The organism is Phocaeicola faecalis (assembly GCF_021730445.1).
Classification (GTDB): domain Bacteria; phylum Bacteroidota; class Bacteroidia; order Bacteroidales; family Bacteroidaceae; genus Phocaeicola; species Phocaeicola faecalis.
Genome location: NZ_JADNRM010000009.1, coordinates 115343 through 158344, shown reverse-complemented (window position 1 = coordinate 158344; position 43002 = coordinate 115343). Strand labels below are relative to the sequence as shown.

The 43002-nt window shown below is 44.1% G+C and carries 30 protein-coding genes (1 of these 30 running past the window's edge); 9 read left to right on the top strand and 21 right to left on the bottom strand.

Annotated features, from left to right (window positions below):
- Positions 1 to 101 precede the first annotated feature (101 nt).
- The 5 genes from IR173_RS10870 to IR173_RS10850 all read left to right on the top strand — a co-directional run bounded on the left by IR173_RS10870 (position 102) and on the right by IR173_RS10850 (position 5567).
- Positions 102 to 311: a hypothetical protein gene (locus IR173_RS10870; RefSeq protein ID WP_237039623.1), complete on the top strand. Its 210-nt coding sequence runs from the start codon at positions 102 to 104 to the stop codon at positions 309 to 311.
- Between the two features lie 513 nt (positions 312 to 824).
- The gene (gene dacB, locus IR173_RS10865; RefSeq protein WP_237039622.1) at positions 825 to 2231 is read left to right on the top strand and encodes a D-alanyl-D-alanine carboxypeptidase/D-alanyl-D-alanine endopeptidase; all 1407 of its coding nucleotides are present in this window, start codon (positions 825 to 827) and stop codon (positions 2229 to 2231) included.
- 177 nt (positions 2232 to 2408) lie between these two features.
- Entirely contained in the window at positions 2409 to 3251 is an 843-nt protein-coding gene (gene kduI, locus IR173_RS10860) for a 5-dehydro-4-deoxy-D-glucuronate isomerase (protein WP_237039621.1), read from the top strand.
- 134 nt (positions 3252 to 3385) lie between these two features.
- Positions 3386 to 4180, top strand: a complete 795-nt coding sequence (locus tag IR173_RS10855; protein ID WP_237039620.1) for a gluconate 5-dehydrogenase — start codon at positions 3386 to 3388, stop codon at positions 4178 to 4180.
- 214 nt (positions 4181 to 4394) lie between these two features.
- On the top strand, positions 4395 to 5567 hold the full coding sequence (locus IR173_RS10850) for a DUF4861 domain-containing protein (protein ID WP_237039619.1): 1173 nt from the start codon (positions 4395 to 4397) through the stop codon (positions 5565 to 5567).
- Between the two features lie 218 nt (positions 5568 to 5785).
- Here IR173_RS10850 and IR173_RS10845 read toward each other — a convergent pair whose 3' ends face one another.
- The 3 genes from IR173_RS10845 to IR173_RS10835 are packed head-to-tail and all read right to left on the bottom strand — an operon-like array spanning position 5786 to position 11419.
- Complete coding sequence (locus tag IR173_RS10845; protein WP_237039618.1) at positions 5786 to 7354, bottom strand: sulfatase family protein; 1569 nt, start codon at positions 7352 to 7354, stop codon at positions 5786 to 5788.
- Between the two features lie 39 nt (positions 7355 to 7393).
- Positions 7394 to 8005 (bottom strand): polysaccharide deacetylase family protein, encoded by a 612-nt coding sequence (locus IR173_RS10840; protein WP_237039617.1) that lies wholly within the window; start codon positions 8003 to 8005, stop codon positions 7394 to 7396.
- A 15-nt stretch (positions 8006 to 8020) separates the two neighbouring features.
- Positions 8021 to 11419: a protein O-mannosyl-transferase family gene (locus IR173_RS10835; RefSeq protein WP_237039616.1), complete on the bottom strand. Its 3399-nt coding sequence runs from the start codon at positions 11417 to 11419 to the stop codon at positions 8021 to 8023.
- A 247-nt stretch (positions 11420 to 11666) separates the two neighbouring features.
- Between IR173_RS10835 and IR173_RS10830 the strand changes: the two genes are divergently transcribed.
- On the top strand, positions 11667 to 14321 hold the full coding sequence (locus IR173_RS10830) for a beta-glucosidase (RefSeq protein ID WP_317207939.1): 2655 nt from the start codon (positions 11667 to 11669) through the stop codon (positions 14319 to 14321).
- A gap of 60 nt (positions 14322 to 14381) precedes the next feature.
- On the opposite strand, the gene IR173_RS10825 is transcribed toward IR173_RS10830, so the two are convergent.
- From IR173_RS10825 to IR173_RS10750, 16 genes are all read right to left on the bottom strand, one after another.
- Positions 14382 to 15167: a metal ABC transporter ATP-binding protein gene (locus IR173_RS10825; RefSeq protein WP_237039614.1), complete on the bottom strand. Its 786-nt coding sequence runs from the start codon at positions 15165 to 15167 to the stop codon at positions 14382 to 14384.
- Between the two features lie 8 nt (positions 15168 to 15175).
- Positions 15176 to 16033: a metal ABC transporter solute-binding protein, Zn/Mn family gene (locus IR173_RS10820; protein WP_237039613.1), complete on the bottom strand. Its 858-nt coding sequence runs from the start codon at positions 16031 to 16033 to the stop codon at positions 15176 to 15178.
- A 19-nt stretch (positions 16034 to 16052) separates the two neighbouring features.
- The gene (gene mnmD / locus IR173_RS10815) at positions 16053 to 16730 is read right to left on the bottom strand and encodes a tRNA (5-methylaminomethyl-2-thiouridine)(34)-methyltransferase MnmD (protein ID WP_237039612.1); all 678 of its coding nucleotides are present in this window, start codon (positions 16728 to 16730) and stop codon (positions 16053 to 16055) included.
- A 4-nt stretch (positions 16731 to 16734) separates the two neighbouring features.
- The gene (locus IR173_RS10810) at positions 16735 to 17202 is read right to left on the bottom strand and encodes a YqaA family protein (protein WP_237039611.1); all 468 of its coding nucleotides are present in this window, start codon (positions 17200 to 17202) and stop codon (positions 16735 to 16737) included.
- Positions 17178 to 18113 (bottom strand): hypothetical protein, encoded by a 936-nt coding sequence (locus IR173_RS10805; protein WP_237039610.1) that lies wholly within the window; start codon positions 18111 to 18113, stop codon positions 17178 to 17180. The genes IR173_RS10810 and IR173_RS10805 overlap by 25 nt, the downstream gene beginning before the upstream one ends.
- Before the next feature lie 26 nt (positions 18114 to 18139).
- Positions 18140 to 19408 (bottom strand): phosphoribosylamine--glycine ligase, encoded by a 1269-nt coding sequence (purD, locus tag IR173_RS10800; RefSeq protein ID WP_237039609.1) that lies wholly within the window; start codon positions 19406 to 19408, stop codon positions 18140 to 18142.
- Positions 19409 to 19426: 18 nt separating this feature from the next.
- A complete protein-coding gene (locus IR173_RS10795) occupies positions 19427 to 21646 on the bottom strand; it encodes a S9 family peptidase (RefSeq protein ID WP_394800664.1) in 2220 nt (739 codons plus the stop codon).
- Between the two features lie 97 nt (positions 21647 to 21743).
- Positions 21744 to 23105 carry a THUMP domain-containing class I SAM-dependent RNA methyltransferase gene (locus tag IR173_RS10790; RefSeq protein ID WP_237039607.1) on the bottom strand — a complete coding sequence of 454 codons (1362 nt, stop codon included), beginning with the start codon at positions 23103 to 23105 and terminating at the stop codon, positions 21744 to 21746.
- A gap of 240 nt (positions 23106 to 23345) precedes the next feature.
- Entirely contained in the window at positions 23346 to 25967 is a 2622-nt protein-coding gene (locus IR173_RS10785; protein ID WP_237039606.1) for a hypothetical protein, read from the bottom strand.
- A gap of 44 nt (positions 25968 to 26011) precedes the next feature.
- The gene (locus tag IR173_RS10780) at positions 26012 to 26512 is read right to left on the bottom strand and encodes a helix-turn-helix domain-containing protein (RefSeq protein WP_237039605.1); all 501 of its coding nucleotides are present in this window, start codon (positions 26510 to 26512) and stop codon (positions 26012 to 26014) included.
- Positions 26513 to 27494: 982 nt separating this feature from the next.
- On the bottom strand, positions 27495 to 28967 hold the full coding sequence (locus IR173_RS10775) for a glycoside hydrolase (protein ID WP_237039604.1): 1473 nt from the start codon (positions 28965 to 28967) through the stop codon (positions 27495 to 27497).
- A gap of 24 nt (positions 28968 to 28991) precedes the next feature.
- Complete coding sequence (locus IR173_RS10770) at positions 28992 to 30509, bottom strand: SusD/RagB family nutrient-binding outer membrane lipoprotein (protein ID WP_237039603.1); 1518 nt, start codon at positions 30507 to 30509, stop codon at positions 28992 to 28994.
- A 12-nt stretch (positions 30510 to 30521) separates the two neighbouring features.
- A complete protein-coding gene (locus IR173_RS10765) occupies positions 30522 to 34007 on the bottom strand; it encodes a SusC/RagA family TonB-linked outer membrane protein (protein WP_237039602.1) in 3486 nt (1161 codons plus the stop codon).
- A gap of 192 nt (positions 34008 to 34199) precedes the next feature.
- Entirely contained in the window at positions 34200 to 35180 is a 981-nt protein-coding gene (locus tag IR173_RS10760; protein WP_237039601.1) for a FecR family protein, read from the bottom strand.
- 86 nt (positions 35181 to 35266) lie between these two features.
- On the bottom strand, positions 35267 to 35869 hold the full coding sequence (locus IR173_RS10755) for an RNA polymerase sigma-70 factor (RefSeq protein ID WP_237039600.1): 603 nt from the start codon (positions 35867 to 35869) through the stop codon (positions 35267 to 35269).
- A 50-nt stretch (positions 35870 to 35919) separates the two neighbouring features.
- Positions 35920 to 36846 (bottom strand): hydrogen peroxide-inducible genes activator, encoded by a 927-nt coding sequence (locus IR173_RS10750; RefSeq protein WP_237039599.1) that lies wholly within the window; start codon positions 36844 to 36846, stop codon positions 35920 to 35922.
- A 127-nt stretch (positions 36847 to 36973) separates the two neighbouring features.
- Here IR173_RS10750 and IR173_RS10745 point away from each other — a divergent pair, with 127 nt between their 5' ends.
- Both IR173_RS10745 and IR173_RS10740 read left to right on the top strand, forming a co-directional pair.
- Positions 36974 to 37450: a Dps family protein gene (locus tag IR173_RS10745; RefSeq protein ID WP_237039598.1), complete on the top strand. Its 477-nt coding sequence runs from the start codon at positions 36974 to 36976 to the stop codon at positions 37448 to 37450.
- Positions 37451 to 37665: 215 nt separating this feature from the next.
- On the top strand, positions 37666 to 39588 hold the full coding sequence (locus IR173_RS10740) for an ATP-binding protein (RefSeq protein WP_237039597.1): 1923 nt from the start codon (positions 37666 to 37668) through the stop codon (positions 39586 to 39588).
- Here IR173_RS10740 and IR173_RS10735 read toward each other — a convergent pair.
- The gene (locus IR173_RS10735; protein WP_237039627.1) at positions 39585 to 40505 is read right to left on the bottom strand and encodes a serine O-acetyltransferase; all 921 of its coding nucleotides are present in this window, start codon (positions 40503 to 40505) and stop codon (positions 39585 to 39587) included. The two genes, IR173_RS10740 and IR173_RS10735, sit on opposite strands and share 4 nt — an antisense overlap.
- 110 nt (positions 40506 to 40615) lie before the next feature.
- On the opposite strand from IR173_RS10735, the gene IR173_RS18080 reads away from it, so the two are divergent.
- On the top strand, positions 40616 to 40744 hold the full coding sequence (locus IR173_RS18080; RefSeq protein ID WP_262914294.1) for a hypothetical protein: 129 nt from the start codon (positions 40616 to 40618) through the stop codon (positions 40742 to 40744).
- Positions 40745 to 40948: 204 nt separating this feature from the next.
- On the opposite strand, the gene rnr is transcribed toward IR173_RS18080, so the two are convergent.
- Positions 40949 to 43002, bottom strand: partial view of a ribonuclease R gene (gene rnr / locus IR173_RS10730; protein ID WP_237039596.1) — the 3' portion only. The gene runs 94 nt beyond the window's last position; the window shows 2054 of its 2148 coding nt (coding positions 95-2148); the start codon falls outside the window, past its right edge; the stop codon is at positions 40949 to 40951.

Sequence of the window (43002 nt, the reverse complement as noted above, 5' to 3'; positions counted from 1 at the left end):
TAGCGGAGTGGGATTTAATAAAGAGGAAGTAGCGCAAACAGTCATAACTAATTTAAATGGTTATTACGCTTCTGCAAAAATCAATTTCTATTTATTAGGAAGTGACTATATTGATTCTGACCGATACTCCCACCGGTCCTTGTGAATGGAATATTTTTGGAGAATACATAGCCACAGGAACAGATGCCAATGGTGACTATTATAACCCGGACCCTACTAACCTGATGTCGTACTCATGGGCTTCGGGAGTTTATCACTTAAGCATTTCGAACGGAACGGAAGTGCGGCATCAGAAAATAATGATTCCATAAAAACATACCAACACAATAAAGAAGGTGTCTCGAAACTCTCATAAGCCAAAAGGGGTTGTGTCAAAACGTGGATAATGCTGTCGTTTCGTTCGTAGGGGCGAGGTTCGCTCGCCCGAAAACAGTTTACTTTGTGTCTTCGGGCAGGCAAACCCTGCCCCTACAACTGACGATTGGATAGGCTGGTTTAGTTTTGACACACTCCCGAGAACAGTTCACTTTAAGTTATTGGGGTCATTGGGCGGACACATGGGGCCGCCCCTACCGTAAAGTATTATCGAAAAAGTTCAAAAGCCGGAAGAAGTTTTACAGATGAAAGGAGGCTGAAACGACAATACGGAATGTCCATTCACTACCGGAAGCCCCATTAACAGGGCGTTTCAACGACTAATGAAAGGAGGAAGGGAGAAACAGATTTTCGCTTTCTTTCTTGCAGGTTCCATGCTTTTGTTATATATTGCCACCCTGTTTTAAACAGGCTTAGAATGAATTTTATTCTTGGAAATACATCTATCAATGAAACGAGCCGTATTATTTTTATTACTGAACTTGACTATTTGTGCTATTTATGCCCAGAGTCAACCTGTTTCCCAAAGGCTGGATGCTTTGCTGAACGACGAAATCCTGAAAACTTCCGAAGTTGGTATCACGGTCTTCGACCTGACCACGGGTGAATCTCTTTATCGGTATCAGGATGAGAAACTGTATCGCCCTGCTTCCATTGAGAAGGTGATTACTTCTGTCACAGCGCTTGCCCGTCTTGGGGCAGATTATACAATGGATACCCATCTTCGCTATACCGGGAAAATAGAGAATGATACACTGAAAGGGAATCTTTATCTGATAGGGGGCTTTGACCCGGAGCTGATGGATGAAGACCTGGATAGCCTCGTGGCGGCGGTGGAAGCGCAGGGTATCCGGTATGTGACGGATACCATTGCTGCCGATGTCTCGATGATGGATTCCGTATATTGGGGACCGGGGTGGTCGTGGGATGATACTCCTTATTCATTCCAGCCTTATCTTTCTCCTCTGATGCTGAATCGCGGTTGTGTGGATGTGTCTGTTTCGCCTGCTCAGAAAGATTCTTTGCCGACAGTGCGTTGTACTCCGGTTTCAGATTATTACCGGGTTTGTAATCGGGCGGTGAGCCGTAACCCGCAGGCAGGGAAATTGGAAATCACCCGCAACTGGCTTTCCAATGGTAATGTGATAACGGTTTCGGGCAACGTATCCGGGCCATACACAGGGCAAGTGAATATTTATACTTCCAAGGATTTTCTTTTCCATACGTTTATCCAACGTTTGGAAGAGAAGGGAATTACCTCCGGTGTGCATACTTATGCTGATTGTCCCACCGCCAGTGACAGTATTGCAACTCTTTATACCATCAGGAGGCCTATCAAACAAGTGTTGGAACGTGCTTTGAAGAAGAGTGATAACTTGTGTGCCGAATCCATGTTTTATCATCTTGCCGCCAAACATGCCTCACACAACCGGGTGACTGCCGGTGACGGAACGGAGGCCATTGCCGGTTTTATGAAGGATGTACTTGGCTTTAATCCTGATTATTATAAAATAGCCGATGGTAGCGGGGTATCCTTATATAATTATATCTCTCCGCGGCTATTGTTGGAGTATTTGAAGTATGCCTATTATCATCGGGATATCTTTTTGCCGTTGTATGATGCTCTTCCCATTGCCGGAGTGGACGGCACATTGCAATATCGTATGAAGCAAACCAAGGCCCGGGGGAATGTTCGTGCCAAGACCGGCTCGGTGACCGGAGTGAGTTCTTTGGCTGGATATGTGAAAGGGGCTGACGGACATCAACTGGCTTTCGTTATCATTAATCAGAATGTGCTGAAATTAAGCCGTGCGCGTGCTTTCCAAGATAAAGTTTGCGATATTCTTTCTCGCTAATATGGGGGTTCCTGTCTGCAGGGCAGCGCATTTAAGGGTAAGTGAAAGTGTTTTTGCGACAGGATGGACAAAATTTACACCTTTTCTGAACGATTACTGTATCTTGAAGCTGTAAATGTTTTGTAACTTTGCCCAAGTAGAAATCAAAAGAATACCATAAAACACATAAAATAGCGTATGAAAACAAATTATGAAATCCGCTATGCCGCTCATCCCGAAGATGCCAAGCGCTATGATACCGCAAGGATACGTCGCGACTTTCTGATAGAAAAGGTTTTTTCGGATAATGAGGTAAATATAGTATATTCTATGTACGACCGTATGGTGGTAGGGGGAGCCCAACCCGTAGGTGAAGTACTGAAACTCGAAGCTATCGAGCCTTTGAAAGCTCCTTATTTTCTAACCCGCCGCGAAATGGGTATATTCAATGTGGGAGGCCCCGGTATAGTAAAAGCCGGTGATGCCGTGTTTGAATTGGATTATAAAGAGGCGCTCTATCTGGGAGCGGGAGACCGTGAAGTGTCTTTTGAAAGTAAAGACGTCTGCCGGCCCGCCAAGTTTTATTTCAACTCTACTACCGCACATCGTAATTATCCCGATAAAAAGGTTACTAAGGCAGATGCCATCGTTGCAGAAATGGGTTCGTTGGAAGAATCTAACCATCGTTGCATCAACAAGATGTTGGTCAGTCAGGTGTTGCCCACTTGCCAGTTGCAGATGGGAATGACAGAGTTGAAACCGGGAAGCGTATGGAATACTATGCCGGCACATGTACACAGCCGTCGCATGGAAGCCTATTTCTATTTTGAGGTTCCCGAGGAACATGCTGTCTGTCATTTTATGGGGGAAGTGGACGAGACACGGCATGTGTGGATGAAAGGAGAGCAGGCTGTACTGTCTCCCGAATGGTCTATTCACAGTGCTGCTGCTACGCATAATTATACCTTTATTTGGGGAATGGGTGGCGAAAATCTTGATTATGGAGACCAGGACTTTTCTCTGATAACAGATTTAAAATAAGAAAGTAAGACGGAAAAGAGTTTTATTAAACGTTTTGTGTGCGATAACGGAAGTTTTTTATTACCTTTGGGCGTCGTAATGGATAAGAGAATACAAGAAATAAATTATTATACTAAAACATTAAATTAATTACTATGGTGAATTTTTCATTGGAAGGTAAGGTAGCTCTCGTAACAGGTGCTTCTTACGGAATTGGTTTTGCTATTGCATCGGCGTTTGCTGCTGCTGGTGCTACTATCGTTTTCAACGATATCAAGCAGGAATTGGTAGACAAAGGTTTGGCTGCTTATAAGGAAAAAGGCATTAAGGCTTTCGGTTATATATGTGACGTTACCAACGAAGAGCAAGTGAACGCTTTGGTGGCACAGGTAGAAAAAGAAGTAGGCGTTATCGATATTCTTGTAAACAATGCAGGTATTATCAAACGTATCCCGATGTGTGATATGAGCGCAGCAGAATTCCGCCAGGTTATCGACGTTGACTTGAATGCTCCGTTTATCGTATCTAAAGCCGTTATCCCCGGTATGATTAAAAAAGGTCATGGAAAGATTATCAATATCTGCTCTATGATGAGTGAACTGGGACGTGAAACTGTATCTGCTTATGCAGCCGCTAAAGGTGGCTTGAAGATGTTGACCCGTAACATTGCTTCTGAATACGGTGAGTACAATATTCAGTGTAACGGTATCGGCCCGGGTTACATCGCTACTCCTCAAACAGCTCCGTTGCGTGAACTTCAGGCTGATGGCTCACGTCATCCGTTCGACCAGTTCATCATCGCCAAGACTCCGGCTGCACGTTGGGGAACTCCCGAAGATTTGCAGGGTCCTGCTGTGTTCCTGGCATCAGATGCTTCTGACTTTGTCAACGGTCATGTGCTTTACGTTGACGGTGGTATTTTGGCTTATATCGGTAAACAACCCAAATAATATAAATGCCCGGAAAGGGCTGTTTTCAGGTACGGATGGGAGTGTGTCAAAACTAAACCGGCCTATCCAATCGTCAGCTGTAGGGGCAGGGTTTGCCTGCCCGAAGACACAAAGCAAACTGTTTTCGGGCGAGCGAACCTCGCCCCTACGAACGAAACGACAGCATTATCCACGTTTTGACACAACCCCATTCTCCTTTCATTAAATAGATAATATGAAGAAAATCTTTTTAGTAGTGGCAGCGGCATGTTCGTTGTGTTCCTGTTCACAACAGCAGCCGGTTACTGTAACTGTCACTAATCCTTTGGCTATGGACCGTAGCGGTGAGATGGTGGAAGTATCTATGGCGGAGATTTCATCTAAGTTGCAATTGCCGGATACGGCGCAAGTAATTGTATTGGATGAAAACGACCTGGAAGTTCCTTATCAGGTCACTTATAATGATATGCTTATTTTCCCTACCTCGGTAAAGGCATCTTCTACAGCTACTTATACTATTAAACCGGGTAATCCGCAACCGGTGGATGTCATTTCCTGCGGTCGTGTTTATCCTGAGCGTGTAGATGATATTGCTTGGGAAAACGACCGTGCCGCTTACCGTGCTTATGGCCCTGCACTTCAGGCAACCGGAGAGAGGGCTTATGGTTATGACGTATTTACCAAACGTGTGCCCGAACCGGTGGTGGAAGACCGTTATGACGGTGAGCTGAATAGGAATATCTCTTATCATGTAGACCACGGAAACGGTATGGATGTGTATGCAGTAGGGCCTACATTGGGCGGCGGTACAGCTGCTTTGTTCCCCGATAGCACCATTGCTTATCCGTATTGCTGGAAAGAATGTGAGGTGCTGGACAATGGTCCGCTCCGTTTCACGGCAAAATTGGTTTATAATCCATTGATTATAAAAGGAGATAGCAATGTGGTGGAAACTCGTGTCATTTCTTTGGATAAAGGTTCACAGTTGAACAAAACAGTGATTTCGTATACTGATTTGAAGGAAGTGACTCCTATTGTGGCCGGTATCGTTATTCATAAAGAAAACCCGACGGGATATTCTTTCGATTCCAATGCCGGGTATATTGCTTATGCCGATTCTACCCAGAATCCGAGAAACAATAACGGTATTATTTATGTGGGTGCTGTATTTCCTGCCAGCCTGAATGCTGCAAAAGCGCAGTTCTTCCCTGAAACAGAAAGGAAAGAACATGGCGGTGCTCTCGGACATGTGTTGGGTATCAGTGATTATGAGCCGGGAACTGAATATGTTTACTATTGGGGTTCGGGCTGGAGCAAATATGGTTTTGCAGCCGATACCGAATGGACGAAGTATTTGGAGAACTTTGCTCAGCAGGTGCGTAACCCATTGACAGTGACTGTGAAGTAAAAGAATATAGTGGATGATTAAAAAGTTACCTGAAAAGCCGTGTGCTTTAAGGTAACTTTTTCTTTTTATTGAATAACCGGAATACGATGATGAAACGAAGAATGATGATTGGTTTCCTATAGCGGATTATTACGTCCGAAAAGCCTTAGTCTTCGGTAAGGAACTGCTTACTCTTCCTTATGGAATTCTCACAGCCCCTTTCTTTCTTTTGTTGTATCTTAAAAGTTCTTTTTGATTATTTCCTGCATCACTTCCGATTTCTTGTCTTCGTCATTCGCCTCTTTCCTCAGTTCCAGCAAGCGTGCCTTCATTTTTTTGATAACCGGAGCATACTCGGCATCCTTATATGCGTTGTGATTCTCGTGCGGGTCTTTCTGTAAGTCATAGAATTCCCACGACGGAGCAGTCGGAGTATCGTCCGAACCAGTGGCATCCAACCTGTTTCCGTAAAGGAACATAAGTTTATAGCGTTCATTGCGGATACCGATGTGTGCCGGGCGAATGGTGTGGTGTGTCCAATAACGATAGTACATATCTTTGCGCCAATGGCCGGATGTTTTTCCGGCAAGGTTGTTGCGGAAACTTTGCCCTTGCGATTTGTCTGGAGCCTTTACGTGGGCATAGTCGGCAAGCATGGCTGCAAAGTCTGTGTTCAGGATAATGTCCTTGTTGCGTGTGCCGGCGGGTATTTCCTTTGGATAACGGATGACAAACGGCATACGGAGCGGTTCCTCATACATCATTCGTTTATCAAAGAATCCATGTTCTCCCAAGAAATATCCTTGGTCTGATACATAAATGACAATGGTATTCTTTGCCAGTCCTTTTTCGTCCAGATAGCGGAGCAGACGGCCTATATTGTCGTCGATGGTGGCGCCGCAGCGCAGATAGTCTTTTATCATTTTCTGGTATATCTTCTTTCGGGCGGAAATGCTGTCCATGCCTTCGGTGCTGAAGGGGAGTTCCGGATATTGGCACCACCACGGGCCTTTGGATGCCTGTTCCCATCGCCAACCCATATTTTCAAGTTGACGTCCGGTGAAAGTACGTCCCGAAGCAATGGTATCGAATTCCATCATGGTGTCTGGTTCGGGAAAGGTTACATCATCATATAGATGTTTCATGCGTTCGGGGAAATCCCATGGCTCATGGGTTGCTTTAAAATGGCAGCAAAGCATGAACGGTTTATCGGTGTTGCGTTCTTCCATCCATTGGATACATTTGTCTGTCACCAAGTCGGTTGAGAAGCCTTTCTCTTCTATGCCGCTACGTTCTTCCGTATCATCTTTCCAGTTGTCGGCTGTTTTGAAAAGCGGGTTGATGTATTCTCCTTGGTCATGGAACACGCTGAAGGTGTCGAAGCCGGAGGGTTGTGTCTTGAGGTGCCATTTGCCGAAAAGAGCTGTTTGATAGCCGCCTGCCTGCATTTGTTTGGCGATATTGTCCTGATTACGGTCGAAGCTGTCTTCCAGTGTCCTTACTCCGTTAATGTGACTGTAAGCGCCTGTCAGGATAGTGGCCCGGCTGGGGGCGGAGATAGAATTGGTGCAAAAGCAGTTATCCAACACGCATCCTTCATCGGCGAGGCGTTTGATATTGTCGTTCTTTACATACGGAGCCAATATACCTCCGTACACTCCCCATGCCTGTGAGGTGTGGTCGTCGGAGAGAATAAACAGGATATTGGGACGTTCTTTGTCTTGTTCTTGCGCTTGGAGCTCTCCTGCCGATAATGGTTGGCAAAGCAATGCGCCGGTCAGTAATTGAAGTGTTTTTCTTTTCATCATGTTCTTGTGTTTTTTGTTTGGATAGTTTTCGACCGGCGGTCAGTCGAAAACCTTGAATTCATATCCTTGTTCCAACAACCATTCAATGGCTCTTGGCAATGCATATTTCATGTTCTTTTCCGCTTTAATCGAATCGTGAAAGGTGATGATGGAACCATTGCGCACATAGTGCTTGACTTTGCGCAACACTTGCCGTCCGTTCAGCCGTTTGCTGTAATCGCGGGTAACGAGGTCCCACATTACTATTTGGTATTTATGCCGGAGCACCATATATTGCATCCAGCGCATGTGTCCGTGTGGCGGTCGGAACAGGTTGGTGTGAATCAGTTCGTTTGCCTTGTCGGTGTTGGCCAGATAATTATCGCTCCGGTATTCAAATCCGCGGATGTGGTTAAAAGTATGATTGCCCAACCGATGTCCGCGGTCTACTATCATTTTAAACTCTTCGGGATGCTTGCGTACATTATCGCCTACCAAAAAGAAAGTGGCTTTGATATTGTACTTGTCCAATAAGTCGAGTACCCACGGTGTGATTTCAGGAATAGGTCCGTCATCAAATGTAAGATAGACCGCTTTTACATGCTTATCCATGCGCCAAAAGGCGCGTGGATAGAGCATGCGGAGTATCAGTGGCGGTTGTTCTATTAACATAAGCGTGTGTGCTTTTTATTTTCTTTTTCCACCTACGCGGTTGTTGAATACTTCGTAAAGTTCTTCAAACTTCTTGGTATAGTGGGCAGACATATCCGATTTCGGTTTCTGTTCGCCTTCGCTTTCCACACCGCTTGCGGCATTGCAACGTGCCAAAGCTTTGTTGAGTTCGTCCAGAATATAGAAGTTGCGGACACACTCTTCATACGAATTGGCCAAGCGTTGGTCGTCAAGGCTCAGATACCAGCTGATATATTCCACTGCCTTGTTTGCCAGGTCGCTCAGGATGGCTTCTGCTTTTTCTGTTTCGCCCAAGGCCAGATAATCGTCTGCCATTTCTTTCGAGCTGCTCATGATATAATCATGGGGCACGGTTGTGCTGGGAATTACTTTCAGACTATAGTCGAGAACTTCCAGTGCTTTGTCTTTCTTGCCTTCCTTTATCAATTGGCTGGCAAGTTGGACAAACATGCGGCGGTGTGTCAGGCACATGCGCATGACTGTCTCGTCAATATAGATATCGGGATTGTCGATGCCGCCGAACTTGAACTTGTTCATCAGGTTGTCATACATCTTTTCCGAATCGATACGTGCATTGAGTGCTGTGGTATTGAACGGAGTGATGCGGTAGGCAAGACCTTCTTGTATGAAGTTGTTGCCTAAGTTCAGATGATTGTCGCTGCCCACAGTGATAGCCATGTACAGCGGACGTTCCCAATTGGTATTCGCCAACATTTCGAGCATCATCAGTTCGCTCTTGTAAAGCATACGTTTGCCTTTCAGCGAGATATTCATATATTCGGGTATCTCACCATGCAATGAGTCGGGAATCATCATGCCCGAGCGTTTGATGGCTTCTTTGTCCAGCTTGATGACAATGCTGTCTGTAGGAATCATCTGCAGACCTTCTTTCGGGGAGCGTACCCAGTATTTCAGGATATTCTTCAGCTCATAAGGATTGTCTCCGAACTCTTTTGCAGCATCTTCGGGGTTTTGTTTATAGAAGTTCTTGATGCTTTCCATCACTTCGGGACGGATGGCAACCGCTTCGTTATGCCCCTGCACATATTCCAGACGACTCCAGTCGATAGGTACGGCAGGCGAATCGTATGCCTGACGCTTCATCTGGTCAATGTACCAGTCTGTTTGCAGGTAACTCAGGTTGCAGACACGCACATCGGTGCGGAAACCTTCTGTCTCCTGATTATACCACAAGGGGAAGGTATCGTTGTCACCGTTGGTGAAGATAATCGGGTTGCCTTCTTCCTGTACGGTGCTCAAATAGTTTTGGCCGAAGTCGCGTGCTACGTAGCGGTTGCTGCGGTCGTGGTCGTCCCAAGTCTGGCTTACCATTTGGATAGGCACGAACAAGCAAACTACTGTCGCAAGGATAGAGGCCGGCTTTTCACCGATTTTTTTCTGTAACCATTCAGAGATACCTGCCACACCCATACCAATCCAGATGGCAAAAGCATAGAACGAACCGGCATAGGCATAGTCGCGTTCACGGGGTTGAAGGGGGGTCTGGTTGAGGTAGAGCACAATGGCAAGACCGGTCATAAAGAACAGGAAGAATACAATCCAGAACTGTTGGATACCGATTGGCTCGTAGATTATTTTTCCGTCCGGCGTGGTGATGCGTCTCACCTTGTAAGCCTGCCAGAACAGACCGATAAGTCCGAGCAAAAGAGGCAGACAGTAGAATACATTATGTCCTTTATTGTTCTTCAGGTCGGAGGGGAGCAGGCTTTGGTCGCCTACCAGGAATTTGTCGACAGGCGGAATACCGGTAATCCAGTTTCCGTGTTCTATCTCTCCTTGTCCCTGAATGTCATTCTGGCGTCCGGCAAAGTTCCACATGAAGTATCTCCAATACATGAAGTTCACTTGATAAGAGAAGAAGAACTTGATGTTGTCCCATTGGGTGGGAACCTTTACCATCATCATCTGTCCGCATTGGTCGTAAGGCACTTGTGTACCTTCCACTCCGCCCAGCCAGTCTTCGTATGACTGTGCATGTGCCTCGCTGTACATACGCGGGAACAGCATATTCTGTGCATACTTATATTCTGTTTTATGACGAACCACTTCGTAGCTGTCTTTTTCGTCGGGAGTAGCTTTTTCTTTCCGTTGATATATCGGAGCTCCTTCCGTCACATCATACATGCATCCGCCGTCCACTTCCTTGAGTGCCGGTTTTGAGGTATAAGCCTGTCCGTAGAACAAAGGACGGGTTCCGTATTGTTCGCGGCCGAGGTATTCGCCCAGCGTGAAGATATCTTCCGGTGAGTTCTGGTCCATCGGTGTATTGGCTGTGGAACGAATCACAATGAGCGCATACGATGAATAACCTACCATAATCATCATGATGCAGAGTAAAGAGGTATTGAGCGTGCGTGCACTGATTTGGTATTTCTTGTCCAGTTTGGCAAATAGATAAATACCCAATGCCGCTAAAATGATAATGCCGATAAAAGCACTGCTCCATCCATATCCGTAAAACGGAATGCCCAGCATGGCGATAGTGGTGAGGAAAGCGATGTTCATGCGTTTGCGGCTCTTCTCCACATAACTTTCGTATACGCCCCAAATGATAGAGGCTGCCAATAAGATAATGTAGACAATCAATCCACTGTTGAAAGGCATACCCAGTCCGTTGACAAACAGCAACTCAAACCAGCCGCCCACTTTCACTACACCCGGCACGATGCCATAAAGCACGGCAGCCACCAGTACCATCGATCCGGCTAAGGCAAGCAGACTGCCTTTCAGATTGGCGTCGGGATTCTTTTTGTAATAGTAAACCAATACAATGGCAGGGATACACAGCAAGTTAAGCAAGTGCACACCAATGGAAAGTCCTGTCAGATAGGCAATCAGAATCAGCCAACGGTCACTGTGAGGCTCGTTTGCCACACTTTCCCACTTCAGAATAAGCCAGAATACGACTGCGGTGAACAGGCTGGAGTAGGCATATACTTCACCCTCTACAGCGCTGAACCAGAAGGTATCGCTCCATGTATAAGCCAAGGCTCCTACAAGGCCCGACCCCATGATGGTAATAAGTTTGCCCAATGTCATTTCGTTGTCATCGGGGCAAACCAGTTTTTTAACGAGGTATGTAATACTCCAAAACAGGAATAAGATACACGCCGCACTCATCAAGGCACTCATGGTGTTCACCATACGGGCCACCTGACTGGGGTCACTGGTAAACTGGCTGAATAAATTTGCTGTAAGCATGAAAAAAGGTGCGCCGGGGGGGTGTCCTACCTCAAGTTTGTAGCCGGTAGTGATAAATTCAGGGCAATCCCAAAAACTGGCTGTCGGTTCGATGGTCATGCAATAAGTAATAGCTGCGATGACAAAAGCAATCCAACCAACCAGATTGTTTACTAATTTGTACTGTTTCATGAAATTATATTTGTTTCGTTAACATTCGACGAGCGCAAAGATAGTAAAGATATAGTTATTTACCGCTTGAATGTCTGTTATTTAGTGTTATGGCGCTCATAACTATCCTCTTTTTCGGGTAATTCATCCGGTTTGTACTTCTTTATTATCCTTCGATAATCAGGTGTAAAGGCAATAAAACAGCCGCTTGGTGATTAGAGTTGGAGTTTTTTTTGTAATTTGGTCGCACTTATTAAATCTAAAGAATATGAAAATCATGAATAGAGTAATTGTGGCGTGTTGCATCTTGTTATGTACTTCTGTGTGGCAGATAAATGCTCAGGATTATCCTTTCCGTCGGGCAGACTTGCCGGTGGAGGAGAGAGTGGAAGATTTGGTTCGGCGGATGACGCTGGAAGAGAAGATTGACTTGTTGGCAGGTTATCAGGATTTCTATCTTCATCCTTGTGAACGATTGGGCATACCTGCTTTTAAACTGGCGGACGGGCCTTTGGGAGTTGCTTCATGGGGATTGTTTGGCAAAGCCACAGCCTTCCCGTCGGCATTGTCTTTGGCAGCGTCATGGAATAGAGACTTGGCGGCCCGGGTGGGTGACTGTTACGGACAGGAATGGCGTGCCCGGGGTATTCATTTTCTTTTGGCACCGGGAGTGAATACTTATAGAGCTTCGAAGGGGGCCCGAAACTTTGAATACATGGGTGAAGACCCTTATCTTTCTTCAGAGATGGTGGTTCCTTTCATTAAGGGAGTGCAGGAAAGAGGGGTAATAGCCACCGTCAAACATTTTGCAGCCAATGACCAGGAGTATGACCGTTATACAGTAAGTTCGGAAGTGTCTGAGCGTGCGTTGCGTGAGATTTATCTTCCGGCATTTAAGGCGGCAGTGCAAAAGGCGGGAGTGAAAGCGGTGATGACCGGTTACAATCCGGTGAATGGTGTATATTGTACGGAAAATAAATATCTGATTGATATCTTGAAGAAAGAATGGGGATTCAAAGGTATGCTGATGTCTGATTGGGCATGTACCTACTCCGCAGACAAGGCAGCCAATCATGGACTGGACCTTGAAATGGGCAGTAACGACTGGTTTGTCAGGGAGAAGCTGTTGCCTCTTGTCGAACAGGGAGTGGTGACGGAAGAGACTATTAATGAGAAGGTACGCAGGATTTACGGCACGTGCATCGAAATGGGATTTTTTGACCGTCCGCAGTTGGATACGACGATTCCTGTTTATAACCCGAAAGCCAACCGAATGGCGTACGAAGCCGCTAAGGAGGGAATGATTCTGCTGAAGAATGAAGATAACATATTGCCATTGAAACAGGTGGCAAAGATTGCAGTAATCGGACCTAACGCCTGTTATAACTTGGTGACGGACAGGCAGCATAATGTAAACGGCATTACTTATGGGGGTGGCGGCAGTTCTAAGGTGCATCCTTGGCATGTCACTTCGGTCTTGCAGGGTATAGAGGCGGAATATCCTAATGCGGAAGTGGGGTATGCGGAAGGAATATCCAATGCATATAAGCCGAGATTGTTTCGTTCCTGTCAGTTTTATACGGAAGATGGAAAACAAGGATTGACGGCAAGATATTATAAAACGGGGCAGGGGGATGGCAGTGCTTTGTCCGATAAATTGATTCAGCAACAGGCGAAAGCAGCGGGAAGGACAGTAAATGCCAACAGTGCTTCGGGTGTTTCGCCTGCTGCCAATGGAGAAAGTACGAATAAAGATTTAGTAATGGAAAGAATTGACCGTCATGTAGATTTCTCATGGTGGGGAACTCCGAAGGAGGGATTGGGTGAGGATTATCGTGTGGAATGGGAGGGCTATGTTCCTGTGGAACGGAATGACAGTCTTCTGTTTTTTGTCGATGCACAAGGAGGGTATCGTTTGTGGATTGATGGAAAGATGTACTTGGATGCATCTGTTTCCCAGTCTTTTGATTGCAGGCAAGTGGCAGTGGAAGGACAGAAGGGGACACGTCTGCATGTGAAGTTGGAATACTTGAACCAGCGGAGTTTGCCCGCAGAGATTCGTTTGGGATATGATTATAAAGGTAATCTGGATTTTTCGGAAGCTTTGCGGTTGGCGCGTCAGGCAGATGTGGTGATATTCTGTGGCGGTTTGGACGGAAGTATCGAGTTGGAAGGGCGTGACCGTCCGTTTGAACTGCCTTACGGTCAGGATATGCTGATAAATCGGTTGGCTGAGGTAAATCCGAATCTTATTGTCAGTCTGCATGCCGGAGGAGGTGTGAAAATGAGTCCGTGGATTGACCGGGTAAAGGCAGTGGTGCATCTGCTTTATCCGGGGCAGGCAGGTGGAAGAGCATTTGCCGAGATGTTGTCGGGAAAGGTGGTTCCTTCAGCTAAGTTGCCTTTTACGATAGAAAAGAGATGGGAAGATTCTCCGGCCTGTGGCAATTATGATGAGACACGGAAAGAAAAGAAAGTATATTATAATGAAGGAATATTCGTGGGCTACCGTGGATATGACCAGAAACAGGTCGAACCGCTCTATCCGTTTGGTTATGGGTTGTCTTATACTTCATTCGAGTATTCGGATTTGCAGTTGGCGGAAATAGACAAGAAGAACAAGTCGGTTACGCTTTCTTTCAATATAACGAATACGGGAGATTACGGAGGGGCGGAGGTGGCTCAGATATATGTGCGTGATATTGTTTCGAAAGAGGTACGTCCGTTGAAGGAATTAAAAGGTTTTCGGAAAGTATTCCTTCGTCCCGGTGAGACAAAGAGTGTTTCGGTTGCATTGGATAAAGATGCTTTTCAGTATTTCAGCGAGAAGAAATTTGACTGGGTGTTTGAGTCAGGGGAATTTGAAATATGGGTAGGTGCTTCTTCCAAGGATATCCGTTTGAAAACGAAAGTAAAGATGTAATAGGAAGAGGAGGTGTGCCAAAATGAAATCGGGCTATCATTTTGACACACCTTTCTATAATCACTTTTCAGTCTGTCTGTCTTCGTGACAGTGGCATTTCAGTATGCGATGGGGGAAATTGCCGTGTCCCAACAGCTCGATGGGGCATCCGAAGTGTTCTTCCAGCCATTCGGTGGGAACTTCCGTATCGGGGTGGTAATCCAGTGTTTCGTTGACACACGCGATTGTCTTTACATTTTGCAAGACAGTACCGATGTCGTGGCTTACCAGGATAATGGCTCGTTCTTTATTGATTTCTTCCAATAAAGAGTATAGTTTTGCTTCAAAGCGTTTGTCTATATACGTGTTCGGCTCGTCCAATATCACTACTTCCGGATTAGAGACAAGCGCCCGTCCCAGAAGTGCCCGTTGCAACTGTCCGCCACTCAGCTCACCGATAGCACGCCCTTCCAGTCCTTCCAATCCCATACGGGAGATAATTTGTCTGACTTGTTCGTGCTGTTCCGAAGAATACCGGTGTAGCAATGATTTCTGTTTGCTGAGGCCGGACAATACGACTTCGTATACCGAAATAGGGAACTTCTTATCGATGCTGTTGTACTGAGGCAGGTATCCCATGGTTATTTCCGGTACTTCTTTACCGTTTTTATAAAAACGGATGGTGCCCGATACCGGTTTCAGTAGTCCTAAGATTAATTTAATCAGCGTCGTCTTTCCGCCTCCGTTAGGGCCGATAACACCTAGAAAGTCACGCTCATATACGGTCAGGTTGACGCGGCTGAGTACGGTCTTTCCATCATAAGCGGCAGAGATATCGGTTAGTTGTATAATAGGATGGTTTGTCATAAGCACTTTTATTTGGTAAGAGACTTTGCCACATTTATCATTTCTTCCTTCCAATCGTAGCTTAGCGGATTAATCGGAATTACATTTACTCCCAGCTCATCAGCTATCAATTTGGCGTTACGTGTATCAAACTCCTGCTGTACAAAAATGACGTGAGCATTGTCACGACGGCAGGTCTCGATTAAATTTTTGAGATGAGCAGGCGAGGGTTCTTTTCCTCCTTCTTCGATGCTGATTTGTTTTAATCCGTAATCGCGGGCGAAATAGCTTAATGCCGGGTGATAAATAAGAAAAGTGGTATCTGCATGTTGCAGTAGTCCGCGAAGTTCATTGTCTGTATGGGTGATAATGCCTTGCAAACTATCCAGACGATGTTTGTAATAGGGTGCATTGACACTGTCCAACTGGCACAGGGCAGCATAGATGTTATCAGCTATTATAGAAGCATTCCGGGTGGAGTTCCAAATGTGTGGCTCAATGCCTCCTCCATGATGATGGTCGCCATGGTCGTGTTCTTCCTCATAGATAGGGTCTATACCTTTAGAAGTATCGAATACCTTGAGGTGCGGGGCGTTGGAAGTCAATTTATCCATCCATGCTTGTTCGAATCCAATGTAACCGATGCGTAAGTAGGCAGTACTTTTGTCTAGATTGACTAACTGTTGCGGAGTAGGGTCGTAAGTCTCCGGGCTGCTGCCCTTAGGAACCATACTGACTACATTATATTTATCTCCGGCAATGACTTCCGTGAAGTATCGCAACGGCTCGAGTGTAACGGTTAATGTCTCTTTGCCGGGCTGTTGCTGCTTGGAGCCGCAAGCACTCAGGCAAAGCAGAGTGACGAAAAAGAGAGCGATTCGTTTCATATTTTCATTTATTGATTGTTTATTTAGTGGCTCGTAATATTTCACGTTTCCCACCCGGAGGTCCCGGAAGACGTTCCACTGTAAATCCGGCTGCCTGCAACATTCTTCTTACTACCCCTTTGGCGCAATAGGTGGTCAGGATGCCTCCTTTGTTTAATAGTTCATATAAAGAGTTGAATAAAGACTGTTCCCACATTTCCGGCTGCTTTTCGGGTGCAAACGCATCAAAATAGATAATGTCATAACCGGATAGAGAGGTCTGTCTTGCTCCTTCCGAATGAAAAAGGCGGGTAAAATCCCCTTCTATCTTATGGAGTGTGAACCACGGAGAGAGTGCCACGTCCGTGCCCCATCCGACACGGTGGATGGCGTAGTAATCTTCTTCATGTCCTTTTCCTATAAGGCCGGGATAATTCAATTTATGTACGGTATCTTCACTTAACGGATACCGTTCGATGCCTGTATAATATATTTTCTTCCGAATATCCGCTGCAGTAAGCAGGGTGAGGAAAGCATTCAGACCTGTGCCCAGTCCTATCTCGAGAATGCGCGGTTCGGCAACCGGAGAATGCTTCAGTCCCATTTCAATGAATATATGTTGTGACTCCGTCAATGCTCCTTTTACCGAATGATAATGTTCATCCAACTCAGGCACATAGAGTGTATAACTGCCGTCTGCTGTCTGTTCCAGTTCCATAAAATTATTTCATTAAAGCGGAGGCTTCCAGCACTCCCCAAACCAACAATGCATATCGAAGCACCTTTCCGACTGTCATGGCGAGGATAACAATCCATATATTAGCACGCATCATGCCCAGTACGATGGAAATGGCACTTCCCAAGATAGGGATAAAAGCAAAGAATGCCATCCATGCTCCCCGTCCGTGTACAAATTTCTCGGCGCGGTCCATCTTTTCTTTTTTTACATGGAAATATTTCTCTATCCATTCCATGTTTCCCAAATGTCCCATCCAGTAGCAGGTCATGCCCCCGGATACGTTTCCGGCTGTGGCGGCGGCAATACTTATCACCGGGTCTAAACCCAGCGGACCGACACAAGCTGCCAATACAGCTTCCGAACTGAAAGGAAGAACACTGCCGGCTATGAAAGAGCCGAGAAATAGCCCCCAATATCCCCAGTCTATCAGGAATTGAAGAATTGCATCCATAAATTATAAATAGCTAATGTTATTAGGATAACAAATGTAATGATGAAAAAGATGCCGGAAAAGCGATTACGGGTCAAAGTAAATAAATGTCCTGCTAAAATGGACATGATAATGATTTGCAGTTGCAGCAACACGTTGAAGTGCTGAGGCTGCAACAAACCTAATGTATAAGTCCATGCTTCGACGGCTATCAGGAATGAGAGGAACAAACGTGTACGTGTCTTGTCCAAATAGGAGACCATAAAATAGTGCACGCTGCATATCAGTGATATCAGTGTAACGGTTCCCCACGAAATAATTTGATTGGGAGTAAAACCGGTATAGCGGATAGGCTCGAATTGTATCAATGATTGCAATGGGTGGTAAAACAACTCCATTTTATCATAATAGAATGTGTAGCCAAAGAGAAACCAATAGGGAACTATCAGTCCGATAAGTCCGGCAAAGAATGTTTTTGCCGATAATGAGCGGAAACTAATCATACTGATATAGAATAAAGGAGCAAAATACAACAATTGCGGAAAGGCAAGGCTACCGAGTCCAATAAAGAAAAAGGCATGAAAGATGCTCCCTGATGCCTGTCCGGATTCGTAGCTGCGGAATAATTGGAACAGAGCGATGATAAATGCCGGTGGGACAAGGTTGGAGATATGGAATGGATGGAGAAACATACATGCCGACATGATGAATCCAAACAGACTGACGTGCAGCATAGTCCGGGTTCGTATCAGGGTGAAAGCTGTATTCATTTCAATCATCATGTATCCGGTCAACGCACACGATACAAAACTGAGCAACTCACTCCATAAATGGATGCTGGCTCCCCATAAAAACAGGCATATAAGGATGACAACGGGAAGGGTTAACCTTCCCGTTGCTACATCTATTTGGAATTTATTATAGCCTGTCATGCATTATTTTTTCAATGATGACACCATTAAAGGTCGAATCCGATATCCGAACGGAAATACTTCTTTTCGAAATCTATCTTTTTGGCATTGGCAAAAGACTGAGCCAATGCTTCTGCTTTATCGGCACCATAAGAGCTGACCGCAATGACACGTCCGCCGCTAGTCACTACCCGTCCGTCTTTCAATGCGGTTCCGGCATGGAATACGATACTGTTTTTGATAGCATCCAGTCCATTGATGGCGAAGCCTTTGTCGTAATGTTCGGGATAGCCTCCCGATACCAACATGACACATACGGCAGAACGTGGGTCTATTTCCAGTGTCTTCTCATTCAGGTTGCCGGCAGCCACTCCTTCAAAAAGTTCTACCAGGTCACTCTTGATGCGGAGCATGACACTTTCTGTTTCAGGGTCACCCATGCGGACGTTGTATTCAATCACCATCGGTTCACCTTTTACATTGATAAGGCCGAAGAAGATGAAACCCTTGTATTCGATACCTTCGGCAGCGAGCCCTTCCACAGTGGGACGAATAATGCGGTCTTCTACCTTTTGCATCCATTCCTTATCGGCAAACGGAACAGGAGAAATACTACCCATACCACCGGTATTCAAACCTTTGTCGCCTTCACCTATGCGTTTGTAGTCCTTTGCTTCGGGCAGAATCTTGTAGTTCTTTCCGTCTGTCAGAACGAATACGGAGCATTCGATACCACTCAGGAATTCTTCAATGACTACAGTGGCGGAAGCATCGCCGAACATACCGCTCAGCATTTCTTTCAATTCTTTCTTTGCTTCTTCCAGTGTAGGCAGAATCAATACCCCTTTGCCTGCACACAGTCCGTCGGCTTTCAGTACATACGGAGCTTCCAGTGTTTCGAGAAATGCCAAACCTTCTTCCAGGTTAGCGGCAGTAATGCTCTTATAACCGGCAGTCGGAATGTGATGACGCTGCATGAATTCTTTTGCAAATTCTTTGCTTCCTTCCAATACGGCACCTGCCTTTGACGGGCCGATGACAGGGATATTCTTCAATGCTTCGTCGTTTTTGAAGTAGTCGTATACTCCTTTGACCAATGGGTCTTCAGGACCCACTACTACCATGTTTATATCATTTTTTACTACAAACTCTTTGATGGCTGCAAAGTCGTCGGCTTTCATAGCTACATTCTCGCCTACCTCGCTTGTTCCGGCATTTCCCGGAGCTATATACAGTTTCTCAATCTTGGGGCTTTGGGCAATCTTCCATGCCAGGGCGTGTTCACGTCCGCCTGAGCCTAATAGTAACAGTTTCATATTCTGATATTGAATTTATTATTTTAGATGGTCTTCAAAATAGCGGGTGATGTGTTCGTATAAGTGAACACGGTCACGGCCGAACATATTGTGTCCGTCTTCTGGGTAAATAAAGAAGTCGGGATGTGTACCTGCATCAATGCATGCGCGCAGGAAGGTGTAGCTGTGTTGCGGAACACAAGTAGGATCTTCGCCGCCATGAATCAGCATCAACCGTCCTTTCAGGTCGCCGGCTCTCAGTTTCAGATTTGCTTTATTATAGCCTTCCGGGTTGCTCAGCGGACTGTCCATATAGCGTTCGCCATACATTACTTCATAATATCCCCAATCGATAACCGGACCGCCGGCTACACCTACCTTGAAGATATCATTATAGGTCAGCATGAGGTTGGTGGTCATGAAGCCGCCGAAGCTCCAGCCATGTACACCGATGCGGTTTTCGTCTACATAACCGAGTGATTTTAGAAATTCCACTCCTTTTACCTGATCCTTCATTTCTTCTGTACCCAGTTGGCGGAAGGTGCAGTTCTCAAACTCCCGTCCGCGATTGTCACTGCCGCGGCTGTCGACAGTCAGCATCACATAACCCAGTTGGGCCATGTAAATATCCCATCCTCCGGCGCCATAGTTACGCACATTGTGTATCATTTGTGCATGAGGGCCGCCATACACATAGATGACTGCCGGATATTTCTTGTTGGGGTCGTAGTTCACCGGTTTTACCAGACGATAATAGAGGTCTGTCTTACCATCGGCCGCTTTAATGGTGCCGAGAGTGATTTCGGGCATATTGTATGCATCCATCGGATTGGCAGCAGTCAGCAAATTGATATTTTTTCCTTTACCCGAAGTAGGAACAATGTCTATATTACGGGGAACGGTGGAAGAAGTATAGTTATCTATCACATATTTACCGCTTGCTGACAGTTGTACATTGTGCATTCCATCTTTATTCCCGATGAGACGGCGTTTCCCGGTCTTTACATTCACGGCGTATGCGTTACTTTGTAACGGAGAAACCTCAGTGCTCATGATGATGATTTCTTTGGTCTTTTCGTTGAAGCCGAGAATCTTTTGCACAAGCCATTCGCCTTGAGTGAGCTGTTGCTCCATAATAATGTTGTTGGTGATAGTAGCTTCGCAGTCTCCAAACATTTGTTCGGCACCGATAAAGGCACTGAGATAGGGTGGTACTTTTGCTTTGTGGGCATCCAAATCGTACAAATATAAGTGATTGTAACCATCCATTTGACTTTGGTAGATAAATTTTGTATCATCCCAAGGCAAGAAAATAATAGGATGTTGCGGTTCTACGTATTTGGGATGTGTTTCTTTGATAAGTACGGCATCTTTTTCTCCGTTTTCTGCATTATACCGCACCAACTCTGCATGATTTTGGTCACGGTTCAATTCTATCACATAAACGCTCTTTTCGTCCGGGCTCCAACTAACGTTAGTGAAATAGCGGTCGGTCGGGTCACCGGCTTTCAGGTAGACAGTCTTTTCGGTTGCAGGATTGTAAACTCCCACGGTAACTTTATGGCTGGTCATTCCTGCCATCGGATACTTGTCCGGTTCGAGGGTGGCGATACGGGTCGTAGTATTCACTTGCGGATAATCCGTTACCATTGTTTCATCCATGCGGTAAAAAGCGAGCAGGTTTCCTTTCGGACTCCAGAACGTACCTTTATAAATGCCGAATTCTTGACGGTGTACACTTTGGCCGCATACGATGCCTTTGGGTTCATCGGTTACTTGGTGGGTTTTACCGTCTGCAGTGGTTACAAACAAATTATTGGCAATGGTGTAAGCCAGCGAACGGCTGTCTTTGTTCCAGTCTTGGTTGGCTGCTTTGGCGGCAATGGGCTGACTCCATATTATTTCTTTCTTGTCACAGTCAATCAGCACCTTGTGGGTAGATGTGTTTACCAGCATCCACTTTTCGGTATATGGAAAAGATACATTATATAAATGATTCATCTTTCCCAGTTCCTTGGCTGCCAGCAAGTCATTTGTGTCTTGCAAGGTGAAGAGGACAGTCTCTTTTCCGTTGGCCGGGTTCACCGCTTTTACCTCTTCTATGTCGGCGTTGATACATACGTCTCCCCACCATTTCAGTCCATACAGATTCTTGGGCTGTAGATTGAAATAGTTGTTTCCTCCCGGCATCAGATCTTCGAGAGTAAAACTTTTCTTATCCTGCGCTATAACACTCATAGTAGAGATACATGATGTCATTAATATAAGTAGGCTTTTTAGTATAATATTCTTCATAGCTTCTTGTTTTTTCCGGTTTGGGGTTCCGGTTCAGAACCTCAAGCCGGTTAATTCTTTACTATCTATTTTCCTCTTTCTTAAAGCGTGGTTTAAACTCTTTTCTTTCTCCGGTTCCTCTGTCTTTTCTGTCTTTGTTCTTGAAATCTCCACGTCCTTCGCGTTTGTCATCAAAATTGCGTCGTTCGCGCCGTTCTCCGTACTCCACCCTTTCACTGTTGCGGCGGGGGCGGGTATCTTCGCGTCGTGGTTTGAAATCTCTGTCTTTATTTTCGGTACGGAACTCTTTATATTTTCCGTCAAACAACTGATATTTGCGGAATTCACATTCCAAAGCACCATTAAACAACGGTATCTTGATAGATGGCTTCAGTCCGATTTGGTCGAAGCATTCTTCACGATAACTCAATATCCATGCGTCGTTTCCGGCAAATGCATGTTTCAGACGTTCGCCAATCATCTGGTATAAACCTAATAAATCGTTTGTCGAGATGCGTTCACCGTAAGGAGGGTTGGTGATAATGATACTTTTCTCTTTCGGCTGTTCGAATTGCTGGAACGGTTGTATTTTTAAGATTACCTCCTTGCTCAGTCCTGCTGCTTTCACATTATGTGTAGCAATCTCGTTGGCTTTCGGATTATTGTCATATCCATATACTTTATGTGTGAATTCACGCTCTTGTGAATCATCGTTATAAATCGTATCGAATAATTCTTGGTCGAAGTCGTTCCATTTCTCGAAAGCAAATTCTTTGCGGAATACGCCCGGAGCGATATTACGTGCAATCAAGGCCGCTTCAATAGGAATGGTTCCTGAACCGCACATCGGGTCTATCAAGTCACATTCGCCTTTCCATCCGGTCATTAAAATCATACCGGCGGCCAGTACTTCGTTCAACGGAGCTTCTACTGCCTCCTGGCGATAACCGCGACGATGTAATGATTCGCCGGAACTGTCGAGTGACAAAGTACATTTGTCTTCGGCAATGTGGATGTTCAGTGCTACATCAGGGTTATTGATGCGTACGGAAGGGCGTTCGCCGTTTTTCTCGCGGAAGTAGTCTACGATGGCGTCTTTCACCTTATAGGCTACGAACTTTGAATGGCGGAATTCATTCGAGAATACTACTGCATCGACTGCGAAGCTCTTGTTGGTGTCCAAATACTCTTCCCATGCGATGGATTTAATGGCTTCATACACTTCATCGGCGTTTTTGGCTTCAAAGTGCTTAATGGGTTTCAGGATACGGATGGCTGTACGTAGGCAGAAGTTAGCCTTATACATCATCTCCTTGTCGCCGGTAAAAGCTACCATGCGTCTTCCTATTTCTATATTGCTGGCTCCCAGCTCGGTGAGTTCTTTTGCCAGAACTTCTTCCAGTCCCTGGAAAGTCTTGGCGATTAGCTCGAATTCTTCCTTCATTTTAAAATGATAATTACGTAATTTCAATTGATGCGACAAATTTAGTGATTTTCTCTTTGCTATTCAATTATTTAGAAGATTATCTGTTTTTTAGAAGTTAAATAAGGCGTAAAAGAGGGCAGAAAACAAGATTGGTAATGTTTGTTAAAGGTGTGGAATATTGAAAAAGACCGTCCCAGCACAGTGCTTGGGGCGGTCTTTTGAGTTATTTATAAGTAGGGTTTATACTACTTTACTTCATTATTTAGCAGGCTGAATCTGTACGGTAGATGTATAGACAATGCCTGTAGCGTCAGTCAAAGTAACTTTTAATGTTGACATACCTGTCAAACCGGTAACTTTAATACCAGTAGCTGTCAAAGCTACGGTTGCACCGGATTCAATTGTAAATTCAGCTTTAACATTATTACCTGTTGCAGTACCTGTTACCAGTTTGTAAGTTGCTTCATTAGAGTTAGTCAATCCTGTTGTTGGAGTGGCAGCAATGTTAACATTGTTAACAGCTAATGTTGATGCATCCAATTCCAACTCGATACCGGTTGCTTCTCCTGAGTCATCTAAGATGATATCACCGCTACTGATAGCTACACCTGCAAGAGGAGTAACAAGTTTCGATGTATAAGAATCAGATGCTACTGTAAATGCTTCCTGCAAAGCATCGAACTCATCAGTAGTCAAGGTTGAGTTTAGATCAGAAGTTTGAGCCTGATAGAACAACGGATAGTATGCTGTCATGTTTGCGAACGTATTTTCTTTCAGAGCATCTCCTGTAGCATTGTATACCACTGTCTTATCCAGAATTGCTAATCCTCCTCTGCCGCTGATTCTTGCTATTCCGTTCTCTGTTGAAAGTTCAACATTACTTGAGGTAGCTATCGGAGATTTAGAATCAATATATTTCACGTCATACACAACTTGTGAATACTCTGCATCTGCATAGTTGGCAGTCTTATTAAAGGCTTCGCCAAATCTCAGTTGAGCACCATTCGCAGGTTCAACATAAATTCTAGCATTGAATTCAGTCTTGGCAGTATTCCATTCGGTAGCAGTCTTTTCAAACATATCAGCGAATGAAGGAACAGTTACATTAACCGGCATATTAATCTTGATGATTTCATTGCCTTTAATATTTCCGCTACCTGTTACATAATTCTCATCCATTACAACAAATGACAATTGGTAGTCACCCGGTTGAGCATCAGCAGCTACAGCCTGGTATACAGGTAATTCGATATAACGCAAGTCAAGAATATCGTCTGTATTATCTGTCCATGCTGTTCCGTCAGCTTTCAGATATGAAACAGTATTGAACTTATTGTAAGTAGAGTTACTCAATGCAGTATTATCTCCTATCAAGAAGCCGGTCTGACTCTTTTCTTCTACTACATAGAACTGAGCTGTTTCACGTGCAGCTTCACGAGTTGCGGCAGGAATATTCTTGAATACGTCACCTAAATCGATGCGTACGTTCTTCAAAACGTCGGCAACAGTTGCGGCGGGTGCAATCTGATGAGTTGTAGCAGCGATGGTTTGAGCAGTTACTGTGCTACCGATGATATTGAATTCAACTTCGTTGTCGGTAATTGCAGATTCGTAACCGTTGATAGCCATTGTATGTACAATACCCTTGATAGTTACACCTGTAGCAGAAGCAGGAACATTGATAGTCATACCGTCAACAGTGATTCCGTATTGTTCTGCCAAAGATTTGTTTGTACCTTCAAAAGTGATGTATGAATCATACAAATCATTCTTTTCGATAAACAATTCTGTGCTTCCGGTGGGGAATTTACCAGATGATAAATTTGCTACTCGTCCGTCTGCAGCTACATATTTTATATCAGCACCGGTTAGACCTGTAATAGCTGCGTTAACAGTAGACTTAGTATCACTGGGTTTAACAGCCAATTCATAAGTAGTATAAGGAATACCATTTACACATAATGTGTATGCCATAGGTGTATTAGCTGCTACATCAAAATCGAATACTTCCTTGATGTTGTTGGCAGTAACATCATCTGTCATTTCGATAGACAAATCCCAGCTACCGTTAGCTGATGCAGCACGAGACATTAATCTGTTGTTTGCAACAGCAGTTATATTTGCCGGAGCTACATTGCCTCTTGAATCGACCAAAGTCAGTGTTTGTGCCCCTAAGTCATAGCCGGCAGGAGTAACCTGAACCTTTACAACGTTAGTCTGACCTACCATTAACTGATTTCTGGTGATAGCACCTTTTTTACCTCCCCAGTTAGGAAATGCGATATGGGCAGTACCCCATTGAAATGCACTGGCAGTTCCTTCAATATCAATGAATTCAGCGTCCTTTTCTTGGAACTGTACAGAAGTCAATGCAGCAGATGCTTTCATCAACTCAACAGTTTGCAATTTGCCGTCTGCATCGGGCAAAGTGATGGTTACGGTACCTGCGCTTTGATTGTCCAAAATAGCATATTGACCAACCTTGATGCCGGTAGCTGTACCATTGATTGTCAACTCACCGTTTTTCACTGCGACTGTGTCACCTACCTGACCTATCACCTTTCCGTCTACTTTGAGGTCTTTGCCTTCAATAGTAATGGTTAGTTCGTCTACATCAGGAGCTGTTGTCTTGATGGTATACGTTTTTGTACCCGTGCCGTCAACTACAGTCAATACACCTGTCTTTTCGTCGAAAGTCACACTGGTCACACCCTTGTCGCCAATCTTTGACTCCAATTCAGACAGTGTAGTTTCAATCTTGTCAATCTTGCTGTTGATTTCGTCGATATCATCGTCGTAATCTTTACAAGACACAAATGTTCCTGTCGAGGTAACCATTAAGGCTCCGAACAGGATTGCACTTAAAAACTTTTTGTTCATAATAGAAAAACTTTAAATTTATAAATTTAAAAAACTAAAATTGGTTATACATATTCTATCGGTTCTGAGGACTGTATCGCCCTCTGTTCTTGTTTCATATATCTTTTTGGAGAAACACCCGCCACCTTCTTAAAGGAAGTGTAAAACGTACTTCGAGACAGAAACCCGCATCGTTGGGGCAGCTCCTCCAACGGACACTTGCCTGAACGGAGCAGCTCCTTGGCATATTCTACTCGGTAACCGTTCACCAAATCTTTCAGGTGGCAACCGAAGTAGCGGTTCACCACGTTGGACAGATAAGTCTGGTTCGTTTCAATCATATCGCTTAGCTTATTCAATGAGAGCTTCGGGTCAAGGAACACCTGGCGCACTTCCAAATAGTACAATACATATTTATATATATCACAATCGACTTTCCTTTTCGGAAACACTTCACTGCCCGCATACTTCTGCTTCCAGTAAAGATGGGCAGCTCGGAAGAGCAGGTTCTTCTGCCTTTCGGAAGTAAAGGTGCGCTTGTCGCGATGTAGGAACAGGTAGTCCATTGTATTCTCTTTTTATCGTCTTTATTTCAGATAAATACACATTTTTCAAACTCTTAAAAAAGGGTTGCGTTCAGTGCATCTCTTAGTAAGAGATACACCGAACGCATATAACTGCTTTATTATTAATTATTTAAGCCGATAAAAAAGTGTCCTATAACTTAAGACTAAAGATATTTTTGCATTTGTCTTGTGATTTTTCTTCTCAAAAAGTTTTAATTATCAAAACTTTGTGTAAATTTGCAGCGAAATGCATATCTCTTACTAAGAGATACACATTTTTTCTTCTTTCTCCCAAAATCTTATTCATCACATTCCCAACAGATTAAACATCATCAACTATCCGTTTTACTCTTGTCTTGTCAATCTTAACAGATGTCAACGTATCCTAATGGAAAGACCTTGAAGTTTTTAAAAAAGACCAAGGAGTTTCCGAAAAAGACTTAAGTGTTTTTCAAAAAGCTCAAGGTCTTTTCTCGGAACAATAGAAATTTAGTGGGGATAGTTCCGTTTGTTCTCAGAAACTTCCGTTCTTTATTTTATAGAAATGAATTTTTTCGGGAAAGATAAGAGGAGGTGTTTTTTCTTCGATATATTGAAATTACTCAAAAAACAGTTGATAATACAATAGTAAGTTGCATTCATTTATACTCTCATGCTCTCATTTTCAATGTAATCAACTCATAATGAGCAAGTCACACACAGTGAGAGCATAATAAAAAGTGAGAGCATTGCTCTCATGCTCTCACTCACTTCTTTTTATATATTTCGCATCTCATTCAAGCAATTACAATAAGCTTTTCCAGGCCATGCATTAGGCTTATAAGGACAAGCACTACTTGGATGAGCGATAGGGATGAGGCTATCTTGCGGCAAGACAACAGCGAATCAGGGTCAATTTTGCATTCATTTTGTTACATTGTAGCCTTTATTCTGTATCTAATAGTGCAAGCAGACGGATCCGTTTATAGAATTAGCTTGTCTTTTATTGGTCGAAATAGCAAACTCCTACATAAGTTGTTACACTTCGGGGGAGTACTTGCAAGGCATATCCGTCTTTGCTGCACGTAATTGTGCTTTCTTCCCATCGTTTGTCCATGGTGGTTGTGTAAGAACTTAAGGGTTCCTTGCTTCTGGCATCTTCTAATGACAGCAGACAGTCTATCTTTTTGTCTGTAGGATTCACTACTACCACGGTGTAACGGCCGTCTTTGATAAAAGAGGTTACCTTTACACCTTCCGGCATTCCGCTTGATTCACTTTTGATGCGATGGCTGCCTGTGGGGATGTATCGGGTGTAATTGCCGAAAGTATCATAACGTTTGGGCAAGACGAACTCACCTGTTGTCTTGTTTAAAACGATGAGACTTTCATTGTTGCCGGTAGGTTGTGCTCCTGCCCACCACACGATGGCACTTACATGAGCCTTCTCCAGATAATGATGGAACGTGGTTGCCCAGCGCAAACCATCTTCCATGGAGGTATCGAGTGGAGTGATGTCACTGATTTCAGTCACCCATACCGGTATCTTCTGTTGCTCTGCCTCGGCAAAAGGAATAATCGGTGTCTGTCTCAGTTCTGCGGGAAGAGGCAGACTGTCGGGCAGAATGTAGCCGTGACCGGCTGCTATCAACCTGTCGGATGGCATATCGGGATGTTTTTTCAAAATCTCGTTGGTGAAATCAGCAGAAGAAATCATCTTCAGCCGGTCGAAGGTAACAGACCATGCAGGGTTTTCTCCAAAGATGATTTTGGCAGGGATTTCTTCTTTTTCGAAAGTAGGAAGAAGATAGTGATGGATGAAATCTCCCATTTCACCGGAAGTCCAGACACAGGAGTTCCAAGGGGCCGGATAACCTGGTTCGTTGGAGGGTGACAAGGCGTATGTATAGATACCTATGGATTGGAAAGCCTTGTAGAATGCAGCCATATAATCGGCAAAGTCCTGATAGTGTTCGGGACTTAGTCGTCCGTGGGTGGCATATTGGTCGGGAGTGAGTTCTCCGCCTTCTTTCATCCAGGCAGGAGGGCTCCATGCCGAAAACATGAGAAGAGTTTCGGGATATTTCTGTTGTGTGTACATGGTGAGCCAAAGTTGTCCCCGCCTCAATAGTTCGTTCTTTTCCAGTGAAGTTGCATGGGCAACGGTGGCGGCACTAGTATCTGCTTGTAGGCCGAAGTCGTATTGATGAGCCTCCTTAGAGTAATGAGGAAATATCTCGCCCCTTAGAATATTGAGCTTTAGCCCGTCAGGACCATAAAGGGCGTCGATTACTTTCTCTCGGTTAGGGAATAAGAACAAGGCATCGGACCAACCGGCTTGTGCTGCCCCGAAACCATTTATCACTTGTTCGGCAGGCCGGTTTGTGTGGAGGATGATTCGTGATAACGAATCGCCTCCCTTCACAGGGAGGCAGATTCCACCAATTAAACTAATTGCTAATATAAATTTTTTCATATTTATGTTGTTTCAATTACTGTTTTATTTATCCCACCATACACGGGTGTTTACATTGTCCGCACCTTGTCGGTGGATAGCATCCTCAAGATTTGCCTTATTAATGGTATATTCATCTGTAGGATAAGGCACACGTCGGGGGATTTCTCCATTGCTTTCATTGCCCGAATAATGAGTTGGAGTCAGTTTGGGATATCCGCAGCGACGCCAGTTGGCATAGCTTTCGTAGCCATTCATAAAGGTAGCAACCCAATATTGTTTGCCTAGCACTTCCATCTTTTCTTCTGTGCTTCCAGCTTTGCCAAACAGGTCTTGTGCCAAGAATGTTTCTATCTCTTTATTACTGATTGTTATTCCATAAGCTATCTCTTGTTCTTTCATCGATAGCGTAACGGCTTCTTGGTATAAGGTATTGGCATCTCCGCTTACCCAACCGCGTAACGCTGCTTCTGCTTGCAGCAGTTTACTTTCACTCGGCATTAAGAACAGGGTAGGCGCGTCCATTTTCAAAATGGTATTGATGTTGAAATTGGAATAAGCTTCTTTTCCTAAATAACCGCCGGGGTAAGAAGGGATATTATTACTATCGTAACCGTTGGGCAGACCGACTTGTTTGTCGGGATTGTTATCACCGTTTTTCAAAGAACAGAACACACGGATACGCGGGTCGTTGGTTTCCTTAAGGTAATCCATGAAAGTCTTGCTGATTTTTACGATGTCATTGTTTACATAGTTGTCAACCGAGAAACGGTAACTCAACGGATTCTTTTCTTCGTTGCGGCGCGTGTTGTGCCTTACCATGCAGATATCGCCTGCTTCACTCATTATTCCGCCGTCAATGGCTGCTTTTGCTGTTTCGGCTGCTCGTGCAGGGTCGACTTTGCAGAGACGCATCCCCAAACGAAGTAACAATGAGTGGCCGAATTTTCTCCACTTGGCTATATTCCCATCATAAAATAAATCACCGCTGATGGCAGGCTTATCTTCACTTAGCAACTCGATACCGGCTTGTACTTGGTCTATCATATCATAGTAGATAGACTCTTGGCTGTCATATTTGGGCTTGTAAATTGCTTCGTGAAAACCTAGGCCGGCTTCGGAATACGGCACATTTCCATATAAGTCTGTCATACGCTGAAACAAATAAGCTCCCCATATCTTGGCAACGGCTATCATGTTTTGGTATTTATCCGGGTTCAGAGTAGCTTGATACTCCATTTCGCGCCAGTTCTTGATGGTGGAGGAGTAATAATCCAAGAAGTATGTGTTTGCGGGTGCACTCATCATATAATATTTGTCTCCGGCACTAGCCTCACTACTGTTTAGAGTGGCGGTCTGCTGTACCAGCATCATACAAGTGCCTACCTGCATATTTTTGGTGGCACCTCCGGTAGTGGTGTTCATCTGAGTATAGGTGAGCAATGGTCCCGGTTCGATAGTAGTACTGTTATTGGGGTCGGTATTTTTTTCTTCGAAATCACAAGCAGTTACCAAACCTGCAACGGATAACAGAAGTACGGATTTTATCAGTTTATTGTTCATAGTAAATGCAATTTAGAATTTAACGTTTAAGTTGAAACCAATGCTACGGCTGGCAGGCATACCATACGATTCAAAGCCTTGTGCATTGCCGGTGTTGAAAGATGATTCGGGGTCAACCAAAGGAACCTTGTCATAAATGTTCCATAAGTTGCGACCTACTACTGACAGTGAAAGAGCAGACATACCCAGCTTCTTTATCCATTTCTGTGGAAAGCTATAACCGAGTGACACTTCGCGCAATTTGACATAAGAAGCATCATAAACAAACTCTTCGGTGATGCCGGCCACTGCCATATAATAGGTCATGGCATCTACAGCTATATCGTTCGGAGTGACGCCGTCTTCTTTTACTCCTTGTCCGATAGCACCGTCTTCACGTCCCGGCAATGTTTTGGCATGGCGGCCGAAACTGTACATGTGGGCATTGGTCATAGAGAAGATATCTCCGCCTATTTTGGCATCAATCAGGAAGCTTAGTGTCACGTCTTTATAGGTGAAGCTGTTACTGAAGCCCAAGGTGTAGGGGGCTACACTTTCTCCCAGCTTTTGGATACCGCCTTGCATAGGCAGGCCGTCTTTGTACATGATTTCGCCTTTGTCGTTGCGTTTATAGGCAACGCCTTTAATGATACCGTAAGGTTGTCCCACCTGGTGATAGATATAAGCAGGACCGCAATTATCGCCATCATGTCCGGTACGGGCTGTTTCGAGGATGAATTCGTCTACTTCATCAGTGATTTTCTTTACCTCACTCTTATTGTAGGAAAAGTTGAAAGAGGAATTCCAAGTGAAGTCTTTTGTTTTAACGGGAACTCCGGTCAGTAACAGTTCTATACCATGATTGTTCACCTTACCGGCATTGATGCGTACTTTACTGTAACCAGATGTAGAGGAGATTCCGGCATCTACAATGTCGTCTTTGGTGTTACGCACATAGTAGGTAAAGTCGATGCCGATTCGGTTATTTAAGAAGCGCGCTTCAAAACCTCCTTCGTAAGAGATGGATGTTAACGGTTTCAGGTCAAGATAAGGAATTGTGCCCGAATTGATGGAACCGATAGGATATTTACCATTATATTTTTGGTTGAAACCATAAGTCAGACCAAGGTTATAGGCACCGACGGAACCACCTGATTGCGCCCATGAACCGCGTAATTTGAAATAAGGTATCCATTCGGGCATTTTCACGGCTTCGCTGACTATAAATCCTACGCCGACTGACGGATAGAATATGTGATTCGGAGTGGTTTTGCCTTTGTAAGATAAGGTAGAAAACCAGTCATTGCGTCCGGTCAAAGTAAGGTAAAGCATACTTTTATAAGAGAATTCGGCTTGTCCGAACAGCGAATTGATGTAACTTTCAGAACGAGAATGTCCGGCGGAAGTAGTGCCGGTATTGCCGATTACATTGAATCCCGGTTGAATGAACCCTTCACCGTAGCCACTGAGGGAGTTGTACCATGTTCCCATAGTGTTCCAACCCACAAAAGCGTCTACACTGAACAGATTGTCTTTAAAGGTATTGGTATATCCGGCAATAGCCTCGACATTGAATTCGCCATTGTAAGTAGAACTGTTCGAGATTGAACCTTCGGGAGTGGTAGCTGTTCCCCACGGAGTAACACTTTCGCTACGGCGATTAATCATATCGCCACCGCCACGAGCGCGTAAATACCAGTTGGGAGTAAAGTTATATTGTGCTTCTACAGATCCGATAACACGGTCTTTGCTATCCTTTTGACTGCGGTCATAGGCAATGAAATAGGGATTGCCAATGAATGTTTGTGACGTGGGAAGAAATTCGGTTCCGTCATCGTTTACACGTTTTTCCAAGTCCCTTACATCAACATTGGCCGGTAACATATAAAGTGTGGCATTGGCGTTCATGGTAATGTCACCTAGTCCGGGACGGTTCTTCGCGCGTTCACGCACATACATGACATTAGCTTTGATTGTAAATTTCTCACTGAGTTTGGAATTGACACTCATGGTAATGTTGTTACGCTCCAGTTTGGAATTGGGCATCAGGTCATGGTAACGTTGGTCGCCTGCGGCAATACGGAACTGAACTTTATCCGTACCACCCGATACAGCTATATTATTAGTCAACGCCCAAGCATCCTGATAGAAGTTCTTAAAGTTATTTTTTCCTGCAGCTACATAAGGGCGGCGGATACCGTCGAATTGCATTACATCCGATCCGTCTAATTTACCGCCGAAAGAGAGCATGCCCATTTGTGAAGCGAGCATCGGTGCAATCTTGTCTACCAGCGTGGGAATCATGGATTCGGGTAAACCCATTGATTCAGCCTGTTGGACTGCGGTGTAATAGGCCATTGTTTCAGGACTCATGCCTCTGGCTCCCGTACCGTATTCCCATTGTAAATCGTCGTTCTTAAAAGTCAGTTGGTCATTGAGATAAGAGAGGTTATATTCTACCTTGATGCGTCCCACATTTCCTCGTTTGGTCGTGATGACAATCGCACCGTTGGCAGCGCGTGAACCATATAGTGCGGCTGCAGTACCTCCTTTCAGTATAGACATGCTTTCGATATCTTCGCTGTTAATGGAAGAAATACCGTCACCGCCGTCATTACCGCCCCACTGTCCGGCTTGACCGTAGTTACTGTTATCCATTGGTATACCGTCGATGACATAGAGAGGTTGGTTGGAACCGTTTAAAGAGCCGTTACCACGGATAACGATACGGCTGGAACCCATCACACCCGAAGCGGGTTTGGAGACATTGACACCGGCTACTTTTCCGGCAAGCCCGGTTGCCAGGTTAGCTACTTTAACGCGGTTCATATCGTCACCTTTCACTTCGGTAACGGAGTAGGCTAGCGCTTTTTTCTCTTTTTTGATACCCAAAGCGGTTACTACTACTTCATCTACAGCAATAGAAGTTTCATTCATTGTGATTCTCATTGGCTTGTTGCTTACTTTCTGCTGTGCCGATTGGTAGCCTATATATGAAATAATCAGTGTCTTGCCGGTTTCGGTAGGCAGGTTGAACTCACCATTGATATCAGTAATGGTTCCGGTGGTAGCTCCTTTGACTTGTACGGTAGCACCGATAATGGCTTCTCCATTCTCGTCGGTCACGGTTCCATGTGCATTTACCGGAATGTTTTTTTGACTTTCCTCTTTTATCTGAGGAGTGCTGACAGAGATGGTTTTATTTTTTCTGTTGAAACACAGTTTCGTTTGTACCGTGATTTTATCCAACACGCTTTGAAGCGTGGCATTTGTCACTTGAATAGTAACCAGCGGAACATTGTTCACTGTTTCTTGGTCATAGAAAAATTTCAGACCGGTTTGCTTACTTATCTGGTTGAATACATTTTCTACAGATTCGCTTTGTGCTTTCAGCGTGATGTTGTTTTCTTTTTGTGCTTGCACAAGCATAGGCATCAATGACAGGCATACGAATAGTAAAAAAGCTAAAAATGAATGGCTATTTTTACCTATTCCTTTATGAGTCGGAATAATATTCATAAATTTGTGCGTTTTAATGATTTAAGACTTAAGTTGTTAAGACACAGGAAACCAATTTGTCTGAGGTCGAAACAGCAAATAGTTTCCGGGATATAAAGTAGGGGTATCCGGCCGGGAAACTCCTACTTTTTTATGAGCTAAGCAGATGATAACATAAGCATATTGTTTAGATTTATAAGGTTAAACATTCGGTTATTTGTATAAGATGATTCTATCTCCTTCTTTTCTGTTTTTCACTCCACTGATATAGCGAATAGATTCGAGTACGGATTCCAGACTTTGGTTATCATGTTCGCCTGAGATTAGATTGTTGAATTCTTGGTCTTCTGCAAAACTAATCCGACAATTGTACATCCGTTCCAATTCTCGGGCAACATCCCGAATAGGGGTGTGATTAAACCTCAGGCTGCCTTTTATCCAAACAGCAACTTCCTTTTCCTCATTCTTTTTATTGTATTCGCCTGATAAGGTATTGATTAATACCTGCTCTTGTGCCGTGAGTCTCATCATGGCTTCCGGCAGGTCTACTTGCACCTTTCCGCTTTTTACGTCCACCGATACAATTTCGTCTTGCCGATAAGCTTTTACATCAAATTGAGTTCCCAATACACGGACATTGAAATTACATGTACTGACGATGAACGGCATTTTTTCATTATGGGCTATTTCAAAGTAGGCTTCTCCATCCAGTTCTACTGTACGGGTTTTGCCTATGAATTTATTGGGGTATCGGAGGGAAGAACAAGAATTGAGTACGATACGGCTGCCATCCGGTAGAGTGAGCTGTTTTTTCTCTCCGAAAGTGGTGCCGGCTTGGGTGAAAACAATACTCTTCTTTTCGATATAGCGGGAATAGTGGATACTTCCGAATATGAGACACAATAAGGCGGCAATACTTGCTATTGCATAAGTAATGTGGCGGAAATGGAATCGTTTGTGGTGTTCCAACTTCTGGAGTAACCGGTATGCTTCTTTTTTGTATGTATCATGCTCGGTGTCCGTATTTTGGCGGTGGAGAGAAGATTCTTCCCATATATTGGAAGCCAGTTCGTTCAACAGCTCTTTGTTTTCATCACGACGCAGGCTGTCGAGTAGTTCGGCTGCTTCTTCCTGAACATACATATCGTCCAGATAACGACGTAGTTTTTGTTTTTCTTCTTTATGGTCTTTCATCTTCTTTATGGGATGGGGCTGTTTATTTTCCCCTCACATAAGTAATACACAAATATGAGGGAGTACTAGGGTATGTTTAACTTTTATTATAGATTCATGCAAATCAGGATGAGCAGTAAATCGGCATAAGTATCGGAGTATTTGGTTAAATAAGTACGAATGGTATGTAAAGCTAGAGAGATGTGTTCTTGTACAGTATGAATGGAGATGCCAAGTTTGTCGGCAATTTCCTTGTGTGACAATAATTCCTCACGACTCATTCTGAAGATTTCCTGTTGGCGGGGAGTAAGAGACTCAAAAGCCTTTTGGATGATGTTTTTCAGGTCACCTGACAAGATGTTGTTTTTAGTATCGTCGCTATAATCTATTGCTTGCGAAAGGATACTTTCTTTCAGTGTATCTTCTTTTTCCATATCTCGAATTTGATTGAGGATGCGGTTGCGCATGATAGTATACAGATAGGAGGAAAAAGAGGCATTGGGATTAATGAAGCGGCGTCCTTGCCAAATGACAGTGAAGGCATCCTGAAAAATATCTTCGGCAAAATCTCTTGATTTTACGAATCTCATGGCGAAATAAAGCAGGCGGTTTTTATAAGTGGCATAGAGTTCACAAAAAGCGTCTTCATCTCCATCTATCAGACGGAGAACTATTTCGCGTTCATTTATAGGAGTGTCTGTGTTATTCATAAATCTTTTGTTGTTTGTCATTTGGTTAATATCATTTTATGGAAAAGGAGTTATACCACCTTTTGTCCGTTTTGCAGAATGAGCATTTCTTTTGGAATAGCAGCTTTAATCTTATCTACAAGCATGGAAAGTATGGCATGGCGTACAAAATCTATTTTTGTAATGATATAAATTTGTCGGGTAGGCTGCGGGATGGCAAAAGGGCGGACCAGCTTCTTCTGCTCCTCATTCAGTTGCAATACCGCCAGACCGGGGATGAAAGTCATACCTTTTCCACTCTCTACCATGCGCATGAAGGTTTCCATGCTTCCCAGTTTGTAGGCTATCTGACAGGATTGTGCGGACTTTAACTGACAGAAACGCATTAGCTGGTCTCTGAAACAGTGTCCTTCGTCCAGCAACCAAAGCTTTTCTCCGCTTATTTCAGAAGAACGAATCATTTCTTTCTTATAAGCTGATTCTTTTGGAGAGACATATCCGAAGAAAGATTCATAATAAAGAGGAGTGGAGATGAAATCTTTTTCTTCGGCGGGGCCGGCAATGATGGCAGCTTCCACGCCTCCAGCTTGAAGGGCAGCAAGGCAGTTAGGGGTTTTCATTTCGATTACCCGGATATCCAGCAAAGGATAGGTTTCCATTACCTCGGGAAAGAAACGGGGCAGAAGGTAGGGGGCAATTGTCGGGAGGACGGCGATGCGGAAAATACCATTCAAAGATTGCTCTTCTTCTTTTACCAAGTCTTTGATAAGCGAGGTTTGATGTAGGGCAATCCGTGCCTGTGCAATGACTTTCTTGCCGACCGTCGTGGGCTGTACCGGTTGTGCACTGCGGTCGAATATCTTGATATTCAGTTCATCTTCCAACTTTTGTATCATTGCGCTCAAGGTAGGTTGTGTTACATTACAATGTTCGGCAGCCTTGGCAAAATGACGAAGTTCGTCCACGGCAAGTATGTATTCCAGTTGTTGTAGGTTCATAGGCTTTGGGCTTGATAGATTTTGTCTATACAAAGATAGAAATTATCAGTTTGACACGCATTACTTTCTCCTTTATCTTTGCATCAGAGAAAAAGAAAAATAGTAATCAATTTAAAAACATAGAATTATGAAAACATTAGATTATATCAAATTAGATTCAGCAGCCGCTGCAAAGGTAGTAGATTCATTGCAACAATTATTGGCAGACTATCAGGTGTTTTATGCTAATCTGCGTGGATTTCATTGGAATATCAAGGGACACGGTTTCTTTGTATTGCATAGCAAGTTCGAAGAGTTATACAACAATGCTGCCGATAAAGTAGACGAGCTGGCAGAACGTATCCTGATGTTGGGAGGTGTGCCGAAGAATAAGTATAGTGACTATTTGAAAATGTCGAATATAAAAGAGGTAGAGGGTGTTTCATCCGGCGACGAAGCGTTGAACAACATTCTTGAGACTTACAGTCATTTTATTGTTGAAGAACGTAAAGTACTCGCTATTGCATCACAGGCAGGCGACGAAGCTACTGTAGCTGTCATGAGTGATTACTTGAAAGAACAGGAAAAGATGGTTTGGATGTTGGTAGCCTATGCTTCAAAGTAGTCGGTTTGCTTTAGTTTAGGATGGAGGAGTATCGGTGGAAGGCCGATGCTCCTTTCTTTTTATATTTCCTTTCGTTTTTTATCTCATTTCGGTTTCGTCTCAGAATATTATGTTATCTTTGTGAAAAATTACTCACTTTGATGTGTCTTAGGCTTTGTCTGACAATTCTATTTGTTTTATGTTGCTGCTGCGGCAAAGGGCAAAATGAAGTTGCTGTGGAAAACGACAGCATATTGATGACCTATTATAAAAAGTGTAAGGCGAATCTGGATTCTCCCATTGTTTTGGATATGTGTGATACTCTGTTTGTGCGGAGCGAGAAAGCGGGTAACAGACGGTTGATGGCTATTGCAAAATGTTTGAAACTGGATTATTATTACTACAAGAACGATGAGCAGAATATTCTGGAAAGTGTAAAGGAGGTAAAGCAAATCAGTCGGAAGTACAATCAACTGAAATATTACTATTTTGCATGGGGAAGCCGTCTGGTAATCTACTATATTAAACAAAATAAAGCCAATATCGCTCTGTATGAAGTAAAGAAAATGCTTCAGGAAGCCCAGAAAGATAACTATATGCGGGGAATTGTGGAGTGTTACCGTTGTATGGCGAATATTTATCTGACGCAGGACAATTATCAATTAGCTTATGATAACTTTAAAAAGACAATAGCGATAACAGAGGAAAATAATATTGCAGATATCAATCTTCCGTCTTATTATGCTTCGTTTGCTCAGTCGGCTGTAGACTTGAAACGATGGGATGAGGCAAAAGAGGCTTTGGAAAAGGGGCTCTCTTTGGCGCAGACGGATTACCAGGCTTTTACGACCCGTAAGGCGTATGCGCTCTATTATATAAAGAAGGGGCAGTTGAATGAGGCCTGGAAATATATACAGGACATTGAAAAGTTGTTCATGCAGAATAAAGATATGGCTACATACCTTATAGGGCTTTATTATCTGAAGGAAACGTATTATAGTGCTGCCGGACAATATAGTGAGGCGTTGAAGATGGTGGATGTAATGATGAATGACTCGACTCCCAGCCGTTCTAAATATATGGATTATAAATTGGTAAGGGAACAGGGAAATATTTATTGGGAGATGGGAGACAAGGTGAAGGCTGCTCAGTTTTACTATGATTACATTGAGGCTACGGATTCTGTCCGTACAAAAGAATTGCAGAATTCTGCGGCTGAGTTTTCTTCTATTTTAGAGTTGGAACAGTTGAAGAATGAAAAGAATGAGCTTCAGTTAAGTGTTCAGAAAGATCAGTTGCATACCGTTTATTTGGTTTTGATATTCGCTGTCGTATTTTGGGTAATGAGCGGGATTCTATTCTTTCGGATTTATAAACTCAATAAACGTTTGAAAGCATCGAAACTTATTGTCAACAAACAGAATAAGGACTTAAAGGTTTTTGCTGAGGAGCTAATGAAGGCCAAAGAACGGGCTGAATATGCGAGCATGATGAAAACGGCTTTTATCCAGAACATGTCTCATGAGATTCGAACACCGTTGAATTCTATAGTGGGATTCTCTCAACTATTGGTGGATATATATCAGGATAATCCGGAGACAAAAGAGTTTGTTTCGATTATTGAAGTCAATAGCGACAACTTGTTGAGACTGATTAATGATGTGCTTGATATCTCTTTTCTCGACCAATCTGAAGAGGTGCCTTATGATAAGGTGGAAGATATCAATATAAGTTGTCTGTCGGGGATGGAAGCTATCCGGACTTTGGTGCGGGAGGGAGTGGAATTGGAGTTTCGTCCTTCTGTAGAGAGGTGCTTGATTAAAACCAATCCGGGCAGGGTCTCACAAATATTGATTCATCTTTTGCAGAATGCGGCTAAATTTACCGATAACGGTTCTATTGTTTTAGACTATGAACTAAAAAGGGACGAGCGGAAAATTATTTATCGTGTTACGGATACAGGGAAAGGTATTCCGGCGGATAAGCAGGAGTATGTTTTCGAACGCTTCACTAAATTGGACGACTTTACTCAGGGGACAGGCCTGGGGCTTCCTATCTGCCGGCTGATTGCTGAAAAGTTAGGTGGAACACTGGTCATTGATAAAGGCTATACAGTGGGATGTCGTTTTATCCTGACTCTCCCACTGATTGAGGTTTAAATTTTCTCTCCTTCTTTGGTCTTGCGTTGCACGATGCGTGCTCCGGCAGGAACATTTTCAGTCACCCATATATTTCCTCCTACGGTTGCGCCTTTACCTATGGTTACGCGTCCCAAAATGGTAGCATTGGAATAAACAATTACGTCATCTTCTAAAATAGGATGGCGGGGAATACCTTTGATAGGATTGCCATTGTCGTCCAATGGGAAACTTTTTGCTCCCAGAGTGACCCCTTGATAGAGTTTTACGTTATTGCCGATGATGCTGGTTGCACCAATCACTACGCCTGTTCCGTGGTCAATTGTGAAATGATGTCCAATCTTTGCTCCCGGATGGATATCTATTCCCGTTTCCGAGTGTGCCATTTCGGTGATGAACCGGGGAATCAGGGGCACACCTAACACCAGCAATTCATGTGCTATCCGGTAGTTGCTGATGGCACGAATGGCAGGGTAGCAACTAATGATTTCACCGAAACAAGTAGCGGCAGGGTCTCCGTAATAGGCTGCTTCTACATCGGTAGCCAGAACGCGGCGCATTTCGGGCAGCTTGCTTATAAAACGGGCGGCAAGCAATGCTGATGTTTCCCGACACGGTTCATTGTTGCCGGTCTTATCATTGTTATTATTGTCCTGTCCGAAACACAGGCCGGCTTGTATCTGGTCTGTCAACAGGTCGAACAGGTTTTCTACATTTACCCCTATATGATAGGTAATGGTATGGCTGTTGATAGTGGAATTACCAAAATATCCGGGGAAGAGGATGGAACGGGCTAACTCTACAATCTTGTATAGTGATTTAGCCGAAGGCAGAGGGTCTCCGTCTCTGTGTTGATGGAACAGTCCTTTATAGGATTGGCTGTCGGAGAGCTCGTCTACTGCTTGGGTCAATATGCCGGTATAGTCGAATGAAGTCATATCTATCATGGTTAATAAGGACAAAAGTAAAGAAATTCTATATCATTGCCAATAAATAGAAGGAATATTGGGTTTTATAGTTTATTTTTGCAGAAAAAAGAAGATGTTTTATGGCAAATAAGAAGAATCCTTTCGCCGGTAAGGTTAAGCAAGGGAATAAAAAAAAGTCAGGTGGCAAACGAATTGGGAAGTCAAAACCGGATAAAGCGAATAATCAGTTGAACAGACGGGTGAAATGAGTGTTTGCCTTGGTGTGGAAGGAAGCTTTCGTTTCTTATGGGGTTGTGTCAAAACGTGGATAATGCTGTCGTTTCGTTCGTAGGGGCGAGGTTCGCTCGCCCGAAAACAGTTTACTTTGTGTCTTCGGGCAGGCAAACCCTGCCCCTACAGCTGACGATGGGATAGGCCGGTTTAGTTTTGACACACTCCCACAGTAAACTTTCTTATTTCTCCACCAATGCAAAGTCCAGCTGTTTCTTTTCCAGATTGGCGCGTGCCACTTTAATAGTGATAGTGTCTCCCAAACTGAACTTCTTATGATGACGTCTTCCTATTAAGCAATAGTTTTTCTCGTCAAAGTCATAATAATCATCGCCTAAATCGCGCATGGGTACCATACCTTCACATTTGTTTTCATTGATTTCTACATAAAGTCCCCATTCGGTTACTCCGGAAATGACACCGTCGAACTCCATGCCCAAACGTTCGCTCATAAACTCCACTTGTTTATACTTCACCGAAGCGCGTTCTGCATTTGATGCAATTTGTTCCATTTCGGAACTATGGTCGCATAAATCTTCGTACTTATCCTTTTGTGCCGTTCGCCCTCCTGCCAGATAGCGTGTAAGCAAGCGGTGTACCATCATATCCGGAAAACGGCGGATGGGAGAGGTAAAGTGGGTATAGAAATCAAAAGCCAATCCATAATGGCCTATGTTAACCGTGGAATAACGTGCTTTCTGCATGGCACGCAAAGAAACAGTCTCTATCAGATTCTGTTCTTTCTTGTCCTTGATATCATCCAACAGGCGGTTGATGGATTTGGAAACTTCTGATTTTGAACCCGAAGTGCGTATCTTATAACCAAAGCGGTTAATAAACCAATTCAGATTCTCCAGTTTGTCGGGGTCGGGAAGGTCGTGGATACGATAGGGGAATACTTTTGCTTTTTTATTCTTGGGCACTTTGCCGATTGTTTCAGCTACAGTGCGGTTGGCCAGAAGCATAAACTCTTCAATCAGCTTGTTGGCTTCCTTGGATTCCTTGAAATAGACGCTTAAAGGCTTTCCTGTTTCATCAATCTCAAATTTTACTTCAATGCGGTCGAAATCGATAGCGCCCGCAGCCAATCGCTGTTTGCGAAGGATTTGAGCTAACTTGTTCAACTCCAGAATCTCTTCCTTATAATCGCCTTCACCTGTTTCGATGACTTGTTGCGCTTCCTCATAGGTGAAACGGCGGTCGCTCTTAATCACGGTATGTTTGATACGCGAGTCCTTCACTTCACCTTTTTCGTTCATATCGAAAATAACGGAGAATGCCAGTTTCTCTTCGTCGGGACGGAGAGAGCAGATAAAGTTACACAGACGTTCGGGCAACATCGGAATGGTGCGGTCTACCAAGTAAACGGAAGTGGCACGTTTTTCGGCTTCTTTATCTATGGTACCTCCTTCTTTTACATAATGTGTAACGTCGGCAATATGTACTCCGACCTCCCACAGTCCCGGTTTGATAAGTCGGATGGAAAGAGCATCGTCAAAGTCTTTTGCATCCTTGGGGTCGATGGTGAAGGTAGTTACGGCCCGGAAATCCTCCCGTTCGGCATAGTCGGCCTCTGTTATCTCAGCCGGAATCTTTTCGGCGGCGGCTTCCACATTCTTGGGATATACATACGGTAGTCCGTATTCCGCTAAAATGGCATGCATTTCAGTGGTGTTTTCTCCTGCCTTGCCCAAGATGTCAATGACTTGCCCGATAGGGTTTTTGGCTTCTTTCGGCCATTCTATTATCTTTACGACAGCTTTATCGCCACTTTTTCCGCCTTTTAATTTATCTTTGGGGATGAAAATGTCATTTGCCAGCGTGCGGTTTTCGGTTACAAGGAAAGCATAGAATTTGTCTACTTTCAGTGTTCCGACAAACGTATCGTTGGCCCGTTCGATGATTTCAATTACTTCTCCTTCCGGATTACGGTTCTTGCGTTTTGCAAACAAGGCGATTTTTACTTTGTCGTTGTTCATGGCGTGTGCCGAGTTTCGTTCGGCTATAAAGATGGTCTCTCCTCCGTCCTCCGGAATGAAAGAGTTCTTACCATTACTTTTACGCTGAAAAATACCCGTCATAATCAGTCCGTGGTCGTTCAGTTTATATTGCCCTTTTTCAACTTCTTGTAAAAAATCATCTTCTGTCATTTCGAGGAGGATGTCGGCGCAAAGCATTTTAAGAGGATGAGTAGTTAAGTTTAACCCGCTTGAGAGCTGTTTGAGGCTGAATGTTT

What these genes read in the sequence shown, in the direction of transcription:
- IR173_RS10855 (WP_237039620.1), top strand. Translation starts at nt 3,386, where the DNA reads ATGGTGAATTTTTCATTGGAAGGTAAGGTAGCTCTCGTAACAGGTGCT.
- IR173_RS10760 (WP_237039601.1), bottom strand. Translation starts at nt 35,180, where the DNA reads ATGAAAGACCATAAAGAAGAAAAACAAAAACTACGTCGTTATCTGGAC.
- IR173_RS10805 (WP_237039610.1), bottom strand. Translation starts at nt 18,113, where the DNA reads ATGACAGGCTATAATAAATTCCAAATAGATGTAGCAACGGGAAGGTTA.
- IR173_RS10780 (WP_237039605.1), bottom strand. Translation starts at nt 26,512, where the DNA reads ATGGACTACCTGTTCCTACATCGCGACAAGCGCACCTTTACTTCCGAA.
- kduI (WP_237039621.1), top strand. Translation starts at nt 2,409, where the DNA reads ATGAAAACAAATTATGAAATCCGCTATGCCGCTCATCCCGAAGATGCC.
- mnmD (WP_237039612.1), bottom strand. Translation starts at nt 16,730, where the DNA reads ATGGAACTGGAACAGACAGCAGACGGCAGTTATACACTCTATGTGCCT.
- IR173_RS10765 (WP_237039602.1), bottom strand. Translation starts at nt 34,007, where the DNA reads ATGAATATTATTCCGACTCATAAAGGAATAGGTAAAAATAGCCATTCA.
- IR173_RS18080 (WP_262914294.1), top strand. Translation starts at nt 40,616, where the DNA reads ATGGCAAATAAGAAGAATCCTTTCGCCGGTAAGGTTAAGCAAGGGAAT.
- IR173_RS10755 (WP_237039600.1), bottom strand. Translation starts at nt 35,869, where the DNA reads ATGAATAACACAGACACTCCTATAAATGAACGCGAAATAGTTCTCCGT.
- IR173_RS10825 (WP_237039614.1), bottom strand. Translation starts at nt 15,167, where the DNA reads ATGACAAACCATCCTATTATACAACTAACCGATATCTCTGCCGCTTAT.
- purD (WP_237039609.1), bottom strand. Translation starts at nt 19,408, where the DNA reads ATGAAACTGTTACTATTAGGCTCAGGCGGACGTGAACACGCCCTGGCA.
- IR173_RS10850 (WP_237039619.1), top strand. Translation starts at nt 4,395, where the DNA reads ATGAAGAAAATCTTTTTAGTAGTGGCAGCGGCATGTTCGTTGTGTTCC.
- IR173_RS10790 (WP_237039607.1), bottom strand. Translation starts at nt 23,105, where the DNA reads ATGAAGGAAGAATTCGAGCTAATCGCCAAGACTTTCCAGGGACTGGAA.
- IR173_RS10745 (WP_237039598.1), top strand. Translation starts at nt 36,974, where the DNA reads ATGAAAACATTAGATTATATCAAATTAGATTCAGCAGCCGCTGCAAAG.
- IR173_RS10840 (WP_237039617.1), bottom strand. Translation starts at nt 8,005, where the DNA reads ATGTTAATAGAACAACCGCCACTGATACTCCGCATGCTCTATCCACGC.
- IR173_RS10820 (WP_237039613.1), bottom strand. Translation starts at nt 16,033, where the DNA reads ATGAAACGAATCGCTCTCTTTTTCGTCACTCTGCTTTGCCTGAGTGCT.
- IR173_RS10775 (WP_237039604.1), bottom strand. Translation starts at nt 28,967, where the DNA reads ATGAAAAAATTTATATTAGCAATTAGTTTAATTGGTGGAATCTGCCTC.
- IR173_RS10835 (WP_237039616.1), bottom strand. Translation starts at nt 11,419, where the DNA reads ATGAAACAGTACAAATTAGTAAACAATCTGGTTGGTTGGATTGCTTTT.
- IR173_RS10735 (WP_237039627.1), bottom strand. Translation starts at nt 40,505, where the DNA reads ATGACTTCATTCGACTATACCGGCATATTGACCCAAGCAGTAGACGAG.
- IR173_RS10830 (WP_317207939.1), top strand. Translation starts at nt 11,667, where the DNA reads ATGAAAATCATGAATAGAGTAATTGTGGCGTGTTGCATCTTGTTATGT.
- IR173_RS10795 (WP_394800664.1), bottom strand. Translation starts at nt 21,646, where the DNA reads ATGACATCATGTATCTCTACTATGAGTGTTATAGCGCAGGATAAGAAA.
- IR173_RS10845 (WP_237039618.1), bottom strand. Translation starts at nt 7,354, where the DNA reads ATGATGAAAAGAAAAACACTTCAATTACTGACCGGCGCATTGCTTTGC.
- IR173_RS10810 (WP_237039611.1), bottom strand. Translation starts at nt 17,202, where the DNA reads ATGGATGCAATTCTTCAATTCCTGATAGACTGGGGATATTGGGGGCTA.
- dacB (WP_237039622.1), top strand. Translation starts at nt 825, where the DNA reads ATGAAACGAGCCGTATTATTTTTATTACTGAACTTGACTATTTGTGCT.
- IR173_RS10770 (WP_237039603.1), bottom strand. Translation starts at nt 30,509, where the DNA reads ATGAACAATAAACTGATAAAATCCGTACTTCTGTTATCCGTTGCAGGT.
- IR173_RS10750 (WP_237039599.1), bottom strand. Translation starts at nt 36,846, where the DNA reads ATGAACCTACAACAACTGGAATACATACTTGCCGTGGACGAACTTCGT.
- IR173_RS10785 (WP_237039606.1), bottom strand. Translation starts at nt 25,967, where the DNA reads ATGAACAAAAAGTTTTTAAGTGCAATCCTGTTCGGAGCCTTAATGGTT.